The organism is Arthrobacter sp. MYb221 (assembly GCF_002979835.1).
Lineage (GTDB): Bacteria > Actinomycetota > Actinomycetes > Actinomycetales > Micrococcaceae > Glutamicibacter.
Window position 1 is genome coordinate 1 of the sequence record NZ_PCPW01000008.1, and the last position, 57,671, is coordinate 57,671.

Consider the following 57,671-nt stretch of genomic DNA (forward strand, 5'->3'; position numbering starts at 1 on the left):
GCGTCCCATTCCGAGGTGGCGAAGCTGCCCTCCGTAACGTAGCGTCAGCTTTCCGTCCTTGTCCACGGTGTCTGTTCTGATGCGCCGTTCGTCCTTTGGAAGCGGTTTCGGAACGGCTTTCGCTGTTGCCGTGTAGCGCAGATATGGTGGTTTCCTCCCCGCTGCTTTGTGTGGCCTTTCCATGTTGTAGACGTGCTTGAATTCCTCAAGTTGCTCGTTGAGTTGGGCGACGGTTTTGGCCCGTGGTTGGGCATTGAGCCAGAGCTTGAGCGTGCGATGGAATCGTTCAATCTTGCCCTGGGTTTGAGGGTGGTTCGGTGAGCCGTTGATCTGCTTGATGTCCCATTCCTGGAGCAGCTTCTCGAACTGGTTCTTCGCTGGTTCATCTCCGTTGATCTTGCCGGTGAAGCGGGTGGTGAAAACCAGTCCGTTATCGGTCAATGAGGACTGTGGCCGGCCGTGTTCCTCGCAGGCTTGGGTGAACTGTTTTGCTACGTGGTGCCCAGTCACGCGCCGGTATGCGCGGATGCTGATGAGGAATCTGGAGTGGTCATCGATGTAGTCCAGGATTTCGGTGTCGCTGCCGTCGGCCAGTCTCCAGTGGGTGAAATCCGATTGCCACATTTCGTTGGGGAGCGCGGCTTCGAAGCGGATCAGGGAGCTTTTCGGGCGTTTTTGGGGTTGGTCGGTGACGTGGTTGGCTTGGCGCAGAATGCGGTGGACGGTGGATTTTGAGGGTGCGGTCAGGCCTTCTGTTTCCAGGAGGATTTGGATGGTTTCTGCTCCGGCGTCGAGGCCTTTGGCGGTGAGGTTTTGGCGGTGGAAGATGATGCGGTTGCGGGTTTTCTCTGGTGTTCTGTTGGGTGATTTTTTGGGTTGTTTAGACCTGGAGTCGAATGCTGCCTCTCCTTCGAAGGCGTAGCGTCGCACGAGCTCTTTGACCCAACATCATGACAGCTCATTCGGAGACGTTGAAATGGTGGGCTGCCGCTTTGGCGTTCATGGATCCGTGAACGACCGCGGTGATTATTTGTTTGTTGTGTGTTCTCACAATTTCTGAGAGTGAACGATGTCCAAGGACAGGGTGCGTTGCCACGCCGGGGAAGGGGGGGCTTTGAACTTTACGTGCAGTGTCAGATCTGGTGTTGGGATCAGGTTTTCCCGGGGTGTGGGGGTGGAACGATGTCCCGCGACATGGGTGAAGGATGTCTTGAGACCCGACACCCTATCCTCCGCCAAAGGAAACCCCCGAGAAATCGGGGGTTTTCGCATTTAAGTCCGGGCTTGGGAGTAGCATCCCGACGCGCAAGGTAATCGAGGGGACAGCGAATCGCTTTTCCTCCATCATGTGGGAGATTGAAAATGGGTTGCAGGTTCGCAGAACTGGCCGTTGACTGCAAGAATCCGGTACTGATTGCCCGTTTTTGGGGCGAGGTCTTCGACTATTCGGTGCTCAGCGAAGAAGCCGGCTTGGTGACGATAGGTCCTGCCGAGGCAACTAAGGACTCGCAAGGCCCGGTCTTGACCTTCGCTCAGGTGCCGGAGGAGAAAACGATCAAGAACCGCGTGCATCTCGATGTGCGCCCGGTCGACTGCACGCAAGACGAAGAGGTCGAGCGGCTCTTGAGTCTCGGTGCGAAATATGCGGAAGTCGAATCCAGTGATTTCCCATGGATCGTCTTGCTTGACCCGGAAGGCAATGAATTCTGCGTTTTGTCGGAGCAGGAGGCCTAGGCAGGCGCGAAGAACGCCCCCATCCGGTAGCATGGATCTTCACGCAGTGCGTGATTTATGTCACCAAATGGGGGTTGTGGCTAGCTTGGCAGGGGACGTCCGTAAAGCCGTAGTTATCGAGCACGAGTTTGAGGTTCGAGCGGTGCTGTCGCGCCTGCTAAGACAGGTTGGATTTGTCGTGCACGAGACCTCCTCTGGAGAAATTGGAGTAGAGCTAGCCGAACGAATCAACCCTCAGGTGATAGTGGTTGGGTCCGGACTTCGGGACATCGACGGCCATGAGACCCTGCGCCGGCTCTCAAATCGCGTTAGTGCCCACTTGCTTGCGGTGCTTGAATCCGATGAAGAATTCGATGTCGTGCACTCCTTTGACGCGGGGGCCGATGGCGTGATGTCCAAGCCGCTGCGAGAGCGGGAATTCAGGGCACGAATCGATTCCTTCGTGCGCCGCCAGGCCAGCACCAGTAGGTTGCTGGCCTTAGGCGAGAGCCAGAGGGGTCGAATACTTAGCCATCGAAATCTAACGCTGAACGTCGTGACGTGGCAGGTAATGATCGATGCAGAATCGGTGGAGCTGACCGCCACCGAATTTTCCTTGCTGCGCGCGTTGCTGCTGCATCCAGGGCATGTGCGGAGCAAGAAGGAACTGGCCCGAATGCTGAATGACGAGGATGGGGCAGGTGCGGTGGACCTATACGTGTCACCCGCCGCCGTGCGAAGCATTGAAGTGCATATCGCAAATCTGCGACGAAAACTGGGCGATTCGGCGCGAACGGAGCTGTGGATCGAGACGGTGCGCGGGGTCGGATACCGGATGGTCGGCGAGCAAAACTCGCGTTCCTAGCCGCAGCGAAACATTGAGCGAATCTTGAGCATCCGATAATCAACCCTTGAGGATTATCGAGCAGAATAATCACCATGGCCCTGAGCCATAGGGGTGCTGTGCTGAATGAGGTTAGATCTTGGGGGATTAACTGGCTGCCGCGCAAGGCGGCAATCATTACTGGTACCCATTTGAGTGCGTGAAGGCTTCGAAATGGTAGCGCAATACCAAGTCGAAGCCTTCACGCATTGTGGTTAGGCCGGCGGCTAGGCGCTGGTTTTTTTGTTGCTCAGTTCCGGGTAGTGAATGGCAGCGGTTTGCGGGTGAGCGCGCAGCCAGCCCTTGAGCACGTTCGCACCGTAAGAGGCGAGCATCGCATTATGCGGATCATCCGATACGCCGCGCGCTACGGCAGCGAGTTCCGCCGGAAGCTGCACCTTGTCGACCACCGCGTCCAGGCGCGGGGAGTAGAAAAACGGCACCGAGTAGCGGTCGACGCCAGCTGGCGGGGCGACCACTCGGTGGATGGTGGCCATCAGATAGCCGTCGGTGGCCACTTCGAGCATCTCGCCGAGGTTTACCACCAGCGCGCCCGGGGTCGGCGGCACCGCGATCCATTCCTCCTGGCCGTAGGGCTGCACTTGCAGTCCGCCCACCTGGTCCTGAAGCAGCAAGGTCACGAAGCCGTAGTCCGCATGCAGACCCACGCCCTGGTTGCCGGCGTCGGGTACGACGTCGCCGGAAACATAGTGCACCAGCTTGCCCATCCATGACGGGGTGTCGGCGAATGGCTCGTCGAAGTGGTCTTCGGGCAGGCCCAGGCCCACGGCGATGGCCGCGAGCAGCTCGTGCCCGGTCTGGTTCATCAGCTCGGCCCACGCCAAGGCGCGTTCCTCAAGCTGCGGGAAATCTGCCGGGAACTGGTTGGGCCCCTGCAGGTTCAAATAAGGCTTGTCGGCAGGCACCTCGGACAGGGTCTCGCGCTCCGGTCCGTAGTCGATCTGCTCGCGGGCATCGGCTCGGCCGCGGGTGATTTCGGTGCCCATGCGGGTGTAGCCGCGGAACTGGGCGCTGTTGCGGTTGTCGAGCTTGATCTTCTCAGCGACGGGCTTCTTGAAGAACTCGGCAATCGTATCCAGCAGTTCCTGGTCTTGGTTCGCCTGCGAGGCGTAGCCAACGATCTGGAAGAACCCTACGCGGTGCGCGGCATCGCGCAGCGCTGCCACGAAGGCTTCGTTGAAGCTTCCGTCGGCGTTGCGTGAGGTAGAGATGTCGAGGACTGGGATCTCGGTGACTACGTTGTTCATACACCTAGACTGCACCCAAAAACTCAATTGTTACTAGCGTCCGTTACGCCGGGTTCCTCCAAGTTTCTCCCGTCGTAACAATCCTTGCTTTTTGCTTCATAGAGGCGCAAGCTACGCGATGGCGAATCTTCCGAGGGGTTTACGCCGGGTGTTCACGGTACTGCCCGTCACCTGTTCACGCGCTGGGCGTCCGCGATGAATAATGCGCCCCAACGCCTGGGAATGTGTTTTTGCCGGCGGGTTTCCATATGCTTGGAAGGTGATCTTCCGAGCCGTTGGCGCTTCGCGCCCTTACCCAGAGCATCAATTAACTACCTCTCGGCAGTGGAGCGAGATTCCGCCGCAGCAGGTGAAGCTCGACGAATTGGTGACCACGAAAACGGTGCTCGATTTGGAGGCGCTGCTTTCGGAAGACTCGACCTTCTACGGAGATCTTTTCCCCCACGTGGTGCGTTGGCAGTCGGTGCTGTATCTGGAGGACGGGCTGCATCGGGCGCTGCGCTCGGCCTTGCACCATCGATCGGTGCTGCACGCAAGGGTGTTGGATTTAGACGCCTAACGGGTAGGCTCGGATCAAGATAGCCTCAGGGCGCAGGCCGAAAGGTGCGCAGGGAAGGTAGGCCAATGACCGAGCCGAAGGATCGTCGCGATCCAAGCAGTTGGCATGGGCAGCATATCGTCAGCGAGTCCGAGCTGGCCTTCCAATCGGATCTGCAGGCCAAGAAGCGCCGCCGCACCCGGCAGAACGTGGTGTTCTCCGTGATGGCATCGCTCGTTGTGCTCGGTTTTGTGGCCGCGGTGCTGATTTTTACCGGCAATTGGCCGCTGGCCGAGGAACCGGCGGAGGATGCGGTGGCCGATACGCCGGTCACCATCGAAAATCCGGTATGCCCCGACGTTGAGTTCAAGGTGCAGGATCCAGCCTCGGTGCAGGTCCGGGTGCTGAATACCACCGGAGAATCGGGGCTGGCGGGGGCGACCGCAGAAACGCTCAAGGAGCGCGGCTTTACCATCACCTCGATCACCGAATCAGCGAGCGACTACGCAAACGAGGTGGGTGCGGTGATCGCCGGACCCAAGGGCTACGCCCAGGCGCTGAGCGTTCAGCGCCAGCTGCCCGGGGCGGTGTTCGTCTTCGACAAGGAGCGCCGTGATGCGCGCATCGACCTGGAGGTCGGGGCGAAGTTCGAGGGGCTGGAGAAGGAACGCAAGCTCAATGACGCCCCCGGAAAGCTGCACTGCGCCGAGTCGAAATAGCGGCGGCGAAGATCTCCGGGGGCTGTCGTTGCGCTCAGCCGGTGCGCGAAGCTAGTTCACCGCTCCGGCATGCACCTGGGCCAGCGCATTGGTGAAGGCCTCGGCCGGTTGCGCCCCGGAGATCCCGTATTTGCCGTCGATGACGAAGAACGGCACTCCGCTGATGCCCAGCTGGCGGGCCTGGGCGATGTCCGCGTTTACTTCCTCGGTGTAGGCCGGCGAATCGAGGGTCTCCTGCACTTCTGCCTCGTCGAGTCCCACCTCGGCCGCAAGCGTGGCCAGCACCTGGCGGTCGCCGGTGTCCAGGCCGCGTTCGAAGTTCGCCGAAAGCAGCGTCTCCTTCAGCTCGCTGCCCTTGCCCGCGGACTTTGCGTGCTCCAGCAGGCGCAGCGCGGTGAAGGAGTTCGCCGGGCGCAGCGCGTCGAAGTTGTAGTTCAGTCCTTCGCCGGCCGCCTGTTCGGTGACATGCGCCAGCATCCCCTTGACCTGCTCGGGATCCATGCCCTTGACTTCGGAGAGGTACTGCACCTCGTCGCCGTCGTAGCGCTCCGGAAGGGTGGGGTCCAGCTGGTAGGCGTGCCAGAAGACGTCGACGTTCTCGGAGAATTCGAACTGTTCTACGCCCTTTTCGAAGCGGCGCTTGCCAATGAAGCACCAGGGGCAGGCGATATCGGACCAGATGTCCACACGGACTCGTTTTTCACTCATGCAAGCTTCAACAATTAGCCGCTGCGCAACATTCCCGCCGCGGCGATGGCAAGATGGAATAGGCAGAACCTATGCACCGTCAGGAGGACGATGGCCAAGTCGTTGAGCTATAAGGGCATTATTTTTGCCGGCGGAATCACCATGATGGCGGGCTTCGTCGACGGGGTGGGCTTCTTGCACTTCTCCGGTTATTTCCTCTCCTTCATGTCCGGGAACTCCACCAGATCCTCCGCGGCCCTGGCCACCGGAGACGCGAGCGGATGGTGGTTGGCCATGGGATTTGTGGCGAGCTTTGTCTTGGGGGTCATGCTCGCAACCCTGTTTTCCGCCCGGGCCACGCGCTACCGGCGGCCCCGGGTGATGTATCTATCCGCCACCCTGCTGCTGGGCGCGGCCGTGCTGGGTGCGGCGGGAAATGTGCTGACCGCCTGCCTGCTGGCGGCAGCCATGGGCGCGGTCAACGTCAGCTACACGCGCTCCGGGGAGGTTTCGCTGGGGCTGACCTATATGACCGGCACCCTGGTGAAACTCGGCCAGCATCTGGCCGGGGCGCTGTCCGGGGCGAACCGTGCGCTGTGGGTGCCCTACGCGATCCTGTGGGCGATGATCACCCTCGGCTCGGTCTGCGGGGCTTTCGCCTATCTGCTACTGGGATTGGACGCCCTGTGGTTGGTGGCCGGGGGCATGCTGGCCTGGGCCAGCCTGGGGCTGTGGCGCGAGCGCCGATTGGATAGCACCGCCCTTTAAACCATGCTGCCCCCGCGGACCGGGGCGGTCCGCGGGGGCAGCATGTGGCGTGCTCCGGAAGTTATTTGCTGGAAACCAGCTCGGCTTGCGGGGAACGGACCAGGAACTTGTAGGCCACCGCGAGCAGCACCAGCCAGCCGGCGCCCGCGTAGAGCGCAATGCGGGTCTCGGCGCTCAAGGCCAGCAGCACAACCACGAAGGCCATGAACACCAGCGCGATCCAGGCGCTGGCGGTGCCCCCGGGAACCGCGAATTCGCGGTCCACCAGGACGCCGGACTTCTCCTGGCGGCGCATGGCCAGGTAGGAGGCGAGGATCATGATCCACACCCAGACGGTGGCGAAGGTCGCGATCGAGGCGATGATCATGAACAGCGATTCGGGCAGCAGGGCGTTGAGCAGCACGCCGACCAGCAGCACGATGGACATGATCAGCACCGTCATCCACGGCACCCCGTGGCGTGAGATCTTCGCGAAGGAAGCCGGCGCGTGGCCCTCGCGGGACATCGCGAACATCATCCGCCCGGCGCCGAAGGTGTCCGCGTTGATCGCCGACACCGCGGCGGTGATGACCACCGCGTTGAGCACGTGGGCGGCCGCCGGGATGCCCAGCGCGTCGAAGATCTGCACAAACGGCGAGGCCGAACCGTCGATCTGGCGCCAGTCGAAGAGCATCATCACGATCGCCAGCGAGGCCACGTAGAACAGCAGGATGCGCCAGGGTACGGTGTTGATCGCCGCGGGCACCGACTTGCCCGGATCCTCCGCTTCGCCGGCGGTGATGCCGATGGTTTCGATGCCGCCGAAGGCGAACATCACCACGGCGAAGGACAGCAGCAGTCCCATGAAGCCGTTGGGGAACAGCGTGCCGGCGCTCATCAGCGTGGCAAAGCCGGTGGCCGTTTCGGCGTCCGGGGCGTTGAAGCCGAAGAGGATCAGCGCGGCGCCGCCGATGATCATCGCGATGATCGCGGTGACCTTGATGACCGCCAACCAGAATTCGGTTTCGCCGAAGACCTTGACCTTCATCAGGTTGATCGCGGCGATCAGCAGCACCACCGCCAGCACCCAGATCCACTGCGGCACCTGCGGGAACCAGAAGCGCATGTAGATGCCGAAGGCGGTGACGTCGGCGATTGCCACGATCGCCATCTCGAAGGTGAACGTCCACCCGGTGACGAACCCGGCGAAGCGGCCCAGGTAGCGCGAGGCGTAGTGGGCGAAGGATCCGGAGACCGGATGCTTGACGGCCATCTCGCCCATGGCGCGCATGACGATGAATACCGCCGCGCCGCCGATCATGTAGGCGAAGAGCACGGCCGGGCCGGCTGCCTGGATGGCGGCGGAGGAGCCGTAGAACAATCCGGTGCCGATGGCCGAGCCGAGGGCCATGAAGCGGATGTGGCGGGCCGTGAGCCCGCGGGCGAGGGACGCCTTGATATCGGTCACGATGAAATACTCGGATCTACTTTGAGGTGCATGCGATCTGCGGCCGGAGACTTGAAGGTTCAAGCCAGCCGCTGCCTCAAGCATCTTACGTGCTGCCGGAGGCGCGGCGGGGCGCTTTGTGGCGAAGCTCTAGCGTGAGATAGCTCATCCGCAGGGGGCAGGCACCGGGTGCCCGGTGGCAGAATGGCCCTATGGAACTCGGATTTATCAGGCATGGACAGACCCGCTGGAACCTCGAAGGCCGATTGCAGGGAAGCAGCGATATCGCCTTGAACGACACCGGGCGCGGGCAGGCCCGCGAGGCGGTGGCGGTGCTCGGCGCCGGGCGCTGGGACGCGATCGTCTCCTCCCCGCTGAGCCGCGCGCGGGAAACGGCGCAGATTATTGCCGACGGGTTGGGGCTGGAGCTCGGCCCGGCCTACGATCTGCTGATCGAGCGGGACTACGGCGAGGGCGAAGGGGTGCTGGAGACCGAGGCGGCGGAGCGCTGGCCGGGCAAGCTGGGCGGGGGCATCGAAGCGCTGGAATCGGTGGTGGACCGCGGGCTGCGCGCGATCGAGCAGATCGCCGCGGACTACCCGGGGCAGAACGTCGCGGTGGTCTGCCACGGCACGATCATCCGCTACACGCTCTCGCATTTCGCCGGCTACAAATTAGATACCATCCGCAACGGCTCGGTGGCGATCCTCGCCCGCCGCGCCGCGGGCTGGGAGCTGGAACTGGTCAACGACCGGGTGCCGCAGCCTCCGGTCACCGCACCGTAGCTAGCCGCCCACGGTGCGCCGCACGCTGCGCGCAAGCGACGAGTCGGCCTGCCGGTTCTTGACCGTGGCCAACCAGGAACCCAGGCGCAGGTAGGCCGCGGAGCGCACCGGCGCGGCGGAGAGGAACACGTCGTGCAGCGCATCGGGCAGCCGCACCAGGTGCAGCTCGCGGCCCAGGTTGATGCTGCGCTGCGCGACCACCTGCACGTTCAGCGCCACATCTGAGCGGGTGGCCGCGTCACTCCAGCGCGGCAGCAGGTAGTCCCGGGCGCTGAGCATCACCAGCACCGGCTGGCGCAGCTCCAACCCCTTTTTCACCTTCGCCTGGGCGGCGAATACCGCGGAGATGAATCCGGTGCTGAGCGTGAATCCGTTGGCCGGACGCCATTGCAGGTCATAGTCCCATTCGCCCTCGAAGCGGTTTGAGACGGTGCGGGTGTAGAAGCCCGGGTCGATGGTTGGCAGGTTCCGGTGCGGATTGCGCCCGCTGGCCACCGCCAGGAGCTTCGCCAGGGCGGTGCGCCCCAACTCGGAGGCCTGGAATTCCAGCCAGGGGCTGTTCAGCGCCAGCGCGTCCACCTTTGCCGGGTGCGCCGCGGCATACAGGGCGGCGCTCAGCCCGCCGGTGGAATGGGCGAGCATCACGAAGCGGGTTCCCGGGTGGGCGCTGGAGATGATCCGGTGCGCCGCATCGAATTCCTCGAAGTAGTCCTCCAGATCGGTGATGAACCCCGGGGTGCTGTCCGCGGTGAGGTTGCGCCCGTAGTTGCGCAGATCCAGCGCGTAGAAGTCGGCTCCCGCGGTGCTCAGGAACTGCGCCAATTCGCGCTGGAAGTAGTAGTCGGACCAGCCGTGCACGTAGAGGATCGCCAGCCCGCGCAAGGGCGGGGCGAATTGCGGCCGCGCGGATTTCGGGCGGTGGCGGATCAGCGTCGCGGTTGACCCGTCGGACAGCGGGAGCGTGCGCCGGGCGAAGCCCTCGCCCAGGAGGTCCGCCTCCCAGCGGCCGGCGGCGGGGGAACGAAATTGGAAGGCCATGGAAACATCCTACGGGGCACGAAAAACGGCATCCCCCGGATGAGCTGGTTACCATCCGATGAATGCCGTTATTCGTGGCCGTACATTGGTAGTGCTCAGTCCGCTTGCGACGTGGGTCGCCTAGGTGCAGGAAACTTCTTGACGATTCACAGCAACAAGATGAACAACAATGCTGAGACTGCTGAAGCAACCACACAAGCCACCCAAGAGTAGAAAAATCCCGAGTAGCAAACAGTCATGACAACAAATCCGGTGGACCATGATGCGGCTTCTCGAAGAGGCTTGTTGCCTAGAAGTTTCGACTTGAGTACAGCTTCAATGATTCCGGCGACAATCGCAGTCGCAATCAACGTGCCCATCGCCCAGTAAACGAACCAACCAGCAATATCTTGACGAACTTGTTCCATTCCAAAAATCAAAATTGAACTTCCGATGCCCGCCGAAAGCGGAAGCGAGATGAACACCAAGACTGCAAAGAGAACCAGTATCACCCAGAAAATCGCGATGGCCTTGTTCAAAGGTTTATCGTCGTCGGTAGTTTCAGCCACAAATTCTCCATACCATTTAAAACGTCTAACTTACCATCTGGCTGGTATCAACTAGATGATGATGTTCATGATGACCCACGCCGCGTCCTTCGCAAGGTCATATGGAATTCCAGCTGCTTGGAACGCGATGATCAACTCATTTTCGGATTTCAATTCCGCTTTGCGAACGAGAAGCGCCAGAGGTCGAGCGGTCAATGCCTAGCATGGCGTGGCAACTACGGGGCACGAAAAACGGCATCCCCCGGATGGGCTGGTTACCATCCGATGAATGCCGCAATTCGTGGCCGTACCGCTTCGCTTGTTGAGTTCAGGCGCGTGCAGCCGAGTTGGTGTCCTGGACTAGCCCGCCATCTCGTAGGCCGGAGCCGGGGTGTCCAGGTAGCGCAGGTAGGCGTTCTTGGTCAGGAAGGTCGGGAAGTCGTCGCGCAGCGCGCTGGCCTCGAAGATCTCCACCGCCTGCTCGAAGCGGTCCCCCTCGAAGCGCTCGATCCGCTCCATGGTTTCTTCGGCCAGATCCTGCACCCAGCGGCGGGTGATGATCTCGCCCTCGTCGGTGATGGCCGACTGGTGGATCCACTGCCACAGCTGGGAGCGGGAGATCTCCGCGGTGGCCGCATCCTCCATCAGGTTGCGAAGCGCCACCGCGCCGTTGCCGCGCAGCCAGGACTCGATGTAGCGGATGGCGATCTCGATGTTCTCGCGGATCCCGCGCTCGGTGATCCGGCCCTCCAGGCCTGCCACGTTCAGCAGCTCGCTTTCGGAAACTTCCACGTCCTCGCGGGTCCGGGAGATCTGGTTCGCGTTGGCGCCCAAAACCTCGTCGTACACCTCGCGGGCCACCGGCACCAGGTCCGGGTGGGCCACCCAGGAGCCGTCGAAGCCGTCGTTGGCCTCGCGGGACTTGTCCTCGGAGACCTTCGCGAAGGCGAGCTGGTTGATGGAGGCGTCCTTGCGGCTGGGCACGAAGGCGCTCATTCCGCCGATGGCGCTGGCGCCGCGGCGGTGGCAGGCACGGACCAGCTGCTCGGTGTAGGCGCGCATGAACGGGCTGGTCATGGTCACCAGGTCCCGGTCCGGGAAGACGAAGCGCGGGCCGCGGGAACGGAAGTTCTTGATGATCGAGAAGATGTAGTCCCAGCGTCCGGCGTTCAGCCCGGCCGAGTGCTCACGCAGCTCGTAGAGGATCTCCTCCATCTCGAAGGCTGCGGTGATGGTCTCGATGAGCACCGTGGCGCGGATGGTGCCGCGATCGATGCCCAGCAGCTGTTGGGCCTGCAGGAACACGTCGTTCCACAGCCGCGCCTCCAGGTGGTTCTCCAGCTTCGGCAGGTAGTAGTAGGCGCCGCGGCCCGAATCGATCAGCCGCTGGGCGTTGTGGAAGAAATGCAGGCCGAAGTCGACAAAGGCGCCGGCGATCGGCGTCCCGTCGATCAGCAGGTGCTTCTCCGGCAGGTGCAGCCCACGCGGGCGGACCACGATGGTTGGCAGCTGCGACAGCTCGTAGCTGTGCAGCTTGTAGTCCCGGCCGTCCGGGGCGGTGAAGTCGAGCTCGCCGTCCAGCACGCGCAGCAGGTTCACCTGGTTCTTGATCACGTTCTGCCAGGTCGGTGAGCAGGCGTCTTCCATGTCGGCCAGCCACACGTTCGCGCCGGAGTTCAACGCGTTGATCGCCATCTTGCGCTCGATCGGTCCGGTGATCTCCACCCGGCGGTCCTCCAGGCCCGGAGCGATCGGGGCCACCTGCCAGCTTGAATCTTCGCGGATGTGGCGGGTTTCCTCCAGGAACTTCGGGTCCTTGCCATTGGCGATGCGCGCCCGATTCAGCTGGCGGCGCTGCATCAGCTCGGCGCGGCGGCCTTCGAACGCCTGGTGCAGGGCGGCGATGAATTCAAGGGCCTGTGCGGTGAGGATCTGCTCCTGGTAGCGCACTGGGGTAGCGGTGATCTGGATCGGGTTCAGGGAGGTGGGGGTTGACATGATCTTTTCCTTAAAAGTTTGAGGGCGGTGGGGCCGGCGTCATTGCCGGCCCCACCGTCCGGACCGCTGGGGTCCGAGTTAGTGGAACTGGCCTTCTTCGGTGGAGCCGACCAGAGCGAGGGTGGAGGCATTGGGGTTCAATGCCGTGGCGATCGCGTCGAAGTAGCCGGTGCCTACTTCGCGCTGGTGCTTGGTTGCGGTGTAGCCGCGGGACTCGGAGGCGAATTCGCGCTCCTGCAGTTCGACGTAGGCGCTCATGCCTTCGCGGGCATAGCCCTCGGCGAGGTCGAACATCGAGTGGTTCAGCGCGTGGAAGCCGGCCAGCGTGATGAACTGGAAGCTGAAGCCCATCGCGCCGAGTTCGCGCTGGAACTTGGCGATCGTCGCGTCGTCCAGGTGCTTCTTCCAGTTGAAGGAAGGCGAGCAGTTGTAGGAGAGCATCTGATCCGGGAAGTCGGCCTTGACCGATTCGGCGAACTTGCGGGCCATTTCCAGGTCCGGGGTTCCGGTTTCCATCCAGATGAGGTCGGAGTACGGAGCGTAGGCCTTGGCGCGGGCGATGCATGGTTCGATGCCGTTGCGGACCTTATAGAAGCCCTCCGCGGTGCGCTCGCCGGTGATGAATTGCTGATCGCGTTCGTCGACATCCGAGGTGATCAGGGTTGCCGCCTCGGCGTCGGTGCGGGCGATGACCACCGAGGGAGTGCCGGCCACGTCGGCCGCCAGGCGGGCCGCATTCAGCGTGCGGACGTGCTGCTGGGTAGGGATCAGCACCTTGCCGCCGAGGTGGCCGCACTTCTTTTCCGAAGCCAGCTGGTCTTCCCAGTGGACTCCCGAGGCACCGGCGGTGATCATCGACTTCATCAGCTCGTAGGCGTTCAGCGGGCCGCCGAATCCTGCCTCGGCATCTGCGACGATCGGGACCATCCAGTCCTCGACGCTTTGGATGCCCTCGGAGAATTCGATCTCATCTGCACGGAGCAACGCGTTGTTGATGCGGCGTACGACCTGCGGAACCGAGTTGGCCGGGTAGAGCGACTGGTCCGGGTAGGTCTGGCCGGAAATGTTTGCATCCGCGGCGACCTGCCAACCGGAGAGGTAGATGGCCCGCAGGCCGGCCTTGACCTGCTGGACCGCCTGGTTGCCGGTCAACGCACCCAGTGCGTTGGTGTAGCCGCCGGTCGGGGTTTCTTCGGTCAGCTGCTTCCACAGCTTCTCGGAGCCACGCTTGGCCAGGGTGTGCTCTTCCTGAACCCGGCCCTGCAGTTTCACGACGTCGGCTGCGCTGTAGTCGCGGGTGGTCCCGCTCCAGCGTGGGTTGTTCGCCCAATCGTTTTCGATAGTTGTGATGCGGTTGTCGATCGAATTCTGCTCGGTCATTGTTCTGGCCCCTTCGCCCACATGTTGGTGTTCGCCCGAATCGGAGAGATGCGGTGAACTTCTTCGTGACACTTACTTTTCCGTAGATGCAAGGGGGCGAATAGGGGTATTCGAGGGAAAGATTCGCGGTTCTTCGAGAAAGCTGAAAAAAGTAGGTTTCTTCGCATGAATAAGTGAAAAATGGCAGAAATGGTTGATTTGGAGACTTCGTAATCTGAAGAAGTGTTTTTCTTGAGGAATGAAGTGGTGGCGGTTTGGGGTTTTTGGGCGCGCCAAAGGCAGCTAAGTCAGGTGTGTGCGATCTATGGCGGTTACGGCAGGTCTAGCGAAACGACGGCCATGAATCCGCGCCCGGAGATCGTCGGTTCGGCCGCATCACCGCCGATGACGGTATCGCGCAGTTCGAGCTTGCGCTCTTCGCCGTGCAGCGTCAGGACGCCGTTGCCCTGCAGCATGATGCCCAGCTGGCCATCGAAGAGGTACTGCTCGCGCTTCTTGGAAAGCTCAACGATGCGCACCGTGCCGCGTACTCGCTCGGGCCGGGTGAGCAGATGCAGAACCAGCAGCTCCTGTGCGGGCTGGCTGGTTGTCACCGGGTTGGCCGTTTCAATTTTTAGGGGGCGCAGCGGTTCCAGGCCTTGCGCCTGCCCGTCGACGTCGAGCTGGAGAAAATCTCCGGCTAGCAGGGTGAGCACCTGCGAGGTCCCCGCGTTGTGGAAGGACCCGGCCTTTTCGATCGAGCGAATCGATAGTTGCCAGCTGCCCGAATCTTGGGATGCCGCGGTGAGCTGCCCGCCGTCCGTCAATTCACCGGCGCAGATCTGGCGGATCTGGCCCAGCTCCCACTGCTTCTTGCTGCTCTGGGCAAGCGGGGTGACGGAACCTGGCAGGAATTGCTGGGGAGCTTCACTCATGGTTCGAGTTTACTTCTCCAAGAGGGTCATCAGCTCATCGACCACCCGCGCGGTGCTCTGCGTGGCATCGATGACGGGCCAGCCGTGGGTTGCCGCAAGCCGCAGATACTCTGCCCGGCTGGCATGCAGGAAGGCGTAGGTTTCCGAATCCTCGCCGCGCGCAAGGATGCGAGAATGAGCGGTGCGCACGTCGACGTCGAGTACTACCACCTGCGCCCGCTGCACGCTGTTCCGGGCCAGCCAAGTCAGGAAGCGTCCGTGCGGCAACTGGCGGATGCTGCGCAGCGCAAGCTGGCAAAAGAGGTGGCGGTCCATCACGGTCACGCCCGGGAACAGCGCGGCTCGCCTAGCGTTCAAGGCGATGTTGCCGGTGCGGATCATCGTCTCCATCGCGTTCTGAAGGGCTATTGGCATAGTGAGCCCGAGCTTTTGTTCCGCACGCGTCAGCCAGCGGCGCCCGGCAGGGTTTGCCAGGCTTTGGGCAGCTTGGCCACGGAGCTCCAAGCTGCGCACCAGTTCGCGGATGGTGGTGGTTTTCCCCGCACCGTCCATGCCCAGAATAATCAGGGCCTGGCAGGAATCCTCGGCGGGGGCTCGAACGGCAGGCGTGATGGGTCTAATGGCAATGGAGGCGATCTTGCGGCTCCCTTCGAATATTGGTGGATGGACAGTGTGCTCGAAACGTATAACGAGTGGCAACGCCGTGGTGATACCAATTTCTGGCTGAAAATTCGATGTGAATCTCATGAAGGCTGCTTGTGCGGGACGCGGTTCAACGGCGGTAACCGGAGTGGGCAGCCGAGGCAAGGGCGAAAACAGAACTCAGCGGTGAAAGCGAAGAAGCCGAAAACTTTGGCGCATAAGCTAACAAAACGACGTTATCGACGCGATTTTTACCGAATTTCTAGAAAAATTACCTGTTCTTCGCTTAGGCTATGAATGTGACTGCACCCACATGGAATCGAAGCTCATCGCAAGAACCGGAAACCGATCAGGGCATTGACGCCGCCCTGGACACGCTCGCGCTCGGCCGGCGGATCCGCCACCTGCGCAAGTCCAAGGGGTTGACCCTGGACGACGTTTCAACCTTGGTCGATACGGCGCCGAGCCAGCTGTCGCTGATCGAAAACGGCAAACGCGAACCGAAGCTTTCCCTGCTGAAGTCTCTGGCCAGGGCGTTGCAGGTAGGTGTTGATGATCTTCTAGGTGCGGAGCCTCCCACTCGTCGCGCGGCGCTGGAAATCGATTTGGAACGGGCCCAACGCGGCCCGCTCTACGAGGCATTGGGTCTGCCCACGGTGCGGGTCGGCACGCGGTTGCCGATGGACGTGCTGGAATCCCTGGTCGGGCTGCAGCATGAATTGGAGCGCCGGCTCAACGAACAGGCGGCAACACCGGAGGAGGCTCGTCGAGCCAACACGGCGTTGCGCCAAGAGATGCGCCAGCGAAACAACTACTACAAGGAAATCGAGCAGGAAGCGGCCAAGGTGCTCGCGGCGGTAGGTCATGACGAAGGCCCGCTCTCGCACCATCGCGCGGCGGATATCGCCGAGCATCTCGGCTTCAGCCTCCGGTTCGTGGGAAATCTCCCGCACTCGACCCGTTCGGTCACGGATCTGAAGAACAAAAGGATCTATCTGACCCAGACCAGCCGCTCCGAGCATGATCCGCGCTCGGTGCTATTGCAGGCGCTGGGCCACTACCTGCTCGGGCATGAGGCACCCACAAGCTATGCGGACTTCCTGGACCAGCGCGTCGCCACAAACTATTTCGCCGCGGCGCTGATGATGCCGGAGAAATCCACCACGGCATTCCTGCGCCGGGCCAAGGCCAACCGGGAACTGGCCATTGAGGATCTGCGTGATGCCTTTGCGGTTTCCTACGAAACCGCGGCGCACCGGTTCACCAATCTCGCCACCGAGCATCTGGGCATGACCTGCCACTTCCAGAAGGTCCACGAATCGGGCATCCTGCACAAGGCCTACGAGAATGACCGGGTGAATTTTCCTGCCGACCATACCGGCGCCATCGAAGGGCAGAGCATCTGCCGCTACTGGACCAGCCGCGTGGTCTTTGACCAGCTGGATAAGTTCCGCTCCTTCGAGCAGTACACGGACACGGTCAACGGGACCTATTGGTGCACCGCGCGGACCGAGCGGCACTCCTCGGGATTGTATTCACTGTCCATAGGCGTTCCCTTTGAGCATGTGAAATGGTTCCGCGGCCGCGACACCAAGGAGCGTTGCCAGTCGACCTGTCCAGATGAAAATTGCTGCAGGCGTCCACCGGCCGAGCTGTCCAGCGAGTGGTTTGGCAACGCATGGCCTTCGACGCGCGCCAACACCCACCTCTTGGCCGCCATGCCAACCGGTGCCTTCCCCGGCGTGGATGAGACCGAGGTCTACCGCTTTTTGCAGCAGCAGAGGTAGCCAATAAGTGGCGATGAATCGAAGCGATTTGTTCTTGCCGGTGCGTCGGATCGAGGCAAGCGAGCCGAATGCCGAGTTGCCCGCGCACTGGCCTATGGTGATGCCGCCGGTACGCCAACTTCTGCTCGAAGGCCTGGACCTGGGAGCGGTGACCGTGATGGTGGGGGAGAACGGGGTCGGCAAGTCAACGCTGCTCGAAGCTCTGGCCATCGCGTACGGGTTGAACGCCGAGGGCGGATCCACCGGCGCCATGCATGCCACCCGGGCCTCTGAATCCACCCTCTCGCAGCTGCTGAAACTTCACCGTGGTGCTGCCGCCCCACGCAAGGGGTTCTTTCTGCGTGCCGAAACCATGCATTCCTTCTACACGTACTTGGAGGAATCGAGCGTGGGATCGGCGTTGCATGAGCGCAGCCATGGCGAATCTTTCTTGGACCTCATCGAGGAACGGATCCGGCTCAAGGGGCTGTGGGTCCTCGACGAGCCCGAGTCGGCGCTGTCCCTAACCGGCTGCGTGCAGTTGATCGAGCGGCTGCGCGGGATCGTGGAGCGCGGCTCGCAGGTGCTCATCTCCACCCATTCCCCGGTACTGGCCGCCTTCCCTGGAGCACGAATACTGGAGGTCGGTTCCTGGGGGTTCCGCGAGAGCGAATACGACCACTTGGAACTGGTCAGAAACTGGCGGGAATTCTTCACCGATCCGGGCGCTTTCCTCGGCTCGCCGGAGACGGAGTAACCGCGCAGAATTGCTGCACCGATGATGGTGAAACAGATGGTGATCACCGCCGGGGGCTTGGTGATCCAGGGACCGAAATGACTGGGGGTTCTGGCCTTGCCCGAAGGTACACGCAGTCATTCGGATACCGTCTGTTTTTGTGTTGCGATGTGCCAGACATCAGTTCAGGTGCCTTCGAATGAATTTCTCGGTGGCTTCGGTCAATTGTGCGCCATCCTCGGCGACGCTGCGACCGGAACGGGCAACCTTGAATGAATGGTCACCGCCCTCGAACCAGATAAGTTCGCAGTCGGCGTTCAACCCTGCGACTACGCGAGAGATGATTGCCGGGTTCGCGAAGGGATCACGGGTTCCTTCGAGGAAAAGCATCGGTGTGCTCAGCGGGTAGAGATGCTCGTCGCGAAGCTTTTCTTCCTTCTTGGGGGCATGCAAGGGATACCCAAGAAAAATGAGCGCTTCGGTGGGCATGTCCTCGGCAACCGCCAGAGACGCCATTCGCCCGCCGAAGGATTTCCCGGCGGTAAAAACGGGTAGGTCGCCTGTCAGGTGGGTGCCGGCCCATTCTCGGACGTGTTTCCACACCGCTAGGGCAACGGGAGCCTTATTAGGAAACTTCTTCCCGGCGTCCATATAGGGGAAGTTAAAACGCAATACCGATACTCCACGCTTAGCCATTGCTTGGGAAAACCCCGACATGAAGTCGTGGTCTTTGCCCGCTCCAGATCCATGAGCCAGAATCAGAAAAGCGCTGGGATGCTCCGCGTGGTCAACGATGGCGGTGAGGGTTCCGCTTTCCCATGGGATTCTCATTTCCTGGTCCATGCCTTCAAGGCTAAGTCTTGTTGTTCGGTTCCACGAACCGGGTGTTCACCACTTTGGCTCGTATGCGCGGGCCGGGGCCCGTCACTGACCAAACGCCTACTGGGTCCACTCTGATTTGTGTTCGGTACTCGTTTCCTCAGTTCCCTGCACCTTGACGGTGAGAGTTTCCACCTGCTCCGGTCCGTGGGCTTTGCTGTTGATTTTGAGCATCATGTTGCCCGAAACGAAGTCGACGCCGGGTATCGAATCGGTATCGTAGGTGTTCCCCTGCCAGATCCCCGGGGCGAGGGTGACGACTAGCTCGCCAATTGCCGGGGAAGAGACCGAATCGATGTAGGCGTGGGGATCGGTGGGAATGCAGTCGCGATAGGTTTCGATCTTCTTGATGTTCGCCGAGCAGAATGACTCGTAGGTATCATTCATTGCTTCGAGCCACTGCACGAACTTTTCCTCGGCCCAAGCCTCCCGGTCAGCCGGGTCCGCTCCGGTGCGGGCACGCGAGAAGGTGCCCGAATGCTGCTTGTTCTCCGTGGCAAAGGTGACCGATTCGAGCTCCGGGGATTTTTTGCCGATGCTTTCGAACATGATCCGCCCCATAAATCGCAGTTCGTCCGTGGAGACTTCATGGCTTTCGGCCGATCCGTCCTGATTAAAACGGTATGAGTTGTCCAGATGAATGGACAGATGCCCGGGCTTGGGTGAATCCCACGAATTCATGAGCTTGTAGGCACCGAGAAAACCCTTGACCGACTTGATGCCGGAGTTATCCAACCAGGCCTGGATCTTGGAATCGGCCCAGTCCTGTCCGCTAGCGTCTAGGCCGCGCGCAGGATCATAACGTTGCGTCGCTGAGGATTCGGCCGCAGCGGGGCTCGGGCTTGGCGAAGGTGATGACGTCGTGGCCGAAGCCGGAACACCTGCAGTTTCGCCGGGCGGTGGGGTTGCTTGAACCGAGCAACCGGTCAGCGCCAAGGCGGCTAGCGCCGCGGTGAAAACTACGCGCAAGCGCATGAAAACCTCCGGAGACTCGAGTAAATATCAGTCTATCGAAGCAAATTCGCTCAGCAAGTTTCGGTAGTGCGTGTGACTTAGTGTGGGTCGGAAAGGCAGAAGGTAATGCCGAAGGGATCGCGCAGTACGCTCCACCCAAAGCTAGGATCCTCGGTGTGTTCTTCAACCAAGACCGCGCCAGCGGCCACAAAGCCGGCCACGGATTGTTCGCGGTCGCCGTCGGCCTCTAGATCGAGATGCACTCGATTCTTATCAGCGGAGACCGACCCAACCTTCTGGAATCCAAGCCTGGCGCTGAAGCCCGGGGCGGTAAGCATGGTGAACCCCGGGTACTGCCCGGCGTATTCGGCTCCGAGACGTTCCCGCCACCACTCGGCGGCAGCCACTTCGTCTAGGGCATCGAGGGTGATCATGGCGATGTTTGGCATGAGCTCAACCTACCGCGAGCCGGTAGTGGTTTCTAGACTTAATCGAAAAGCAGACCCAACAGATCGCGATGATCTGTTGGGTCTGGCTTTCATGGGGTCTTAGCTGCCGAAGTAGTCCATAACCGGTGCAGCCGGTTCCGCGGCTACGGCCGGAACCTGCTTGGCAACCGAGAGCTGGCCTCCGGCGAAGTCCACCTCGATGGTGTCTCCGGCGGCGACTTCGTCGCCGATCAATAGATCGGCAATGGCGTCTTGCACCTTGCGCTGCACCAGGCGGCGCAACGGGCGGGCACCAAACTCCGGGTCATAGCCCTCGGCTGCCAACCAGGTGATCGCGGCGTCGGTGACGTGGAGCTTGAGTTCCTGCCCCGCCAGGTGCTTGCGAGTCTCATCGAGTACCAGCTTGACGATCTGGGCGATCTCGGATTCGCTGAGCTTGCCGAAGAGCAGTACCTCGTCGAGCCGGTTCAGGAACTCGGGACGCATGAACTCGCGTACCTTGCCCATTACCTTGGCTCGAATCTCGGCCTTCTCGCTGCCGGCATTGATCGAGGTGAAGCCGAAGTTTCCGGCCTTGCTGGCGAGGTGCTCGCCGCCGAGGTTACTGGTCATCAGGATCAGTGTGTTGGAGAAGTCCACGGTGCGTCCGGCGGTATCCGTCAGCCGACCGTCATCCAGTACCTGCAACAGCACGTTGAACACGTCCGGGTGGGCCTTCTCGATCTCGTCGAGCAGGATCACCGAATACGGGTTGCGGCGGACCTTTTCGGTGAGCTGCCCGGGTTCGTCGTGGCCGACGTAGCCCGGAGGGGCGCCGATGAGCCGCGAAACCGTGTGCTTCTCTCCATACTCGCTCATGTCGATGCGCACCAGCGACTCGGAGGAGCCAAAGAGGTTGTTGGCCAGGGCCTTGGCCAGCTCGGTCTTGCCCACACCGGTCGGACCGAGGAACAGGAAGGAACCGATCGGACGCTGTGCCGGGGCCAACCCGGTACGGCTACGGCGTACCGCGCGGGATACCGCGGCCACCGCGTCATGCTGGCCGATGACCGAAGCGTGCAGCTGCTCCTCAAGGGAGGCCAAGCGGGTCTTGTCGTCCCCGTTGATCCGCGAGGTCGGGATGCCGGTAGACCGGGAGATCACCTCGGAAATCTGGGCCTCATCGACGATGCGGGTAACCCCGGAGTCTCCCGCCTGCTCGGCGGCGGCGATGCGTTCGGTAAGTGTTGCGATGTGGTCGCGCCACGCACCTGCATCTTCGAAGCGTTCCTCGCCGACGGCTCGGGCCTTATCGCGATCTGCTTCCACCAGTTCGTTGCGCAGCGCCTGCACGTCTTCGGTACCGCCTGCGGCGATTGACCTGCGGGCACCGGCGATATCGAGCAGGTCGATGGCCTTGTCCGGCAGGCGCCGGTCGGTCAAATAGCGTGCGGACAGCGAGACCGCGGCCTTCAATGCTTCCGGGGTGTACTGCACCTGGTGGTGGTCTTCGTAGGATTCGCGCAACCCGTCGAGGATTGCCAGCGCAACTTCCTGAGAGGGTTCTCCCACGGTGACCTTGCCGAATCGGCGGGCCAGGGCGGAGTCCTTCTCTACCTTGCGGAATTCATCCAGGGTGGTGGCGCCGATCAGGTGCAGCTCGCCGCGGGCCAGGCGTGGCTTGAGGATATTCGCGGCGTCCATATTTCCGGACTCGCCGGAACCTGCACCGACCAAGAGGTGCATTTCATCGATGAATATCAGTGTTTGGCCCTCGGCGTCGGCTACCTCTTCGAGCAGGCCGGTCAGCCGCTGTTCGAAGTCACCGCGGTACCGGGTGCCGGAGAGCATGCCGGGCAGGTCGATGGAGATCAGCTGGACGCCACGGATCTGCTCCGGGACTTCATCGGCAACGATGGCACGGGCGAGCCCCTCGGCGATGGCGGTTTTGCCGACGCCTGCCTCACCGATGAGCACCGGGTTGTTCTTGGTTCGACGGGCCAGGATCTCAATGGTCTGGGCCAATTCGTCCTCGCGGCCGATGACCGGGTCGATCTGGCCGTCGGAGGCCAGCGCCGTCAGGTCGGTACCGTAGCGTTCCAGCATAGAGACATCTTGCTCTTCGCCGGACTCTGCCTCTCCCGTCTGGGCGCGCTGGGCCTGCTCCATGGCTGCCTGCTGCAGGGACTGGCCGGTGATACCGTGCTGCGCGAGTAGCACGCCCACAGGAGATTCGGGGGAGAAGACAAAGGCGAGGAACAGGTGTTCCGGGTCGATGTAAGTCGAACCGTAATTTCGAGCGACCTGATAGGCATCGAAAAGGCTGCGCTGGGCGGCGGAGGAGAGGCGTGATGGCTTCTCGGTGGCTTCTTCCCGACGTGGCAAGCGTTCGATGGCGTCTTTGGCCAGGGCTTCCAGATCAACGCCCATGGCGCTCAAGTGCTGGCCAGCGGGTTCGGTGCGAAGCAGCGCGACCAGCAGGTGCAGTGCGTCGATTTCTGCATGACCGTTTTCATGTGCGAAGGCAGCCGCGGTGGACACTGCTTCGTGGGTGCGCTGCGAGAGCAGGCGGGTAATGTCGATGGGTCGCGCGGCTTGGGTGCGCGAGGAAAGGAACCGGGAGAGGAATTCCTCGAACGAGCCATCTGACGAGGAACCGAAAAATGCTGGCAAGTGAGCCTCCTAATAGAAACTTGAGTGGTCTATGCTCATGTTCAACGTAATACGAGCGAATCTATTCCCGCAATCTCGGTCAAGGCAACAATAAGAGGCCGAGTTCACAACTCTAGGCTTGGCGGGAGATCTCAACGAGTCCTAGCCTGGCTGCGGCCACAAGTGCCTGCACACGGTCGCGTACTTCGAGCTTCATGAAGATTTTCGCCATATGGGTTTTCACCGTCGCCTCGGAGATCACGAGCTGTCGGCTAATTTCCGTATTATTGAATCCCTTTGCCAAAAGATCCAATATCTGCATTTCGCGATTAGTTAGTCCGAGATCTTCGATAAGTCCTGCAATGTCGTGCGATTTACTATAGACGTTTTTTACAGCGGAGATTAGATCAGAAGAAACCGACGGGGAGATAGCCGCCGAACCTTGGTGAACGGCATGGACTGCCGCGATGATTTCGGCCGGTTCCGTGTCCTTCACGAGGTAGCCGCTGGCTCCGGCCATGAGGACCGGAACTAGATAGTCATCAGACGAAAAGGCCGTAATTGCAAGGACTGCTGGGCTGTTTTGGGCGGCCTTGATAATTTTGGTCGCTTCAATCCCGTCCATAATTGGCATTTGCAAATCCATAAGAACAACGTCTACATCATTTGTTTCACAATAATTAACCGCACCTTCACCATTTTCTTGAGTATTAACGGTCACAATTCGACGATCAGTTGCTAGGATCGTGCTAAGCGCATGCCGAATCAGCGGCTCGTCATCGACGATGAGCACCTTAATCTGTTCCATTGGAGTCCTTTGAACGGTGGTTGGCACAAGAACCAACCTGGCATGAATCGAAGTATATAAGTTCAAGAGTTTGGGGTTTGAAATGAAAGCTTTAAAGATCTTGGCGGTGGCCGCGCTGGCGGCAACTCCGTTGGCGTTTGCCGCGCCTGCTATGGCGGCACCAGTGGCAGAACCTACCTATTCTTCATCGGGCGTTGCGAATCCTGCCGGTTGGGGCACTGACTTCTCTAAATGGGTGTGCGAGAATTACGGCTACGCTTGCGGTTAGCGGCATATTTGACTTTACCCGCAACCAGGTAAAGTATTCCGCATATGAGACTGCGAATAAAAACCGCCCTGACTAAGCTTTTTGCTGGTCGGGGCGTTGTCGTCTGGACGGGTATTCTCGCCTTTGTCGCCATTACAGCGACTGAGGGATACACCTTGCTTCAGGACGGGATTGATAATTCGTCCTCGAGCGTTATTCGCGGGGTGGCCGTTGGGTTGCTGCTGTCCGCCTCGTTGGCGATCGGAATGCGATGGGTTGCCACTTCGCTCGGCATGTATCTAGCCACGCTCTTTTTCTTCTTCTGGGATGGCGGCCTCTTGCTATGGCTGGTCTTCTCGCTCGTTATCTTCAGTGTTCTCGCGGCGACGGTTGCATCTTCACTGGTGCGTAATTGGTATCTGGTGATGCTATTCGTGTGGATGGGGCAATACGGAGTTAGGGCAGGCAAGGACGCCATCTTGCTGGTGATTTTCGTTCCGCTTGCCCTGTTGGCCTATATCCTGGCCCGCAGCATTTTCAACTTGCGCGAACGAAATCTAAATGCGATTCGGCAGATGCAGGAGAACAGCGAGCAGAGCAGGATTGCCGTTGAGCGCGAACGCAAGAATATTGCGCGCGACCTGCACGATATCGTCGCGCACGATATTACCGTTGTGGCCATGCAGTCCAAAGCTGCAAAGTTCGCCAATAATGGGGAAGCGGCCATCGAGGCAATCGACATCATCGCCAAGCTCAGTACCGAAACATTGCATGATTTGCGCCTGATGCTAAACGTCTTGCGGACCGACGGAACGATGAGTGGCTCGCCTGGGTCCGGTGTCGACAAACCGGCGGCGACAACTGTTTATGCGGTCCAGGGCGTGGAGATCTTCTCTCAACGATTGCATGAGTCTGGATTTGAAGTGACATCTCACACGGGCGAGAACATTTCGGCGCTCCCGAGATCTGCGCAGACCGCGCTATATCGGGTTATGCAGGAAGCGACGACCAATATCATCAAACATGGTCGTCGGGGAGGAGCCTGCACCATGTGTTTGGAGATCGTAGGGCCGAATGCTGTTCTTGAAATGACTAATCAGATGCCGAATTCGCATTCCACGAGAGAGGAGCTCTCCGGCGGTGGAATCGGGCTGATCGGTATGAAGGATCGCATGAATGCCTTCGGTGGGCGGTTCAGCACTAGCGTTGTGAACGATCAGTGGATACTTAGTGCCAGCATCCCCTTCTGAGCCCTACCCTCCTACTTAAGTATGATTTCGGAATTCTTGTAATCGCGATAAGTTATATACGTATCGGTGAAGACCGATCACCGCAGGGAAATTGGTGATGTTTTGCGAGTGGCATCATCAAGGGTTCCGCAGTGATTAAAAGGTACGTTGCGTCATGGATGAACTGATCTTTCTTCGGCGTTGTGCCCCCATCGCACGCCTGAGTTCGTTAGTGGCGCGACGTACCTTTTATAATCACCTTCAGCCTCAGAGCGCTGTAAACCACTCCCCGATTTCGGGATGACCCCATCGAGCTTTCTTGCTAAGCCTCTTGAATCCTATTGTCATTCGAGAGTGGGCATCACATGTTGGTTCAGGCTGAAAACCAGCCCCGCGAATCGCTGAGCATTGGGTCGGAAGCGGCGGATCAACTGTTTTTCGAAGCCTGCAACGCAAACACCTTCAGCGATGAACCGGTTTCGGATGAAGTGCTTGAAGCTACCTACGAGACCATGAAAATGGGGCCAACGCTCATGGATAACCAGCCGATGCGCATCCCCTAGGTGAAGAGTGCGGACGCTCGCCAAGAGATCTCTGAGACTATGGCGGGAACCAATAAGCAAAAGGCACTGAATGCGCCGGTCTTTGCGATCCTTCCTGTCGAAACCGAGTGGCACGAAGGGTTCGCGTCTTTCTTCCCTCACGCCCCGGAATGCAAGGCGATGCTTGGTGATCAGGGCATGCGCGTAGCAGTGGGCAACCATAGTGCATGATTGCAGGCCGGGTATTTCATCACGGCAGTTCAGGCCGTCGGCTTTGCAGCAGGCCCAATGGCCGGGTTCGACAACTCTGCCGTTGACGCAATCGTAAACACCGATGGTCGAAACGAGTCATTCTTTGTAGTGAACGTGGGAAAGCCTGGCGCGGATGCGTGGTTCGGACGCATTCCACGCCACGCGGCCGAATTCGCTACGGGCAGCATCTAGGCTTCGCAGTGCTTAGACACCGGAGGGGTGAGAAACGCATCGCGTTTCTCACCCCTCCGGTGTTTTGGCCCAGTTACTCAGTCATGCCGACAGGGTCGTTCTCCAGCAGGTGATCCGACACCTTGGATAGCGCACGTTCCAATGCCGCGCGCAGGATCACCGGGACGGTGATTTCTTCCTCAAGTTTCAGCATTCCTTCGCGTTCAAAGGTCCGCAAGATCGCTTCAACCCGTGGGACGGACTCTTCGAGGCTCGTGATGAGGTGATGCTGCTCAACAGGCAGATCGTCTTCGGAAGGGATCTGCAGAGCGAATTCTGTGCGTGGTGGCTTCGAGGAGGCCGCATGGGTCAATAGCCCAGCAACCATCTCGGCAACCTGTGCCTGTCCGGGAATTTGCAAGGTGGTGATCAGCACATGCGAATAGATGATCTCTGCGATGAGTTCCTTGACCAGACGAGCACCCGGTCCGCTGGAGGCTAGCAGGGCCTCTCGCAGTGATTCGGTAGGGACCGCATTCGGCGCGCTGTAGCGAAGCATCGCGGTGCCGATCAAGGCATCCCAGTAGGCCGCGAGTCGGGGGATGGAGGCAAGATCCGAAACAACTGTGCCGTCTTCGGGTTCCCAGGCATTGGTGCCTTGGGCGGCGGGTTCATCGACGGAGACCAAGAGTCCCAGCGCGCCGGCGGCTTCCTGGAGCGTCTGTCCGCTGATCATTCCGGAGGGGTCGCTTGGCTTGCCGTCTCCAACCCACTCGATCAGCTCACGTGCCGCGAAAACGAATGGCATCGCCTCCAGGACTGCGTTAGCTTCTTCGTCATCCATAAAGGGGACCACGATCGGCGAATCACCGGCCATGCGGGAGAGGAATTCAAAGGTCTCCTTGAATTCCTCGACGCTACCGCCGAAGTTCGCAGTGGTGCCCAAGAAGGTCAGGTAATGCTTGAAGATCGCCGCGCTCGCTTCGGAGACCTCTTTGCCCAGTGAGGAAAGGTGGCCTAGCTGTTCACCGAGAACGGTGGGGTCCAGTGTGGTCACGTCGACTTTATTGCGCAACTGCGCGTGCGCGATCAGCAGGGTAGTCAAACCCTCCAGGCCGGCGCGAGTTTCGCTGGCCGGCTGGTCTTCTTCTTGGAAGTGGCGGAACAGCTGCGACTTGAAGGGCTGCAGAGCCTGGCGAACCTCGGATTCGAAGGGGGCACTGCTCCCTCCCGGACGTCGAGCTGGGTGACCTGTGGAGGCCTTCTTCTTGGGGGGCTTACGTGATGCCATGATCTACTGCTGTTCCTTCGCTATGCGGGAAAAGGTCGTTACTTCCAGTCTACGCAGGGCGCTCCGCCCGGCGAGGCCGGACGATCCTTGGGAGAACCACCTCTGGGGGATACCGCAGGGATAGCCTAAAAGCTACGTATTTTATACGGGAAGCAGGTGGACTTGCCGCAGAAAATGCAGATCACTTAGTTGTGTGGTTGCGGTCACCGTTGAATCCTCAGTGCCCGTTGATTTTCCTTTCTGTTCGCGCGAGAGTGAAGGTATATGGCTCCGCATGCGGGCCTCAAAAGTCGTTCTAGGAGAGTAGCCCATGGCGGTAACACCAGCACCGGATCATGTTGTTATTGTTGGCGCCGGATTCGTTGGACTGTCGACGGCTTGGTACCTGCAAGAGGCTGGCGTCAAAGTAACCGTGGTTGATCGTGGCGGTGTAGCGTCCGGGTCTTCGTGGGGTAACGCTGGATGGCTGACCCCAGCACTGACCTTGCCGATCGCCGAACCGTCGATCTTCTCCAGTGGCCTGAAAATGATGTTCGACCCGGCTTCTCCGCTGTACATCCCGCTGAAGGCCGACGCAAAGCTCTTGCGCTTCCTGCTCGGTTTCACTTGGCATTCCACTCCCAAGAAGTGGGAGCAGGCCATGCGCGTCTTCTCCGAGGTCGGCACCAACGGCCTGGACTCCTTTGACGAGATCGCAGAGGCCACCACGGCCGGAGCGGGCGTAGCCGAAAAGACCAAGCCCGCAGATCCATTCCTCGCCGGATTCACGTCCGTTAAAGACCGGGAAGGGTTGCTGCACGAATTTGAGATGATCCACAAGACCGGCGGCAAGGTCGAATTCGACCTGTTGAGCGGTGACGAACTGCGCACCATCGAACCGACACTGTCCAACAGCGTCGCGGCTGGTATTGCCATCAAGAACCAGCGTTATATTAACCCGCCTAAGTTCATGGATTCGCTGGCGGAATCCGTGATCGCCCGTGGTGGCGACATCATCGGTTACTTCAACGTCACCGACGTGCGCGATAACGGTGCATCGGTCACCGTGGTTGGTTCGGAGGGGCGTGCGATCACCGCGGATCACGTAGTAATGGCCACTGGCGCGTGGATGACAGATCTGGCCAAGAAGTTTGGCGTCAACGTGGTGGTTCAGGCGGGACGCGGTTATTCCTTCACCGTGGAGCCTGAAAACATGCCAACTCACCCAATTTATTTCCCGGCCCAGCGCGTGGCCTGCACCCCCCTGGGAGATCGCTTCCGCATTGCCGGGACCATGGAATTCCGGGACGTGAACCACAAACTCGAGCCGAAGCGCATCGAGGCCATCGTCGCCGCTGCCGCACCGGTGTACCAGGGAATCAATTGGGAGAATCGCAAGGAAGAGTGGGTGGGCGGACGCCCATGCACCGCGGACGGGCTACCTCTGGTCGGCCAAACCGAATCTTCGCGTATCTCGGTCGGAGGCGGTCATGGCATGTGGGGCGTCGCCCTTGGCCCGTTGACCGGCAAAATTCTTGCCGCGCAGATTACCGGCCAGACGGTGCCTAGCTTGGCACGTCACTTCAACCCGTTGCGCAAGGGGTTCTAAACCAGGGCGCATAGGTGCAAAAGCACCGGCCCGGTAGTCAATTCATGTGAGCCCTGCAATTGTGAGCGCATGTCTCAATTGCGGACCTGCAGCTTCGAGCCGTATCAGTAGCAGCCGGTGCGTCGGCCGACACGGCCAAGGGCGTTGTGCCAGGCAGGCGGCAGTAAATGTGGGCATTGAGCTTGGGGTCGAGGCCTCCGGAGCTATATCGGATCCCCAGGGTGTATGGCACACCGTGCGCTGAGAGGGAACTATAACTCCGCTGGATGACCTGCAACGTGGCTCGGCTCTGGTGAGCTTGTCCGGCCGGCGTTTACGCGAGCTGAAAGTTTGTGGATCTCGCCGATTCGCAACCGAGCTGATTGACACGATCGAAGTCTCGGCGATGCGTCCAGTGCTTGAGGCGGTGATCTGCCACTCGCTCGCAACTGAGCGGGCGCTGAATACTTTTGACGCCGGTAGTCGCACAGCATGGACATCGAAAGTGCTCAACTAGCTGACTGCTGACTGCTGACTGCTGACTGCTGACTAGCTGGTGGCGGACAGCCGGTCGCGAAGCCAAGAAATGGCGGCATCGCCCTGGTCTTGTTGAAATGCGCGCAGGGTAGGAAGGCGTGCCGGCGCGGGGAGTCGCGCACTATCGATGAAATATGCGGCCATGCCAGCCAAATATCCATCAACGCATTCGGGGGTCATGGTTGCGAATATCTGGTGGTTCTGGATTATCGTGTCCACGTCGAATTCGCTATTGTGCACGCGCGCATTGAGCAGCACTGATAAAGCGTCGAACCAAGGGGCGCCAAGACAAGCCCAAGGCCAATCCACGAGGATTGCGATGTGTTCGTCGGTTAGCAAGATATTGTCTGAACGAATATCCGAGTGAACCAACGTTTGCCCTTCGAGGTGCGTAAGCCCGATGCGAGCGAGATCCCGAAGTCGCTGAAGGTTTTCCCTGGCCCATGGATCCAAAGTGCGGGGTGGGTCATCATGAATCCGTTCCCAGCCGGAGAAATCAGATGCAAGCTCCGTGTGGAGTTTTGGTAGCTGAGACAAGGAGTCGGGAACTTCAAGGTCGCTGAGTTTCTGCAGCGAATTCAGCACGACGGTGAGCTCGGTAGCAACCCATGGAGTTTGCGGATGGCTGCCAGCGATGTCTTCAAACACCAGCGCTACCCAGCTGTTGGCATCGTAGGAACCAATGAGCTTTGGCACCGGTAAGGTATCGGGCAACGATGCGGCGATCTTTGCCTCAGCCCGGTGGATGCGTGGAGATTCTTTATTCAGAGGCTCTCCGACTGCCTTGACGAATGCTCTGCGCCCGTTGGCGGTGAGTGTTCGATCAGCTGTTCCTGGGGAGAAGCCACCTTGTTGGCCGGTTGCTTCGACTACTGGGGAGTCGAGTATTTCGTTGACTGCGCCGCGTACATGACCAGGCAGCTGTTCCCAACCGATTCGAGTAGTCCATCTGGATGTCATTCCTTCATTCTTTCAGCCGAAATCCACAAAAGGATAGGTGGCTTGAGAATTAAACATCTAGCGTTACCTACTCGTGGCGAGTGGAGTCGCCGGCAAGAATTGATTTGTAGCCTTCGCGGTAGCTAGGGAATCGGGGGATGAATCCAGAAGCGAGCAAACGGGCGTTGTTCAGCCTGCGGTCCGCGGACCGACGAGAAGCGTGGCTTTCTGCTTCGATCTCGGGAGATTTTTCTTCGAGCTCTTCGGCGAGGAAGCGGTATACGTCAGCAAGCTGAGCCGGTTCGCTGTCGGTGGCTATATAGAGGCTCTCGGCTCTATTTCCGAGTGCGGCAACGTGGACGATCGCCGCGGCAAGATCATCGCGGTGGATTCTGTTGGTCCAATGAGAGGTTCGCGGAAGTCGTGCGGTCCCGTTGCGCACCAGATCGATCAGTCGCGTGCGTCCCGGTCCATAGATTCCTGAAGCTCGGAGAATCGTTAGCGGCAGACCACTATCGGCCAGCAATAGCTCGGTTTCGGCCAAGATCTGCGATGTGGGGCGAGTCGGGGCTAGCGGTGATGATTCGTTGGCCCATTGGCCTTCCGTACCGCCGGTGACCGCGGAAGAAGAGACGTAGATAAGTCGTTGCAGGCCGGGGCATGAGGTGACCAGTGTCTCGACGAGGCGACGCGCTACTCGCAGATAGCCCCGGTCGTATCCGTCGACATCTCGGGTGGCGGGAACCGGAGTCAAAAGTACGATGTCGGTTTCCGGATCTATCTTCGGCCAGGCTTCTGGTTCGAGAAGGTCTACGCTGTGTCCGGTGAAAGAGGGCGGAAGTTTGCCGCCGTTTCGGCGCCATGCGGTGACCTGATGGCCCGCGGCCAGGAAGCGTAAGCCTGCTTCGGTGGCGACATCTCCGCAGCTGATCAACAGTATCTTCATTCGGCGCCTCTTCTGTTGGTCGGATGGCACCATTAGTGGAGCCCTGCTACTAACCCTAGGGCTTGCAAGGCGAGTTATGTGCTTGATGAAGAGGCGCGTGGTCCGCGGTTGCGGATAAATCGATAAAATAGACTGGTTGTGTGCCTTGGGTCGCGGTCTTGTTGACGGCGGAGTGCGGGTCGCAGGGGCATTCGCGTTGGATTGACCCATATTGATCACCATAGAAGGGTGCAAGAAGATTCGGTCTTCAATTTTTCGTAAGGTACATCCAGGCACTGCAATCCTTGAGATTCTGCTGGTCGCGGCTTTGATTAGTGTTCTCGTGGCTATCGAACCAACCGGTTGGGATCTGTCGGTGTATCGTGAAGGCGCACTGACGCTGTTGCGTGAGCCCGAAGCTCTCTACGGTCCATTCGTCGGTCCAGCGAATGCGCCGGGTTTGCCATTTACCTACCCCACATTTGCGGCTATTTTGTTTCTGCCCATGGCGTTTTTCCCTTACTGGGTTTCGGTCTCGCTCACCATGGCCGCCTCGATCATTCTGACCTACCTTGTCGCAAAAGATCTCTCTGCCCGGGTTGTGCAGAAATGGCCGACCTTGGCTCCTGTTATCACGCCATTAACATTGACGTGCCTGATGCTGATGTCCGCTCCCTTCCGGGACACGGTGTGGTTTGGCCAGATCAACATCTTGATACTTGGCGCCTGTTATCTGACCTTCGTGCGCTACAAGTCATTGATGCCGTTCGTGATTGCGGTGGGTATCTGCGCCGGCATTAAGCTCACCCCTATTGCACTACTGATTCTGCCTTTCGCAATGCGCAAGTGGCGTGCGGTGCTGGTCGGGGTAGCAACATTTATTGGTACCCAGGTTGTTGGCTTGCTTTTTCAAACGCAGAACACCTTGGACTACTGGCTAGACGTGGTGCAGGATCCATCGCGTGTGGGCAATGTGGGCTACATCGACAATGTCTCGCTTCAGGGAATGCTTGAGCGACTCAATGCTCCGTCCTTGGTATGGCTCGTGCTGGCCCTGGGTGTGGGCCTTTCCTTCGTCATTTTGCTCTGGAAGTTGCATGAGAAGGTGGATCGGGTGGTCCTGCTCGGTGTGGCGTCGGCCTGTCCGTTGCTCGTCTCTCCGGTGAGCTGGTCCCACCACTGGGTGTGGTTGCCGGTGATGACGTTCGCCTGGACCGTCTTGGCCCTACGCTTCGCCCCGGTGCTGCGTCGCACGATGCTGATTTCCATGGTGCTGTGCTACGTCGTGTTGTCGATTGGGGCCAAGAAGATCGTGGCGTTCGCTGGATATTTCCCGGATGGGGAATTGCCAGTTTGGTGCTACATACTTCCCGCGGTGCCCGTGCTGGTGCAACTCTTGTGTCTTGCTATTTCCTTGGTAAGCACGCGGCAAGCCAGCAAAGCGGAGCCCGCCAGTCTGCTTTCCTGAGCCGGGTAACTAGGGGTCGGCAAGCGCTGTACAATTCTTAGTATTCGAAAGTTTGTTCTAGCTAAGGGTGGTGTCTAGGTGAGCGATGCTGACTCGGTGATGCCCCCGGGGGCAACCCAAGGTCCGGTGCAGGCGGTCTCCGCCATGGGCTTCCCCTCGCCTGCGCGAGATTATTTTGACGGCGGGCTCGACCTGAACAGGTTGCTCGTCCATGACCGGGTTGCCACCTTCATCATGCGGGTAGCTGGCCACTCGATGCATTCGGCCGGAATCTACGACGGCGACGAAATTATCGTGGACCGCTCGCTGAGCGTGAAACACGGATCGGTGGTTGTGGTGAGCCTGAATGGGCAGATGCTGGTGCGGCGCTGGCAAGTTGACGGAGCGCATGTTAGCTTGCTCAGCGACGAGTCGCCGCTACCGGTAGTGCTCACGGAGGGCGATGAAGTTGAAGTCTTTGGCGTGATCACTAGGTGCCTGCACCATGTCCGCTGAGCCGGGAGCTTCTGAGCAGAGTGACCACGTGGCGCTGGTGGACGTGAACAACTTCTATGTCTCGTGCGAGCGCGCCTTCGACCACTCGCTGCGGAACCGACCGGTGGTCGTCCTATCAAACAATGACGGGTGCGTGGTAGCTCGGTCGCAAGAGGCCAAAGGCCTGGGGATAGCCACCGGTGAACCGTTCTTCAAAGTGCGTCGCTATATGCAAAGCCATAACCTCGCGGTTCGCTCTAGCAACTATGAACTTTACGGCGACATGTCTGCTCGCGTCATGGAACTGCTTGGCCGCTTCGGCACCTGGCATGAGGTGTATTCCATCGACGAGTCATTTGTCGGATTGAATGGAACCCTTGAACAGGTGCGGAGCACCGCCGCGCAGATCCGTGCGGCAATCGACCAGTCGATCGGCGTGCCGGTGTGCGTCGGCGTCGCTGCAACGAAGACACTTGCAAAATTCGCAAACCATATTGCCAAGCACAATCCACATATGCGCGGGTTGTGCATCGAAGGGCTGATGGAACCGGACCAAGTGGACAAGATCATGTCGCAGGTTCCCGCGACCGACGTCTGGGGTGTGGGGAAGAAATCCGGCGAGAAGTTGACCGGCATGGGAATCCAAAGCATCGCCCAGCTGCGCGCCGCTGATCCGCAAGTGATTCGCAAGAAGTTTTCGGTGGTGCTCCAACGCACCGTGCTGGAACTGAACGGGAAGCGCTGTATCGGGCCGATCGAAGAGCGATCGGACAAGGGCCAGGTGATGTTCACTCGTTCCTTCTCCACACCGGTTCGCACGCGCGAAGCGATGGCGGATGTCATGTCGATCTACGCGCAGAAGGCGGCAAGCCGCTTGGCACGCGAAGGACGCTATGCCAGCCTGCTGACAGTCACCGCCGGAACCAGTAGATTTGCGAACTCGGCGGCCTCGTTTCCCACCGCTCAGGTACGGCTGGCCCGGCCCACCAGAGACCCGATCACGCTGACCCGAATCGCGGTCGATGCGATGAGTGAGCTGATGGCACCCGGGATCGACTATGTACGTGGGGGAGTCATCCTCTCGGGGCTCAGCGACCACCCGGGGGCGGAAGAACTCGATTTGGGACTGCTCGATTCGCACAGTGCGCAGGAGTCCGAGAAGATCAACGTGAGCGACGTGGTGCAGCAGGTATCCCAACGCTTCGGGGCCAAGGCCATCGGTTTAGGACGGGCCGGTATTGCCAAGGATCCCGAATGGTCGATGAAGCGCGAACATATGTCACAGCGCTACACCACCGACTGGGACGAGCTGCTCATCGTGCAAGCGTGAAGTCTTCGGTGGCAGAATGTCGAATATGAATACTGCGCTTCGTCGAACTTTGGGACTGGGCCTGCTCGGCACCCTGCTGCTCAGCGGGTGCACAGCCCCCACTGGCACCGCCGACCGGCCCGAGCCCGGCAAATCAAGCAATCCGAATACCCAAACGCCGGGCTCTGCAGCACCCACGCCGAGTCCGACAGCAGCAGATCCACAGGAAGAACTGCGCGAGAAGGCCGAAGCGCTCGCCGACGAGATGAGCCTTGCCGAGCAGGCCGGCAGCCTCGTGATGGCTGGCGTATCGGCCGACGGGGCTTCTGCCGCGCAGATCCAGGCGCTCAAGCAGCAAGGGATCTCCAATGTGTTCCTGCGTGGCCGTTCGCAACTCTCGCATGCGCAGATTTCCAGCCACGTCGCGGAACTGCATGACTCATTGGCCGCAAATGTTCCAGCGGACCTGCCCGTCTGGGTTGCCACCGACCAGGAAGGCGGGTTCGTCCGGGTCCTTCAGGGGCAGGGCTTCTCCGAGCTGCCCACCGCATTGGAGCAGGGTGCTTGGGATGCGAAGAGGCTTGGTGCGGAAATCTCCGAGCTGGGCGGAGAGCTAGCCGACGCTGGAATCAACGTAAACCTCGCACCGGTTGCAGATGTGGTACCGGCAAGCCTGGGTACAGGCAACGCGCCCATTGGCAAGTTCGGGCGGCAATACGCCAACAATGCGGGGGATGCCGCGGCCGCCATGCTGATTGTTAATGAGGAGCTGGCCGAGGCCGGAGTGCAACCGGTGGTTAAGCACTTCCCGGGACTGGGCAGGGTCTCTCTGAATACGGATACCCATGCGCAGGTGACCGACGCAAAAGTCGGTGACGACAGCACCGACCTTGAACCTTTTGCGGCGGCGGTAGACCAGGACTTGGCCTGGGTGATGATTTCGAACGCCAGATACACCCGGCTCGATAAGGCAAACGACGCACCATTCTCGAAGAAGATCGTCACCGGTCTGCTGCGGGAGGACTTGGGCTACGAGCGGCTCATCATTTCCGATGACCTCTGCGACGCCAAACAGGTTTCCGCGGTTCCGGTGGGCCAGCGTGCGGTGAAGTTTGTTCGGGCCGGTGGCACCATGCCACTGTGCGTGAATGAAAGCAAGGCGCTGACCATGGCTGAAACGCTGGCCACGCAGTCCGGCGAAGACGAAGAGCTGGCGGGGCAGGTCCGCGAGGCAGCAATCTTGATTCTTGCCGAAAAGCTTCGCCTGCAGAGGTAATGCTTGGCCTATGTTCCGGGCCGCTACGCCTTTTGCGACAAGGGAAGACCCGGGCGAAACCCTACTCGCTAGGGAACGCCCGGGTCTAGATTGAAGGTCTGCGCGATCAAGCTCAGACGCTTAGCTCAGGTGAGGTTTAACCCTTGCCGTTTCCTTTCTTGCCACCCTTGGTGATTTCCAGGACCTGTGCACGGTCTCCGGTCTGGTTCTTCTTCTCGCCGAGCGTGCCGGTGCTGTTGTGCAGGTGCAGCAACAACGCCTTGGAAGCAACGGAAGGCTCTGCCACGGTGACCGGGAGCTTGGTGCCGTTCAGATCGGTGAATAGCGAACCCTGAGCCCCAAAATCAACCTGAGGTTCGGCAATATCGAACGTGACCCAGTCGGTCTGATCCACCGGGATCATCGCCCCCTGGTCATTGGTGTGGTACCAGGAGAAACTGGAGACGCTGTAGGAGATTTCGGTGGAATCCTCATCCAGGCCGAGCGCCGCAAGCGATACCGGCAAGACTGCCACATTGGTGTCGAAGCTGTTGGTGTCAACATCTCCGAGCACCCCGTTGACCGGCTGCAGATCCACCTGTTCGCCGGTCTTCAAATCGAAGGTGGCAGCGAGGTCAAGGTCGATTCCGTCGAGCGCGGTCGTGAAGGTCACGAAGTCGGCTTCGCCGTCGCCATTGGTGTCGATGTTGACATCCAATTCGGTGCCGCCGGCTAGATGCGCCCAGTTCCCCCAGGTCGAGATGCCCACGTTGAGCAGGCCATCGGCCACGCCGGTTCCCGGTGCGGTGCTTGAAGCGCCAACGTGCTGCAGATCCATCGAGCGGGCCCCTGGAACGCTGTCCATGGTCTTCGGCCCGCGTTCGCTGGAAGCGCCCAGTTCAAATGCGCCGAGCAGCGAGACTACCTCGGTGGCACCTTCGCCCGCGCGGACATCCTTGCCCTTGAGCTTCAGCTCGGTGGTGTTCTCACCCTTCTTCAGCTTCTTGACCGAAGCGGACATATCGGCAGAGAGCTTTGGAGCTGCCTGAACCGGGACGCGCAAGGTTGGAGCCTCCGAGCTGGTGAGCTCGACGCGACCGCTGGCATCGGAAACCCATGCGCGGGCCAGACCCGACTGGGCGCTGTCCATGGTCGGATCCAGGGTCTTGGTCCATGTGGCTGGATCCACGCTCAGGGTGACCTCGACGTTCTGCGAGGTTCCCGGAGCCAGGGTGAGACTCTGGCGGTCCAGCGTGAAGCTGGTGCCCGGGATCTCGGTAGCTGGCACGTAGTCGATCTCGTAGTTCTGCGTCGTGTCGCTGGTGTTCTCCACGGTGATTGAACGTGAATCGGTAAACGTTTTCTTACCGTCGATTTCAAGCACTCCGAAGACGACGCTTGTCAGATCCGCGGCCTCGGAATCGTAGGCGATGGCCGGGGTGGACAGGGCAGCTTCGGCCATGACGCGGCCCGAGCCTACACGGTTTGGACCATAGGCCTTGCCATTTGCCGCGAGGACATCGGCTGCCGCGGTGTTCATGATGGTGCTCTTGGCCTGCGCGGCGGTGAGCTCCTTATCCTGCATCACCAGGGCCGCCACACCGGCAACCATTGGGGTTGCCATGGAGGTGCCGGACATGACTGCCGGTCCGTTGCCGGTACCAACGCCTACCGAACCGATCTGCGTGCCGGGGGCCGCAACATCGGGCTTCACCACGCCGTTCGAACCATGTACGCCACGTGACGAGGAGGAGTTCAGGGTGTCCTTGACTCCGGAGTCGCCCGAAGCGGCACCCACAAACGAAGCATCCAAGGTGACCTGCAGCTCGCCAGCGTCGGCCGCTGGACGCAGCTTATTGGAGTAGTCCAGCGTGAACTGGGCGCCGGGGATGGTGGCGTTGCCGGCGATTCCGGCATCGAAGAGGTTGGTTTCAGCATCCAACAGGACGCCGGTGGCACCGGCGGCTTCGGCGTTGTTGAAGCGTGCGCCGGATCCACAAGGGAATTCGCCGTTCTCGCTCCACTGCAGCCAAACCCACTTGCCTTCCAGTGATCCTGGTTCAAAGGCCGAGCAGCCGAAAGCGTTATCGGCCGGAGCCATGGCCACTTCGCCGCTCAGGTCGGCCGGATCGGCCGCGGTGTAATTAAAGTTTGCCGAGTACTGGCCGGCGGCGGTTCCGGCAACGCCCTCGGGCGCATCGATCTGGATCTTATCCAGGGTGACCTGCGAGCCAACGGAGTTGGCGACGGTCAGCGAGGAACGCGAGTTGCCCGGCGAGCCGCCGACATCGGTCACGTCCCCGGCATTGCCCGAGGCGATGACGGAGAGAATTCCAGCCTCGGAGAGCGCATCGACAATGTCATTTTCCGGATCCTGGACGGGGGAGTGATCCGAGCCGAGGGACATGTTGACCACATCGGCGCGGTCTGCGAAGTCGCCGTCTCCGTTTGGATCAAGCACGTAGTCAAGAGCCTGGCCGACTACGGCGGAGGAACCGCCGCAACCGAAGACGCGAATGCCGATCAGTTGCGCCTCCGGGGCGGTGCCCGGGCCGACCTTCATCGTGGCTACCTCATCGGCGGTCAGCGAAGCGTAATCGCCGGTGAAGGTGGAACCTTCCGCGTTGACGCCATAACCGGCAGCCGAACCGGCCACGTGGGATCCGTGTCCTGCGGCTTCGCAGTCCAGCGGGTTAGGGTCGGGATTTGGAATCGGCTGGTAGTCCGGGGCGTCTGGGTTGGCGTTGTAGTCATCGCCGACCAGGTCCCAACCGCCAATGAACTTCTTTGAATCGATGAGGCCGGAATCCGCCGTCGGGAGTTCAGCTGAAGCCTGCGCCTGCTTATAAGCCTCGATGGTTCCGGGGCCGCCAAAGCCGGCGTGCGTGTAATCTACACCGGTATCCAGCACGGCGATTTTTACGCCTTCGCCGGTGGTGTCCAACGCGGTCCACGCGTCGATAGCCTCGGTGTCGATGACGGCGCCGCGGTTAGTTGGAGATTTTGGCACGATGGCGCTGATTTTTGCGACATCTCCGCGTTCGGCCAGCGCGCGTAGCTCTTTGGCGTCACCGGTAAGCGCGACACCCCGCAAGGCGTTGGACGTTGTGTAGATGACCTCGGACTTGGCTTCCTTGGCTAGCTCCTTACCCTTGGCTTTAACTTGGGATCGGACCGATTTGACCTTTGCCTTGTCTTTTTTCTTTCCGGACTTTTTGACCTCCTGGTAAGCGCCGTCTCCTTCGAGCTGGACGAATACCGACACCTCGCCGGAGGACTTCGCCAGCTGGCCGCTGACCTTCAGGTCTGCAAGAGTTTGGCTTTTAACTATTGGCAGGGAAGCTGCATTCTCTCCGTCAGATGGTTGCGGGATGTTGGCAGCTGACGCCGGACCTGTCATCGTGACAGCCAATGCTAAAGCGGTGGCTGATCCCAGAATGAGGCGCGGCAATCGTGGATTGCGCCGAGTGACCATGATTCTCCTAGCTGAACAGGAAGCGGGATGCTTCCGTGTGAAGATGCGACGGTTTCACTCGCGGCAGGTCGGTGCGCGTTGAGTGATGACCGGGGCCGACGTCCGCTGAAACGTCGAGTCTCCTACTGAGGAATCCTAAGTGACCCACGTCATATATCAAGGGGTTATTGAATAGTGATATTTTTCAGCTAAAAACATTTTGCATATGCTTCACACCCAAAACCCCGGATCACCAACCGAAACTCGACGTACTAAGCGCCTAGTGGTTCTCTATTTTTTAGAAATTATTAACCAAGTGTTACTCCCGGGTAGGGGATTTCATCACTCGGGTGAGATTAGTAGCCGTCGGAGTCCTTGGCGAAGCCCCAGCCCAAAACGAGCGGACGCAATGTGCTCATGCAGAGCCCGTTGCATCCGCCCGTGAAGCTGCGAAGCAGTTATGGGAAATGGACCTTAAACGCGGTCGACGAAGTTGTTGACCCGTTCCTCGAGCAACTTGATCCGTTCGGCCACTACCACCATCGGGTCCGGATAAATCGGGTTCTTTGGCGGGGGAATCCGCACGTTAGTCGAGCATTCGAAGTTTGCGCAGATCATGGTGCCCAAGGTATCGCCGTCGCGGCCCGGTTGCCCTGCCCGGCGGGTACTGAACATGTTCACGTAGCAAGGGATATTTACGTCCCGGCAGATATCGCACATGGCGACACTACTGCGTTTTCGCAGTCCATCGGCCGAGCGCAGCAACAGCGCCCGAATCTGGCCGGCTGGATTGCTGTGGATGAGATAACCGCGCTGCGGCATCTTGGGATCGCGCCACCCAAGGTACTCGAGGTTTTCCCAGTCCAGCGCCGAGAAGTTTTCCGGCAAGGTCAGTTTCTTCGTCTCGCTGCGACTGGCGTTGAGGAAGGAGGAGCGAATGGTTTTTTCTGTCAATGGCTGCATTGCAGGTCCTTAAAGAGATCTGCGGGCGTACGGCGCGCGCAGAGAGTTGCGGGGAAAGGGCATGTCCCATCGGCAACGGAAAACAGGCAGAGCAGCACAATTAAACGCCTGCAACGCCTATGGCGTTGGAGCGGTGTTTGGAAGCTACCCGTCCGTCGAGGGGACGAACGGGGAAGGCATCAAAGTGGCTTGCATAGCCGACCTCCCTACCGCGTGCCCTGAGCACGCAACGACTTGACAGTGTGGTCTCCAGGCTCAAGCTGGAGCCGCGATTTTCCAATCATAGCAAAGGCCACACCCGCAGATGTGGCCTTTGCCTGCTCCGACGCAAGTGCTGTTAGCGTCGGCCGCCCTGCCAGAGCGCATCGAAGGGGGTGTTTCCGGCGACGCGGTTGCGGATGCCTTCGGTAACAAAAGCCTTGGCGGTGCGGGCTGCTTCCAGCGGTGTCGCACCCTTGGCCAGCTCGGCGGTCACCGCTGCAGCGAGCGAGCATCCTGCGCCGGAGACGGCAACCTCGCCGATCTTCTTTTCGCGCAGCACTTCGAGGGTGGTTCCGTCGTAGAAGACGTCGATTGCGTCTTCGCCGGCAATGCGCACGCCGCCCTTGGCCAGGACTGCGGCACCGGAAATGGCATGGATCTGTTTGGCGGCCGCAACAAGGTCATCCTCGCTGTTGATGCTCAGTCCGGAGAGCTGCTCGGCTTCGAAGTGATTTGGGGTGACAAAGCTTGCCAGCGGCAGCAGGTTCGATTTCAGCGCTTCGTCGGTGTCCAGCGCGTGCCCTGGTTCCTGGCCCTTGCAGATCAGCACCGGATCCAACAGCACGTTGTTCCACTGCTGGGATTTCAGTGCGGTGGCAACGGTGTTGATCGTAGCTGGTGATCCCATCATGCCAAGCTTGACGGTGCCTAGTTGGCCCTCGTAGCAGGTTTGGATGGCTTCGAGCTGGTCGGCGATGACCTGCTGCTCTACCGGCACGAAACGGTGATTCCACGAGGCCTTCGGGTCGAATGACACAATGCAGGTCAGGGCAACAATTCCGTAGGTGCCTAGCTCTTGGAAGGTCTTCAAATCTGCCTGCGCTCCGGCGCCTCCGGTGGCTTCCGAACCGGCAATGGTCAAGGTCAGGGCTGGGCCTGGGGTGTTGATTGTAGTAGTCATAGTCCCAATTGAAGGTAGTGCGGATTGAATAGGTGTTTAGCTTTGCTGCCAAATGCTGATTTTAGTGGCTTTGGACCAGCCTTCTGTCATCGCTTCGGAATGTTCCGCGGCGGCAACCAGAAGAATCCATGGCAAATCATGGCTGTAAGCGGCTCCGGCAAAATTTGCCAGTACTGCGCGCCGCGCCAAATCCGGGTTCGTTGGTGCGTACAGATCCGGGTCGGACAAGAGTCCAAAAGTTGAACCATAATGCATTCGTCCGCGCGCTACCGGGCGATCGAATTCGGCCACCTCAACTACGTCGTAGTTGTCCATGGGAGCTTCGAAGGCGGTCGATGTCTCGGCCAGTTTGACGACCTGCTCTACGTCCTCCGGTTTGGCTGCCAGGAGGTTCAGCGTTGCGGTTTCATGCCAACCGGCCGAACTGAGCGAGGAGGCAACTGCCGGGTTCGGGGTCCCGAGCAGGATGACGCGACGATACTCGTTGGCTGGAACCCAGTCGTTTCTGGGCCAATAACGTAAAAGTTCAGGATCGTCGCCGTTCAGATCAACCGAGCGCAACTGATCTGGGCCGGGGAATGAGGCGATGCGGTCGCGTAGGAGTGCGTAGCCTTCAGTCCACTCCGGCAGGGGAGTCGCAGTTCCGCTCATCGTGAGATTCGCTCCTAAGCATCTCGGAAGTAATTAGGTCGGTACTTCGACTTTACGCCTTAATGGCGACGAGCACGGAACCATGAAGCGGAACCTGCGCCCCGCGATGCCACGGACCCAGCGGATCGAGCGCTTCCATGGAGGAAGGGGCGGCAACCGCCCAAATTACACCAAGGCCAGCTGCTACGAGGCCTTTGCCTTGGTGATGTTCGCCTGGCGGCTTGTTCCGGTGGCGGTACTGCCACGTTCCGCATTTTGGTCACCGCTGGAATCCATCAGGGCGAGCACATCTTCGAAAAGGGAACGCACCACCGGCAGGCGGCAGAGGATTGCAAACTTGCCGACGACGGGAGCGACGTTGCGCATCAGCGCTCGCGAACGTCGCTGATCGGGTGAACTGTCGTAGGCCCAAGCGGAGAATACCTGTCTGGACAGCAGCCAGAGGAACCTTGGCAACTCACGCCGAATACCTAGCGGGGGAAGTGGCCGCGCGCCAGCGACCGCGCGTTCCCACAGCGACATCTCAAGTTGAGCCAGTTCGCTGTTTTCGGGATCGCGCGAGAGCAAGACCTTCAAGAATGCCGGCCCGAAATCGTGGTACTTCTCCATCACCTGCAGATTTGAGTTGAAGACCGTATGGATATTCGCTTCCAAGGTGTTGCCGTCGTCGAGTTGGCCATTGCATAGCGCGTATTGCTCCGCCCGCAAGGATAGGAGCAATTCGAGGACGATGTCTTCTTTGGAATGGAAGTAATAGTAGGCGTGCGACAGGGAAACTCCGGCCCGGTTGGCGATGGCGCGCATGCTCGCCGCTTGGTAGCCGTCTTCGGCGAAAGCCGCCAGAGCTGTGCGAAGCAGTTTGGCCTTGGTCTGCTGGCCCTTGCCGGTACGCGGTTCTTTGAGCTGCGTTGGCTCGCGAATAATTTCCATACGGGTCAAGTGTATCCAAGTATTGAACGCGTTCAAAAATCAAGTCTGATTACGCTGAAGCGTGCGGAGCGAGTCACTGCCATTTTTGGTTCCTCAAATTCATATTTTGAAGAACACAAGGTGAGATAGCTGATTGAAAATTTCATGGATATCAAACTCCGGTTGCCGTGAAGCAGGTCACGGTGAGTTTGTGATGGCTCCGTGGGATACTGGCAAGGCAAGTGCTAATACAGCGGGACAGCGCTCCGGCACATAACCACAGATCAGCGAAGAGTTGCTGGTATCTGGATGTCGGTCCACGCGGAGTCTTGGCGAACCACTTTTAACGAGGAACATTTTCATGGGCGAAACTAACGCCAAATCAGTAGCCGCGCGGCCTTCAAAAGCAATTTTTGCCGCCGCCGGATCTCCATACTTCTCCGCAGTGCTCGCGCTGATGGGAGCGGTCGTCATACTCTCCAATATTGGAGCGTCGAAGGGCGTGGCCATCGGCCCATTCATCACCGATGGCGGGTTTTTCCTTTTCCCATTGGCCTACATCATGGGCGATGTGATTTCAGAGGTCTATGGCCTGAAGGCCGCTCGCCGATCGATTCTCATTACCTTCGCCCTGGCCTTCTTCGCGGTGTTCGCCTTCTGGATTATGATCCAGCTGCCGTCGGCAGAATTCTACGACGGCCAAGAAGCCCTCGAACGCACCTTGGGGCCGATCTGGCAGATTGTGGTTGCCTCGGGCTTGGGCTTCCTGGTGGGGCAACTGGCCAACTCGTGGGTGCTGGTGCGGATGAAGCAACGATTCGGGGAACGCGGGCTCATCGGACGGTTGATCGGCTCCAGCGGTGTTGGTGAATTCCTGGACACGCTGATCTTCTGCGCCATTGCGGCTCCGGTTATCGGAATCACCGATATGCCGAATTTCATCAACTATGTCGTGGTCGGGTTCGTTTACAAGACGGCGGTGGAGATCATCTTCGTGCCAATCACCTCGCTGGTGATCCGCTGGTTCAAGAAGCGCGAACCTAGCTATGCGGCGTTGCTTGCCGCACGGTAAGACACGAACCCCATCAGCAGTTTGGACGATGCCCCGGAGGCAGGCCACTAGATACTGTTGAGAGATGAGCATAGGGAACGTGCAACTGGCAGTCGAGCACTTGGAAATCGGCTACGCCGGTCAGGCCCTTTGCGAACCGATCAACCTGTCGTTGACGCCCGGTGCCGGTCTGGGAATCATTGGCGCGAATGGCAGCGGGAAATCCAGCTTGATCCGCACGGTGCTGGGCTTGCAGCCGGCGATCTCCGGTACGGTCAGCTTTCATGGTGCAGCCCTCGACGAAGGCTCGGCACGCTTCCGCAAGGACGTCGCGGTCCAGGTGAGCGACGGCGTATTCTTTGAAGAACTCACGGTGGCAGAACACCTTGAAATGGTGGCGCGAGGCCATGGGGTGCAAGACTGGAATGACGCGGTCACCCGAGAACTTGAGTTTTTCGAGCTGCAACAGGTTGCCAAGCAGCAGCCCCGGGAGTTATCTTCCGGGCAGCGGCGCAAATTGCTCCTAGCCGCGGCGCTGGTCCGCCCGGCAAGACTGTTGATCCTCGACGAACCCGAGCAGCGCCTCGACCAACGGATCAGGGTCCGGCTGTATCGCAGGCTGGCCCAGCTGCGCGAGAAATCCGTGAGCATCCTTGCGGTCACCCACGATCCGTTGATGATCCGCGACTGCCTCGAAAGTGCGCTGATGCTGCACGGCGGCCAGGTGCGAACGGTGGATGCGCAGTCCGGGGCGCTGTGGCTTGAGCGCTAGCAAGCAAGCTGACGAACTGGGCGGCTACGACCCACGGGAAATGATCACCCGGATGCGCAAACGACGGGATCATTCCGCGCGATTCGACGCATTCTCCGATGCTTATATCTGGGTGCTGTTGGCGGTCATTGCCCTCGCCTATCTCTTCAGCGTGCTCTCCGGGGTGATCTTTGCCCTGCAGGGCGGTGGCATAGCGGCGCTGGATCTGCCAAGCGCGGTCTGGAACCTGCAGGATCTGGCGATCGTACTGATTCCGGCACTATTGCTCTGTGTATTTCGTGGGCTGCTCTATCTCGGCCCATGCGGGCTTTCTCCGGACAAGGCCAGCTGGTGGCTGCCGCTGCCCATCAAGCTCAGCGCCGTCAGGCAGCGTGCTCTCGGCAGCGCCATCGCGCTTGGTGCACTGGCGAATATCTTCGTCGGAGTCCTGTGGTTTGTGTGCCTCTTTGCGCTGTCCGGAGGATTCACCGCAGAAGTGCTGCTGCTGGGAATTGTTGCCGCCGCAGCATCCGGGGCGCTCTTGGGTGCCTTGGCCGCGCTCGCGCAAATCGGCGCCCGGCAAAGAGCCGCGCTCCGGGTGTGCCGGACGCTCTGGTCCCTGCTCTTGCTGGGACTGAGTATTTCCTGGAGCCTGCTGCTGTTCGGGAACCGCTGGCTTCAGGGAGTCTACGGGCGGCTCGGAGAGCTGGTCTTTGAACCGAGCCTCTGGGCCGTTGCCTGCTCCGGGTTGCTAGTGCTCGCGGCGGCCGCCACATGGTTGGCGTTCAGCCGGATCGAGCGCTTGGACGCGAATTCCATGCGGCAGGCCGGGCAGGTACAGAACCAGCTGGTCGGATCGATGATCCAGATGGACCTGGGAGGAGTCCTGCCGGTGCCGAACGCGGGGCGCAACGCACGGACCAGGTTGGCCCACAGTACGCTGCGCAGGTTGCCGGTGGTGCTTCAGATCTTGGTGCTGCGCTACCTGCGAGGCAGGTATTGGCATGGACCGCTGAGCCTGGTCCTCACGGCCCTGGCCTTGACGCTGGGAGTCCGCGGCATCGCCAACCCGCTTGCGCTGACCGGATTCCTGGTGCTTGCACTATGCCTGCTGACGGAGAACCTCTCCCAAATGAACCGGCCACTGGCCAGCCAACCGGGTCTAGCCCAGCTGCTGGGGTTGCCGCGGAGCCGGCTGGTTCGCCCCGCCCTGGGGTTCACCGTGGGTTTGGCGTTCGGTGGGCTGCTCATCTGTTCGGCGTTGCCGGCCGCGCTGGGAATGATCCCGAGCGCGAATATTTGGCCTTGGTGCGCCGGGCTGTTGGTGGCTGCCTGTGGCATCACGGCAGCGATGTGGGGCCGGGCCACGCGCGGGGAACGCGACTGGGAATCCTTGATCCTCGGATCAGCCAATGAGCTGCACACCGGTGCGTTGGCGCTCAAGGAATTTGGTCATTTCCTGCAGGCGTTGGCCTCGGGGCTGCCGATATTCTTCTTGCTTCTGGCGCCGGGGTCGCCGGTGCCGTGGGGAGTGTGGGCGCTGAGCACGCTATGCGCATACCCCGGCTATCTTGCCCTGCGCCGCGCCGGCGAACAGCAAACCGCAACGATCAGCTAGCCGCCGAGGACAGCGCGATGGCGGGCTACCCGTGCTCGGCCTGAACCGTGGTGGGCAACCCGCCGCCGTTTTTAATGCTCCGCGCCGTTAGCCGCGCAGGCCCTGCGGGTCGGGTTCGCCTTTGTAGTACTCGCCCAGGACCTTTTCCTTCAGCGCAAAGAAGCTGCCATCCTCGATGGCTTCACGGACCGAGTCCACCAGAGATACGGTGAAGTGCTCGTTGTGGATCGAAATGAGCGTGTGGCTGAGCAGCTCCTTCGACTTGTGCAGGTGGTGGATGTAGGCACGGGTGAAGTTCTGGCAGGTATAGCACGAGCAGCCATCGACCAGCGGGGTGAAATCGCGCTTGTAGCGGGCCCCCGAGAGGTTGAAGCGTCCGTGCGGGGTGTAGAACGCGGAATTGCGGGCCACCCGGGTGGGGGAGACGCAGTCGAAGGTATCGGCGCCGTTCTCGATGGCGGTGAAGATATCGTCCGGCTCGGAAATCCCCAGCAGGTGCCGTGGCTTGTTTTCGGGCAGTTCCTCGGAGCACCAGCCGACGATGGTGCCAAGGTTCTCTTTTTCCAAGGCGCCGCCGATGCCGAAACCGTCGAAGGCCATCGCGCCAAGGTCCTGGCAGGCCTTGCGCCGAAGGTCTTCATACTGGGCGCCCTGAATGACGCCGAACAAGGCCTGGTAATCCTTACCCGCACGTGAATCGGTCAGTGCGAAGTGCTCGGCGATGCAGCGCTGGGCCCACAAGCGGGTGCGTTCCAAGGACTCAACCTGGTAGCCGCGCGAGTTCTGCAAGGTGGTCAGCTCGTCGAAGGCGAACATGATGTCTGCACCGATCTGGTGCTGCACATTCATCGAAATTTCCGGCGAGAAGCGGTGCTTGCTGCCGTCGAGATGGGATTTGAACCAGACGCCGTCGTCGTCGACATTTGCCAGGCGTTCCTTGCCTGGGGCTACCGCGTCGTCCGGACCGGACTGATCCACCGACTTCATGTCGATGACCTTCTTGAAGCCCGAGCCGAGGCTCATGACCTGGAAGCCACCGGAGTCGGTGAAGGTCGGGCCTTGCCAGCTCATGAACTTGCCGAGGCCGCCAGCCTCATCGAGGATGTCGGCACCTGGCTGCAGGTAGAGGTGGTAGGCGTTGGCTAGTACCGCTTGGGCGCCAAGCTCCGCTACCTGAACCGGGGTGAGTGCCTTGACGGTGGCTTTGGTGCCCACCGCGATAAAAGCAGGAGTTTTGATTTGCCCGTGCGGGGTGTTGATGACGCCGGTGCGGCCCAACATCTCCGAGCCTTCGGGGGAAGTGAGGCGCGTGCCTACCTCGAAACCGAATTCGGCTTGGCGGGAATGCGGGTTGCTGGGGTTAAAGTTCTTCTCGGACACGTACCAAGTGTGCCGTATGTGTAGCCGGGTGAGGAAAACGACAACCCGAAAGTGAGCCAAAACCTAGCGGTCGACTTGGTTAAAGGCGAATAATGCAAGTAACTGCACTGTGGCGAATGCGACGAAAGGATCCAGTGAATCTCCAGAATCTCAAGGAATCCGCGCGATCGTTGATAACCCTCGGACCTGCTCGGAAAGACCACTGGATCGGACTACGTACTGCCGTTGGCGTCTTCGCGCCGCTGATCTTCTTGCTCCTGATCGACCGGTTGGACCTGATGGTGTTCGTGGTCTTCGGCGCCTTTACCGGCGTCTACGGGCGCGTGGATGGCTACTGGAACCGCTTGCGCATGCAGACCCGCTCCGGGCTGTTGTTCTTCGTGGTGATCGGGTTGGCGCTGCTGGCTTCGACCTTCTGGATCGACCATGACAATCCGGAACTCAAGGCCTGGCAGGTGGTGGGGGCGACAACCCTTGTCGCCGGCGTCTGCTCGGTAGTCACCGGGTATCTGCGGTTGCGTCCGGGCGGTTCGCTGTTCCATATCTTCGCCTTCGCGGCGATTGCCTCCATCGCCAAGCCCGCACCCTTTGGCGAAGCGATGTTCGCCGCGGCGGCGACGATCCTGCTGGCGCTGTTCATCGGGGCCAGCGGCGCCCTCGGCCAGTGGTCAAGCCTGTGGAAACGCACCCCGGTGCCGCCGTTGTCCGATAACGTGCGCAAGGCTATCTGGTGGGAAGGCCTGTTCTATGTGCTGACCGCCGGTGTGGCCGGTGCCCTGGCGAATATCGTTGGCAGCCAGGTCGAAGCGGGGCACAACTATTGGGCCATGGTGGCGGCCGTGGTTCCGCTCGCCGGACACACCACCGCGTTGCGCGTGCGCCGTGGCGTGCACCGTGTACTTGGCACCTTGGCCGGCATGCTGCTCATCGCGGTGTTGATCCTAATCAACCCGGCCATGTGGATACTAGTTGCCTTCATCGGGCTGTTCCAGTTCTTGGCCGAGATGCTGGTGATGCGCAATTATTTCCTCGCGCAGGTCTTCATCACTCCGTTGGCCCTGGTGGGCACCACCCTGATCACCGGGCTGTCCACCGCGGTGATGTACGACCGTGTGGTCGAAACGATCATTGGTTCCGCGGTGGGCATCCTGGGTGTCGTGCTCGGCAGCTGGTTTGGAAACCAAATGCGGCGGCGACTGGGAATCACCGAGTCAAACGGATAGCAACCTGGCTAAATATTGATTCCGACATGCGCTAATGCCTGACGGAGAATATTCCCGCGGCCCCCGGCAAACGCACCCTGAATGTCTTCGCTCAGTGCTTCCGCTGGCGATAGCCAGGTCAGTTCGAGCGCGTCTTGGCGCGGGGTCGATTCACCACGCACCGGAACGATATAGCACATGGCCACGGCATGCTGGCGATCGTCGGTCAGCCCGGTCTCGCTGGGAGATGGGAAGTATTCGGCGACGGTGAAGGGGACCGGAGACGCCGGGAGCTGGGGGAGCACCATGGTGCCCAGATCCTTTTCAATGTGGCGGATCAGGGCGGCACGAATGGTCTCGCGGTACATGACTCGGCCGGAGACAAAGGTGCGCAGCATGTGCCCGGTCTCGTCGCCGGTGAGCAGCAAGCCCACCTCGTTGACGTAGCCAAGCGGATCGAGGCGCACCGGGATGGCCTCGACGTAGAGCATGGGGAGGCGTTGGCGGGCTTCGTAGAGGTCCTCCTCGTTGAGCCAGCCTGGATAAGGGTCGGGCGTACGCACGTTCATAGAACCATCTTCATACATATTTGCTCGACCGTGGTGAACTTCCCGCTGTGTTGCGCAATTCACTGCCGATCCGAACTTTCCGCTCTGGTGCATTAAAAGGCCGAACTGTAGGATTAGTTGAACCGTTTCACCTTATTTTGGCGGTATTTTTCTCCTCGAACTTCTCTCGGAAGCAGTGTCCAGCCTTGACGAACGCCCCAGAGCGCTTGAGCAAAAAGAACTTCACCACGATTACGGTGCTGATCGTATCCAGCTTCGTGGTAATCCTCAATGAGACCATCATGAACGTGGCGTTGCCCGTACTCATGGTCGAATTCAACGTCACCGCCGATGCTATTCAATGGCTGGCTACGATCTTTATGCTCACCATGGCCGTCGTCATTCCAATGACCGGTTTCCTCCTGCAGAAGATGAGCACCCGCAACGTCTTTCTGCTGGCCATGGGCATGTTTGCCCTCGGCACCACGCTGGCGGCGGTGGCCCCCGGCTTTGGAGTGCTGCTGGTGGCGCGCGTTATTCAAGCCTGCGGCACCGCGGTGATGATGCCATTGCTGATGACCACGATTCTCGATCTGGTCCCGCCATCGCGTCGCGGCGTGCTCATGGGCAACGTATCTATCGTGATCTCGGTGGCTCCTGCCATCGGCCCGACGCTCTCGGGATTGATTCTGCAGTACCTCTCGTGGCGCTTCATGTTCATCGTGATCATTCCGATTGCGATCCTGGCCCTAGTCATCGGCACTCCACGCCTAGGCAACGAGGCGGGTCAGGCCAAGACCCCGCTGTCCTTCGTCTCGATCCTGCTGGCGGTGCCCGGCTTCGGTGGTTTGGTCTACGGCCTCAGCCGCCTCTCGGCAGCAGGTGCGTCGCCGCTGAACCTCGGGATCCTCTTCGTCGCGTTGCTCTGCTTGGTGGCGTTCACCGTCTTGCAGAGCCGTCTGCAACGTGAAGACAAGGCGCTGCTGGATCTGCGACCGCTGACCTACCGCGACTTCACCCTGTCGCTGGTGCTGATGATGTTCGCGATGGTGGCGCTGTTCGGCGTGATCATCTTGCTGCCGATGTTCTTCACCAATGTGCTCGGCATGGAGACACTGACTACGGGCCTGATCATGCTGCCCGGCGGCCTGCTTATGGGTATCTTGGCCCCATTCGTCGGGCGACTGTATGACAAGGTCGGCCCGCGGCCATTGGTCGTTCCCGGTGCCTTGGTGCTCACCGCGGTGATGCTCGCCTATGCAATGATTCTGGATTCAACGACGCAGATCTGGCTTTTGGTCCTGTTGCATCTGGCGATGAGCCTGGGCCTGGCATTGATCTTCACCCCTGCGTTCACCACCGCGTTGAACCCCTTGCCGCATCACTTGCACTCGCACGGTTCTGCCCTGCTCTCCACCTTGCAGCAGCTCGGCGGCGCACTGGGCACCGCATTGGTGGTTGGCGTAGTTGCCGCCACGACCGCTTCGAAGCTTGCCGAGGGAACCGACGAATTAGTCGCAGCCGTCGAGGGCTTCGCCCCGGGCTTCCTCGTGGGAGCCGCCTGCTCCGTCGGCATCCTCATCATCGGTTTCCTGATGGGTGGCAAAAAAGAACTCGTGGAGGCAGAATCCGAGAGTACTTCTGCCATGCACTAATCCGGCACCGTGCAAAACCCTCGCAGATAAAAATCTGTGGGGGTTTTGCCGTTCCCAAATGCGAACTCTTCTCAAATCTTCCCGTGGCCGTTAGGCTAAATCCCAAGTCAACAACGCAAAAAAAGGGGATTCGATGGAACTGCAGGATACTGTCGCGCTAGTCACCGGAGGGCTATCCGGTCTGGGCCGAGCAACGGCAAGCAAACTCGCGCAGAGCGCCACCCACGTGGTGGTGCTTGATCTTCCCCGTGAAGACGGAGACGAAATTGCGGCCCAGATTTCTGCAAATGTCCGTTACGTCCCCGCGGATGTCACCCGGGCCGAAGATGTGGCGCTTGCGGTGCAACGCGCTGCCGAGTTGGGGCATCTGCGCGTCGTGGTGAACTGTGCCGGCGTGGCGACTCCAGGCAAGGTGCTCGGCCGCGAGGGAGTGCTCCCGCTGGAGAAGTTCGCCAAGGTCCTCGAAATCAATGTCACCGGCACCTTCAACGTGGTGCGTCTCGCCGCCGAAGCAATGGCGCACAGCGAAGCCGTGCTCGATGCGCGGGGCACCAGCGAGCGGGGAGTGATCATCAATACCGCATCGGTGGCAGCCTTTGACGGTCAGATCGGCCAGCCCGCCTACGCGGCATCCAAGGGAGCCGTGGCCGCCATGACCTTGCCGTTGGCCCGCGAGCTTGCGGCGCACCAGATCCGCGTGATGACCATCGCTCCGGGAATTTTCCACACACCCATGATGGACTCGCTGCCGCAAGCGGCCCAGGATTCCTTGGGCGCGCAGGTACCACACCCTTCACGGCTGGGACGGCCGGAAGAATATGCGGACCTCGTGGCGCACATTGTTTCTAACCCAATGCTCAACGGAGAAACCATCCGACTGGACGGCGCCATCCGCATGGCTCCACGCTAGTCCTCGGCGCGCAACCCCCGCTGGTTGCGATGCTCGGCGTGGCTGATCTGGAACCGCCGGCTTTCGGCGCAGATGAACACGATTATTGCCATGAAAACCAGCAATGCTGCGAACCACAGCGGCGCGCTCTCCTGCCGCCAGGCCTGATAGGCTGCGGCGAACATGCCAAGTCCGTAACCGGTGGCCAAGGCGTGGCGGCCGCGCTCGGTCTGCGCGAATCCGGCGGCCAGGAGCGTAGCTAGAACGGTGACGATGCTGATCGCCAGCAGGTGCTCCGGCCGGTTCCAGCCGGCCGCGGAAAACCACAGCTGCAGGGTGAAGGTCAGCGAAAAGCCGGTGAAAAAACTGACCGGCAAATCGGTTGCGATACGTTCTAGGTGATTGCGGGCGGTGTGCCTGTTCATTTGGAACATGCCGTACAGCCCGAAACCGGTAGCCAGGGTGGCCAGCAGGGCGCCAGGCCAGAGGAGGAACCCGGCGGTGAAGGTCAGCGCGCAGGCCATGAGCGCCACGGCGGATAACCCATAGACGGTGATGGCCCGCTGCCTGCGTGAAGATAGCTGGTGCGGCAGTACCGAGTATCCTGCACTGGCGATCATGGTGATCGCTATGGCCGGCCACACGAAGGCGAGCACCGGCGAGGTATCGAGCAAGCCGCCCTGGGTGCTGGAACTGGTATCCAAAGCGGTGTTCAGCGAGGTGACCAGCAGCAGGACCCCGGCCAGGGCAAAGAGCGCTGCACGGACCTTGTCGAAGTTTTCCACCGCAGGGTTGGGGCGGCGATCCGGGGCGGCGTAGGGCAATTGCAGGCTCTGCTTCTGCGAGGCCTCGGCGATCGCCTCCTGGGCCGAGTCCACTAGCGAACGCAAATTCTCGGTGGGATGCGGCTCTGCCATCGGGGTACCGTCCTTGGGTAGGCACTTCTTCGACTGCGGTATCAATAACCGCCAGGTGTGTGCAACAGCCTAGGATAGTCCAACGGATTTTAGAAGAGCCGCAGGCTAAGGCGCCTCGATTAAGCGTTGCCGCGAGCTGAAACTGCGCGGCTGCCCGCTTAGCGGGTCGGTGAATGAAATCGTGTGCGCCAGCAGCTGCAGGGGGCGCGAATAATCATCTGGTGCCAAATCCCACAACCGCGGGTAGAAGGCGTCGTTGATGATGCCCAGCCCCAGCGAGGCAAGGTGAACCCGAAGCTGGTGGGTTTTACCCGAGAGCGGGTCCAGCTCCATCAGCGCGACCGGCAGGCCGGCATGGTGACCCTTGCTGGTGCCGAGGGAACCGAGCGAGATCCGCGTCTGGGCATTGGGAATCCCGTCTTCGACGGTGGCACGCAACTGCCCTTTGACCTTGGCCATCCGGTTTTCGAAGACCAGCGGCATGCGCTGCAGCAAGCCATGTAATTCTTCGGTGCTCCGTACATTGGGGTGTTCCCCATTGGCTTCGAGCACTCGCCCGGTTTCCAAGCCGTCGCCCGGCTGCAGGGCGACGACCGCCTGGTATTTCTTGGAGATCTTTCGATTCTCGAAAAGCATCTGATAGGCGCCGCGGGTCCGCGGGTTCGCTGCGAAGAGGATGACACCTGCGGTGGCGCGGTCCAAGCGGTGCATGGGAACTAGCTCGGGGTTTCCGGTCTGGTTGCGAAGGCGCACCAGCGCGGATTCTTGAATGAAACGGCCGCCCGGTGTGGAGGGCAAGAAGTGCGGTTTGTCCACGGCGATCAGGTGCTCGTCCTGATGCAGGATTTTTGCTTCGAAGGGGATCGGTGTCTCAACCGGCAAGGAGCGGTAGTACCAAATGAATTCGTGCTCGCCCAGGGTGGTGCTGGCGCTAAGCGGCACCCCGCCCAGGCCCACGATTTCCTGCTCTTCGAAGCGGCGCATGAGCCCTTGCGGATCCACATGGCCGAAGCGTTCGAGCAAGTAGTCGGCCACGGTTTCCCACGGTCCGTTCTTCGGCACACGCAAACGTGTTGCGTTGACGCCATTACGAACCGGGAGTGGGGAGAGCATTGCCATGGGACCTATTCTTTCATTGCCTGGCAATTCGGGCAGTAATAGCAGTCTCGTTCCATCCCGGTTTTCTGCCCGGCAAGCTTGAATACCGCCACGCTCGTCCCGCAGCGCAGACAAGGCCTCGCGGCGCGGCCGTAGACCCATAACGGTTCTCTGGTGCGGGGATCCCCGGTGGTGACACGGCGGCCGCGGTCCTTATTGAGCTGCAGGAGACGGTGGGACATCGAGATGACCGCGGGCAGGTTCTCGACCTCGCCCACGGGGGTCAGCGGATGAACTCTGGTGAGGAACAGCACCTCGCAACGGTAGATATTGCCGATTCCGGCCAGCAGGCGTTGGTCCAGCAGCGCCTCTCCGATGACCCGCTCGGGATCGGCGAGCAGGTTCCGGGCGGCAAGCTCGGGATCCCAGTTGTCCCCAAGCAGGTCCGGTCCGAGGTGGCCGACCAGCCCCTGCTCCTCGGCGGTGGGCACCAGCTGGAGCTGGGCGATATCAAACCCGACGGCCGTCCAGGGAACGGTATGCAGCGCTACACGGGCGGTATGCGCCGGACGCTTCCAGCGCTCCTCCGGCGCGTAGAGATCCCACCGGCCATCCATCAGCAAATGTGAATGCAAGGTCAACGGCGCCTGCCCGCTGCCTTCGGGTGGGCTCAAGCGCATCAGCAGGTGCTTGCCGCGCGGCCGAACCTCGTGAACGGTGTAACCCGCCAGATCGGTGGTGGCCAGCTGCGGCACCCGGAAGTCGCTGCGGATCAGCCGCTGGCCGGCCAATGCCTGGTGCAGCCGTGCGGTGGCACGGTATACCGAATCGCCTTCGGGCATGGGACTCCTTCGTTTTGACGGCTACCGGCGGAACCGGATGCCCTGCGGAGTTGAATAGAATCCCGCCGTGAGCAGCGGTGCCGCCAACGGGTGGGAACTGACGGCCTGGCCATTAACCGTTGCGATGGCGATCTTGTCGATCTTCGCGGCCCGCAAGACCGCCACCAATTCGGTGGCGAGGAGCTGCCAGGCCTCTTCTGTGTGCTCCCCGAAGGTCAGGACCGTGCGGCCACCGCGTTCAAGATAGAGGCTTAGCGATCCGTCGAGCAGGCCGACCACGGCTCCTGCCTTGCGCCCCGGGCGGTGCCCGGTGTCGCCGACCGGCCAAGGCAGCGCCGCGCCGTAGGGATTGGCAGGATCGGTCGAGGCCAGCACGGTTGCGGCCGGTTTGCGGCGTGGGTCCTCGGGCAAGGAGAAGCCGCGCAACCGGTCGATGTTGTTGGATGTGGAGAACTGGGCGGCGCCGAGCTTTTCAACAAAGTAGCCGCGACGGGCGTGGCCGGCTTCCTCCAACTTGGTCAGGACCCGGTAGAGCTGGCCGAAACCTCCGGGGACGGATTCGGCGGCGACCGAGCCACGGGTGAGCACCCCGTAGCGTTCGAGCAATACCTCGGCGGTAGCATGCGCGGTGATAGTCGGGTCGCTGACCGGGACAGGAAGCAGGGACCATCTGGCCCCGCCGCGAATGGAACGGGCAGACTGCCCGGCTTGTTCGCGGGCCAAGCGGTTCAGGCCGGAAAGCCTGTTCAACCGGGCGGCGCGGGCACGCGGAGCCGGTTTGGCGATCTTGTGCGCGGTGCTGCCGCCGGCAAGGTAGCCGCGCACCGGGGCGAGGGTGTCAGGCGAAATAAGCCCCGCCCAGAACAGGTTCCAGCAGGAGCCGGTGACTTCCTGGGTCGTCGGCCGAGCCTCGTCCTCCGACCCGATGCGCGCGGCGAGCTCCTCGGTGAAGTAGGCGCCGGTGCTTTGGAAAGAATTGAGTACCTTGAGATCCAGTGCGGTCAGGGCGCTGGCGTCTCCGCCGGAGAGGGTCAGTCCGGCATGCTCGGTGGTGTGCAAGGAGAGCCAACCATCCTTGCCGCCGGCGGCGCCTGCACCGCAGATCAGCACGTCGCCGGAACTGGTCAGTTCGTCGAGCCAGGCGCTCTGGTAAGCGCGCAGCCGGGCCGGGAGAATGAAGGATTCGAGGGCGGAGGCGGGCAGCTCGGAACCGGCCAGCTGGCCGATCACCTCGTAGAGCCCGTCGCTGCCCGACAGCTGGGAACCGACCTGTTGCCAGGCCGGCAGGAACCGCGCGTAGGTGGCTTGGTCGACTGGTTCCACCTCGGCGCGCAAGGCCGCCAGGGACCGGGTGCGGATGGTGCGCAGGACCGACACGTCGCTGAACTCGTCTCCGGAAATGCCTTCCGGGACCAGTTCCAGCGGTCGGAAGGCGCCGAGCGACAACCGTCCGGCGGCAACCAGCCGGTCCAGCACCGGACGCAGCAGGGCAACTCCCAGGCCCAATGTGGCCGCCAGCTCGGTGGCGGTGAATGGCGTGTGCGTGCGTGCGTAGCGCGAGACGAGGTCTTCGACCGGTTGCGCTGCGGGTTCCAGAAACACTGCCGGGATCCCGGTGGGCAAGGGCGTGCCCAAGGCGTCGCGAAGCTTTGCGGCGTCTTCGATGGCCGCATAGCTCAGCTCGCCACCCAAGCGCAGCGTGAAGGCGCGGCGGGTCGCGACCAGCGCTTCGGCGTGCGCTCGCGCGGCCGGCTCGTCGAGCTGTTCAGCTTCGTGCTCCGGGTGACGCAGGCGCCGGGCAAGTTCCGGTGCGGTGAGCGGGCCGAGCAAACGCAGCAGATCCGCGGCGCCCTCCAAGCCGGCGAACCGGCGATTCGCCGCCAGATGCTGAAGTTGCTCACCGAGCTGCGCGATCACTTGGGCGTCGAGGACCTCGCGCACATCGTTGCGGCCAAGCAATTCGCCAAGCAGCACCGGGTCCAGGCTCAACGCCGCGGCCCGGCGCTCGGCCAACGGAGCATCCGACTCATAGAGGAATTGGGCCACATAGCCAAAGAGCAAGGATTGCGCGAACGGGGAAGGAAGCTCTGTCTGCACTTCAACCAGGCGGATGGCCCGCGAGGAGACCTGGGAGAGGATTTCGCTCAGCGCCGGCAGGTCATAAACATCATTCAGGCACTCGCGCACGGTCTCCAAGATAATCGGGAAGTCCGGGTAGTTGCGTGCGACATCCAGCAGCTGGCTCGCCCGCTGGCGCTGCTGCCACAGCGGGGTGCGCTTGGTCGGGTTGATCCGCGGCAGCAGCAGCGCACGGGCGGCGCACTCGCGGAACCGGGCGGCGAACAGCGCCGAGTTGGCTACCTGCGAGGTGACCACGTCGACGATTTCATCCGCTTCGAAGGCAAAGAGCTCGGCTCCTGGAGGTTCGTCGTCCATCGCGGGGATGCGCAGCACGATCCCGTCGTCCGCGGCCATCGCGGAGGCATCCAACCCCCAGCGTTCGCGCACCCGGGCGCCGATGGCCAAGGCCCACGGGGCATGGACCGAAAGCCCGAAGGGAGAATGCAGGATCACCCGCCAGTCGCCGAGCTCGTCGTGGAATCTTTCGATCACGAAGTTCTGGTGGTTCGGCACCTGGCCGGTGGCACGGCGCTGCTCGCCCAGGTAGTTCAGCAGGTTCTGCGCGGCGTAGGGATCCAGTCCGCCGGACTCTAGCCGGGCCGCGGCGCTGCCGCCCTCCTCGGCAAGCAGCCCGGTAGTGAATTTTCCCAATTCGGCGCCGAGCTCAACGGGGCGTCCCAGCCCGTCTCCGTGCCAGAAAGGCAATTTGCCCGGCTGCCCGAAGGCGGGGGTCACCAGCACCCGG

At 60.7% G+C, this 57,671-nt stretch carries 50 protein-coding genes (1 of these 50 running past the window's edge); 21 read left to right on the forward strand and 29 right to left on the reverse strand.

Annotated features, from left to right (window positions below; all coding sequences use genetic code 11):
- Positions 1-930 (reverse strand): integrase core domain-containing protein (locus CQ015_RS10980; RefSeq protein ID WP_105650116.1); only part of this gene is annotated, 930 nt, incomplete at its 3' end.
- Between the two features lie 432 nt (positions 931-1,362).
- On the opposite strand from CQ015_RS10980, the gene CQ015_RS10985 reads away from it, so the two are divergent.
- Both CQ015_RS10985 and CQ015_RS10990 read left to right on the forward strand, forming a co-directional pair.
- Positions 1,363-1,734: a VOC family protein gene (locus CQ015_RS10985; RefSeq protein WP_105650117.1), complete on the forward strand. Its 372-nt coding sequence runs from the start codon at positions 1,363-1,365 to the stop codon at positions 1,732-1,734.
- A gap of 76 nt (positions 1,735-1,810) precedes the next feature.
- Positions 1,811-2,578: a response regulator transcription factor gene (locus tag CQ015_RS10990; RefSeq protein WP_181150403.1), complete on the forward strand. Its 768-nt coding sequence runs from the start codon at positions 1,811-1,813 to the stop codon at positions 2,576-2,578.
- 245 nt (positions 2,579-2,823) lie between these two features.
- On the opposite strand, the gene CQ015_RS10995 is transcribed toward CQ015_RS10990, so the two are convergent.
- On the reverse strand, positions 2,824-3,864 hold the full coding sequence (locus tag CQ015_RS10995) for an isopenicillin N synthase family oxygenase (RefSeq protein WP_105650119.1): 1,041 nt from the start codon (positions 3,862-3,864) through the stop codon (positions 2,824-2,826).
- 259 nt (positions 3,865-4,123) lie between these two features.
- Between CQ015_RS10995 and CQ015_RS11000 the strand changes: the two genes are divergently transcribed.
- Complete coding sequence (locus tag CQ015_RS11000) at positions 4,124-4,423, forward strand: type II toxin-antitoxin system VapB family antitoxin (RefSeq protein WP_181148438.1); 300 nt, start codon at positions 4,124-4,126, stop codon at positions 4,421-4,423.
- A gap of 65 nt (positions 4,424-4,488) precedes the next feature.
- A complete protein-coding gene (locus tag CQ015_RS11005; RefSeq protein ID WP_105650120.1) occupies positions 4,489-5,121 on the forward strand; it encodes a LytR C-terminal domain-containing protein in 633 nt (210 codons plus the stop codon).
- A 51-nt stretch (positions 5,122-5,172) separates the two neighbouring features.
- Here the strand turns inward: CQ015_RS11005 and CQ015_RS11010 are convergent, their stop codons facing one another.
- Positions 5,173-5,829: a DsbA family protein gene (locus CQ015_RS11010; protein ID WP_105650121.1), complete on the reverse strand. Its 657-nt coding sequence runs from the start codon at positions 5,827-5,829 to the stop codon at positions 5,173-5,175.
- A gap of 90 nt (positions 5,830-5,919) precedes the next feature.
- On the opposite strand from CQ015_RS11010, the gene CQ015_RS11015 reads away from it, so the two are divergent.
- Positions 5,920-6,576: a YoaK family protein gene (locus CQ015_RS11015; protein ID WP_105650122.1), complete on the forward strand. Its 657-nt coding sequence runs from the start codon at positions 5,920-5,922 to the stop codon at positions 6,574-6,576.
- A gap of 61 nt (positions 6,577-6,637) precedes the next feature.
- Here CQ015_RS11015 and CQ015_RS11020 read toward each other — a convergent pair whose 3' ends face one another.
- On the reverse strand, positions 6,638-7,966 hold the full coding sequence (locus tag CQ015_RS11020) for an amino acid permease (protein WP_258138352.1): 1,329 nt from the start codon (positions 7,964-7,966) through the stop codon (positions 6,638-6,640).
- A 248-nt stretch (positions 7,967-8,214) separates the two neighbouring features.
- Between CQ015_RS11020 and CQ015_RS11025 the strand changes: the two genes are divergently transcribed.
- On the forward strand, positions 8,215-8,787 hold the full coding sequence (locus CQ015_RS11025) for a histidine phosphatase family protein (RefSeq protein WP_105569736.1): 573 nt from the start codon (positions 8,215-8,217) through the stop codon (positions 8,785-8,787).
- On the opposite strand, the gene CQ015_RS11030 is transcribed toward CQ015_RS11025, so the two are convergent.
- From CQ015_RS11030 to CQ015_RS11055, 6 genes are all read right to left on the reverse strand, one after another.
- Positions 8,788-9,825 (reverse strand): alpha/beta hydrolase, encoded by a 1,038-nt coding sequence (locus tag CQ015_RS11030; protein WP_105650124.1) that lies wholly within the window; start codon positions 9,823-9,825, stop codon positions 8,788-8,790.
- 146 nt (positions 9,826-9,971) lie between these two features.
- Positions 9,972-10,373, reverse strand: coding sequence for a hypothetical protein (locus CQ015_RS11035; protein WP_105650125.1), 402 nt, complete (start codon positions 10,371-10,373; stop codon positions 9,972-9,974).
- A 339-nt stretch (positions 10,374-10,712) separates the two neighbouring features.
- Positions 10,713-12,350, reverse strand: coding sequence for a malate synthase A (gene aceB, locus CQ015_RS11040; protein ID WP_105650126.1), 1,638 nt, complete (start codon positions 12,348-12,350; stop codon positions 10,713-10,715).
- A 78-nt stretch (positions 12,351-12,428) separates the two neighbouring features.
- The gene (gene aceA / locus CQ015_RS11045; RefSeq protein ID WP_105650127.1) at positions 12,429-13,730 is read right to left on the reverse strand and encodes an isocitrate lyase; all 1,302 of its coding nucleotides are present in this window, start codon (positions 13,728-13,730) and stop codon (positions 12,429-12,431) included.
- 311 nt (positions 13,731-14,041) lie between these two features.
- Positions 14,042-14,644 carry a HutD family protein gene (locus CQ015_RS11050; protein WP_105650128.1) on the reverse strand — a complete coding sequence of 201 codons (603 nt, stop codon included), beginning with the start codon at positions 14,642-14,644 and terminating at the stop codon, positions 14,042-14,044.
- Positions 14,645-14,653: 9 nt separating this feature from the next.
- Complete coding sequence (locus tag CQ015_RS11055) at positions 14,654-15,196, reverse strand: thymidylate kinase (RefSeq protein ID WP_258138299.1); 543 nt, start codon at positions 15,194-15,196, stop codon at positions 14,654-14,656.
- Positions 15,197-15,585: 389 nt separating this feature from the next.
- Between CQ015_RS11055 and CQ015_RS11060 the strand changes: the two genes are divergently transcribed.
- Positions 15,586-17,073, forward strand: a complete 1,488-nt coding sequence (locus CQ015_RS11060) for a helix-turn-helix domain-containing protein (protein WP_374955692.1) — start codon at positions 15,586-15,588, stop codon at positions 17,071-17,073.
- 13 nt (positions 17,074-17,086) lie between these two features.
- Complete coding sequence (locus tag CQ015_RS11065) at positions 17,087-17,809, forward strand: ATP-binding cassette domain-containing protein (protein WP_096285555.1); 723 nt, start codon at positions 17,087-17,089, stop codon at positions 17,807-17,809.
- Between the two features lie 159 nt (positions 17,810-17,968).
- Here CQ015_RS11065 and CQ015_RS11070 read toward each other — a convergent pair whose 3' ends face one another.
- From CQ015_RS11070 to CQ015_RS11090, 5 genes are all read right to left on the reverse strand, one after another.
- Positions 17,969-18,631: an alpha/beta family hydrolase gene (locus CQ015_RS11070; protein ID WP_096285553.1), complete on the reverse strand. Its 663-nt coding sequence runs from the start codon at positions 18,629-18,631 to the stop codon at positions 17,969-17,971.
- 96 nt (positions 18,632-18,727) lie between these two features.
- The gene (locus CQ015_RS11075; protein ID WP_105650129.1) at positions 18,728-19,642 is read right to left on the reverse strand and encodes a hypothetical protein; all 915 of its coding nucleotides are present in this window, start codon (positions 19,640-19,642) and stop codon (positions 18,728-18,730) included.
- Positions 19,643-19,719: 77 nt separating this feature from the next.
- On the reverse strand, positions 19,720-20,070 hold the full coding sequence (locus tag CQ015_RS11080) for a VOC family protein (protein WP_105553483.1): 351 nt from the start codon (positions 20,068-20,070) through the stop codon (positions 19,720-19,722).
- A 99-nt stretch (positions 20,071-20,169) separates the two neighbouring features.
- Positions 20,170-22,722: an ATP-dependent Clp protease ATP-binding subunit gene (locus CQ015_RS11085; RefSeq protein ID WP_105650130.1), complete on the reverse strand. Its 2,553-nt coding sequence runs from the start codon at positions 22,720-22,722 to the stop codon at positions 20,170-20,172.
- Between the two features lie 112 nt (positions 22,723-22,834).
- A complete protein-coding gene (locus CQ015_RS11090) occupies positions 22,835-23,509 on the reverse strand; it encodes a response regulator transcription factor (RefSeq protein WP_105553481.1) in 675 nt (224 codons plus the stop codon).
- 312 nt (positions 23,510-23,821) lie between these two features.
- On the opposite strand from CQ015_RS11090, the gene CQ015_RS11095 reads away from it, so the two are divergent.
- Positions 23,822-25,006 carry a histidine kinase gene (locus tag CQ015_RS11095; RefSeq protein ID WP_105553480.1) on the forward strand — a complete coding sequence of 395 codons (1,185 nt, stop codon included), beginning with the start codon at positions 23,822-23,824 and terminating at the stop codon, positions 25,004-25,006.
- A gap of 344 nt (positions 25,007-25,350) precedes the next feature.
- A complete protein-coding gene (locus tag CQ015_RS19375; protein WP_258133566.1) occupies positions 25,351-25,548 on the forward strand; it encodes a hypothetical protein in 198 nt (65 codons plus the stop codon).
- Positions 25,549-26,044: 496 nt separating this feature from the next.
- On the opposite strand, the gene CQ015_RS11105 is transcribed toward CQ015_RS19375, so the two are convergent.
- Positions 26,045-27,241 carry a hypothetical protein gene (locus tag CQ015_RS11105; protein ID WP_105553479.1) on the reverse strand — a complete coding sequence of 399 codons (1,197 nt, stop codon included), beginning with the start codon at positions 27,239-27,241 and terminating at the stop codon, positions 26,045-26,047.
- A gap of 310 nt (positions 27,242-27,551) precedes the next feature.
- Between CQ015_RS11105 and CQ015_RS11110 the strand changes: the two genes are divergently transcribed.
- Positions 27,552-28,829 (forward strand): FAD-binding oxidoreductase, encoded by a 1,278-nt coding sequence (locus CQ015_RS11110; protein ID WP_105650131.1) that lies wholly within the window; start codon positions 27,552-27,554, stop codon positions 28,827-28,829.
- A 528-nt stretch (positions 28,830-29,357) separates the two neighbouring features.
- Here CQ015_RS11110 and CQ015_RS11115 read toward each other — a convergent pair.
- Positions 29,358-30,305, reverse strand: a complete 948-nt coding sequence (locus tag CQ015_RS11115) for a phosphotransferase (RefSeq protein ID WP_105650132.1) — start codon at positions 30,303-30,305, stop codon at positions 29,358-29,360.
- Between the two features lie 67 nt (positions 30,306-30,372).
- A complete protein-coding gene (locus CQ015_RS11120; protein ID WP_105569729.1) occupies positions 30,373-31,230 on the reverse strand; it encodes an NAD(P)H-binding protein in 858 nt (285 codons plus the stop codon).
- A 322-nt stretch (positions 31,231-31,552) separates the two neighbouring features.
- Between CQ015_RS11120 and CQ015_RS11125 the strand changes: the two genes are divergently transcribed.
- From CQ015_RS11125 to CQ015_RS11140, 4 genes are all read left to right on the forward strand, one after another.
- On the forward strand, positions 31,553-32,677 hold the full coding sequence (locus tag CQ015_RS11125; protein ID WP_146114049.1) for a glycosyltransferase 87 family protein: 1,125 nt from the start codon (positions 31,553-31,555) through the stop codon (positions 32,675-32,677).
- Between the two features lie 78 nt (positions 32,678-32,755).
- Positions 32,756-33,172, forward strand: coding sequence for a LexA family transcriptional regulator (locus tag CQ015_RS11130; RefSeq protein WP_096285532.1), 417 nt, complete (start codon positions 32,756-32,758; stop codon positions 33,170-33,172).
- Complete coding sequence (locus CQ015_RS11135) at positions 33,162-34,481, forward strand: Y-family DNA polymerase (RefSeq protein ID WP_105650133.1); 1,320 nt, start codon at positions 33,162-33,164, stop codon at positions 34,479-34,481. Before CQ015_RS11130 ends, CQ015_RS11135 begins: the two co-directional genes overlap by 11 nt.
- A gap of 25 nt (positions 34,482-34,506) precedes the next feature.
- Positions 34,507-35,736 carry a glycoside hydrolase family 3 protein gene (locus CQ015_RS11140; RefSeq protein ID WP_181150404.1) on the forward strand — a complete coding sequence of 410 codons (1,230 nt, stop codon included), beginning with the start codon at positions 34,507-34,509 and terminating at the stop codon, positions 35,734-35,736.
- A gap of 136 nt (positions 35,737-35,872) precedes the next feature.
- On the opposite strand, the gene CQ015_RS11145 is transcribed toward CQ015_RS11140, so the two are convergent.
- The 5 genes from CQ015_RS11145 to CQ015_RS11165 all read right to left on the reverse strand — a co-directional run bounded on the left by CQ015_RS11145 (position 35,873) and on the right by CQ015_RS11165 (position 42,875).
- Positions 35,873-39,115, reverse strand: a complete 3,243-nt coding sequence (locus CQ015_RS11145) for a S8 family serine peptidase (protein WP_258138308.1) — start codon at positions 39,113-39,115, stop codon at positions 35,873-35,875.
- 528 nt (positions 39,116-39,643) lie between these two features.
- The gene (locus CQ015_RS11150; protein WP_105650136.1) at positions 39,644-40,132 is read right to left on the reverse strand and encodes an FBP domain-containing protein; all 489 of its coding nucleotides are present in this window, start codon (positions 40,130-40,132) and stop codon (positions 39,644-39,646) included.
- Positions 40,133-40,469: 337 nt separating this feature from the next.
- Complete coding sequence (locus CQ015_RS11155; RefSeq protein WP_105553472.1) at positions 40,470-41,294, reverse strand: hydroxymethylpyrimidine/phosphomethylpyrimidine kinase; 825 nt, start codon at positions 41,292-41,294, stop codon at positions 40,470-40,472.
- Positions 41,295-41,330: 36 nt separating this feature from the next.
- Positions 41,331-41,945 carry a hypothetical protein gene (locus CQ015_RS11160; protein ID WP_105553471.1) on the reverse strand — a complete coding sequence of 205 codons (615 nt, stop codon included), beginning with the start codon at positions 41,943-41,945 and terminating at the stop codon, positions 41,331-41,333.
- 183 nt (positions 41,946-42,128) lie between these two features.
- Complete coding sequence (locus tag CQ015_RS11165; protein WP_105650137.1) at positions 42,129-42,875, reverse strand: TetR/AcrR family transcriptional regulator; 747 nt, start codon at positions 42,873-42,875, stop codon at positions 42,129-42,131.
- Between the two features lie 340 nt (positions 42,876-43,215).
- Between CQ015_RS11165 and CQ015_RS11170 the strand changes: the two genes are divergently transcribed.
- The 3 genes from CQ015_RS11170 to CQ015_RS11180 all read left to right on the forward strand — a co-directional run bounded on the left by CQ015_RS11170 (position 43,216) and on the right by CQ015_RS11180 (position 46,274).
- Positions 43,216-43,926, forward strand: a complete 711-nt coding sequence (locus tag CQ015_RS11170) for a queuosine precursor transporter (protein WP_105553469.1) — start codon at positions 43,216-43,218, stop codon at positions 43,924-43,926.
- A gap of 64 nt (positions 43,927-43,990) precedes the next feature.
- Positions 43,991-44,677 carry an ABC transporter ATP-binding protein gene (locus CQ015_RS11175; protein WP_105650138.1) on the forward strand — a complete coding sequence of 229 codons (687 nt, stop codon included), beginning with the start codon at positions 43,991-43,993 and terminating at the stop codon, positions 44,675-44,677.
- Positions 44,667-46,274, forward strand: coding sequence for a DUF6297 family protein (locus CQ015_RS11180; protein ID WP_105650139.1), 1,608 nt, complete (start codon positions 44,667-44,669; stop codon positions 46,272-46,274). Before CQ015_RS11175 ends, CQ015_RS11180 begins: the two co-directional genes overlap by 11 nt.
- Before the next feature lie 87 nt (positions 46,275-46,361).
- Here CQ015_RS11180 and tgt read toward each other — a convergent pair whose 3' ends face one another.
- Complete coding sequence (gene tgt, locus CQ015_RS11185; protein WP_181148434.1) at positions 46,362-47,654, reverse strand: tRNA guanosine(34) transglycosylase Tgt; 1,293 nt, start codon at positions 47,652-47,654, stop codon at positions 46,362-46,364.
- 134 nt (positions 47,655-47,788) lie between these two features.
- Between tgt and CQ015_RS11190 the strand changes: the two genes are divergently transcribed.
- Positions 47,789-48,877: an FUSC family protein gene (locus tag CQ015_RS11190; protein ID WP_258138312.1), complete on the forward strand. Its 1,089-nt coding sequence runs from the start codon at positions 47,789-47,791 to the stop codon at positions 48,875-48,877.
- An 8-nt stretch (positions 48,878-48,885) separates the two neighbouring features.
- Here CQ015_RS11190 and CQ015_RS11195 read toward each other — a convergent pair whose 3' ends face one another.
- Positions 48,886-49,425 (reverse strand): NUDIX hydrolase family protein, encoded by a 540-nt coding sequence (locus CQ015_RS11195; protein ID WP_096285505.1) that lies wholly within the window; start codon positions 49,423-49,425, stop codon positions 48,886-48,888.
- Positions 49,426-49,610: 185 nt separating this feature from the next.
- Between CQ015_RS11195 and CQ015_RS11200 the strand changes: the two genes are divergently transcribed.
- Both CQ015_RS11200 and CQ015_RS11205 read left to right on the forward strand, forming a co-directional pair.
- Positions 49,611-51,059 carry an MDR family MFS transporter gene (locus CQ015_RS11200; protein ID WP_105650141.1) on the forward strand — a complete coding sequence of 483 codons (1,449 nt, stop codon included), beginning with the start codon at positions 49,611-49,613 and terminating at the stop codon, positions 51,057-51,059.
- Between the two features lie 133 nt (positions 51,060-51,192).
- Entirely contained in the window at positions 51,193-51,969 is a 777-nt protein-coding gene (locus CQ015_RS11205; protein ID WP_105650142.1) for an SDR family NAD(P)-dependent oxidoreductase, read from the forward strand.
- Here the strand turns inward: CQ015_RS11205 and CQ015_RS11210 are convergent.
- The 4 genes from CQ015_RS11210 to CQ015_RS11225 form a co-directional block, all read right to left on the reverse strand.
- A complete protein-coding gene (locus tag CQ015_RS11210; protein WP_105650143.1) occupies positions 51,966-52,865 on the reverse strand; it encodes a hypothetical protein in 900 nt (299 codons plus the stop codon). The two genes, CQ015_RS11205 and CQ015_RS11210, sit on opposite strands and share 4 nt — an antisense overlap.
- Positions 52,866-52,970: 105 nt before the next feature.
- Entirely contained in the window at positions 52,971-53,978 is a 1,008-nt protein-coding gene (locus CQ015_RS11215; protein WP_105553667.1) for a pseudouridine synthase, read from the reverse strand.
- Between the two features lie 11 nt (positions 53,979-53,989).
- The gene (locus CQ015_RS11220; RefSeq protein WP_105650144.1) at positions 53,990-54,805 is read right to left on the reverse strand and encodes a DNA-formamidopyrimidine glycosylase family protein; all 816 of its coding nucleotides are present in this window, start codon (positions 54,803-54,805) and stop codon (positions 53,990-53,992) included.
- A 21-nt stretch (positions 54,806-54,826) separates the two neighbouring features.
- Positions 54,827-57,671, reverse strand: partial view of an ATP-dependent helicase gene (locus CQ015_RS11225; RefSeq protein WP_105650145.1) — the 3' portion only. The gene runs 1,820 nt beyond the window's last position; 2,845 of the gene's 4,665 nt are visible here — the last part of the coding sequence; its start codon lies off the right edge, out of view — the gene reads right to left on this strand; it ends in the stop codon at positions 54,827-54,829.

Excerpts from the sequence above, each read along its gene's own strand:
- CQ015_RS10985 (WP_105650117.1), top strand. The coding sequence starts at position 1,363 with ATGGGTTGCAGGTTCGCAGAACTGGCCGTTGACTGCAAGAATCCGGTA.
- CQ015_RS10995 (WP_105650119.1), bottom strand. The coding sequence starts at position 3,864 with ATGAACAACGTAGTCACCGAGATCCCAGTCCTCGACATCTCTACCTCA.
- CQ015_RS11005 (WP_105650120.1), top strand. The coding sequence starts at position 4,489 with ATGACCGAGCCGAAGGATCGTCGCGATCCAAGCAGTTGGCATGGGCAG.
- CQ015_RS11010 (WP_105650121.1), bottom strand. The coding sequence starts at position 5,829 with ATGAGTGAAAAACGAGTCCGTGTGGACATCTGGTCCGATATCGCCTGC.
- CQ015_RS11015 (WP_105650122.1), top strand. The coding sequence starts at position 5,920 with ATGGCCAAGTCGTTGAGCTATAAGGGCATTATTTTTGCCGGCGGAATC.
- CQ015_RS11020 (WP_258138352.1), bottom strand. The coding sequence starts at position 7,966 with ATGGCCCTCGGCTCGGCCATCGGCACCGGATTGTTCTACGGCTCCTCC.
- CQ015_RS11025 (WP_105569736.1), top strand. The coding sequence starts at position 8,215 with ATGGAACTCGGATTTATCAGGCATGGACAGACCCGCTGGAACCTCGAA.
- CQ015_RS11030 (WP_105650124.1), bottom strand. The coding sequence starts at position 9,825 with ATGGCCTTCCAATTTCGTTCCCCCGCCGCCGGCCGCTGGGAGGCGGAC.
- aceB (WP_105650126.1), bottom strand. The coding sequence starts at position 12,350 with ATGTCAACCCCCACCTCCCTGAACCCGATCCAGATCACCGCTACCCCA.
- aceA (WP_105650127.1), bottom strand. The coding sequence starts at position 13,730 with ATGACCGAGCAGAATTCGATCGACAACCGCATCACAACTATCGAAAAC.
- CQ015_RS11050 (WP_105650128.1), bottom strand. The coding sequence starts at position 14,644 with ATGAGTGAAGCTCCCCAGCAATTCCTGCCAGGTTCCGTCACCCCGCTT.
- CQ015_RS11055 (WP_258138299.1), bottom strand. The coding sequence starts at position 15,196 with ATGGACGGTGCGGGGAAAACCACCACCATCCGCGAACTGGTGCGCAGC.
- CQ015_RS11065 (WP_096285555.1), top strand. The coding sequence starts at position 17,087 with ATGAATCGAAGCGATTTGTTCTTGCCGGTGCGTCGGATCGAGGCAAGC.
- CQ015_RS11070 (WP_096285553.1), bottom strand. The coding sequence starts at position 18,631 with ATGGACCAGGAAATGAGAATCCCATGGGAAAGCGGAACCCTCACCGCC.
- CQ015_RS11075 (WP_105650129.1), bottom strand. The coding sequence starts at position 19,642 with ATGCGCTTGCGCGTAGTTTTCACCGCGGCGCTAGCCGCCTTGGCGCTG.
- CQ015_RS11080 (WP_105553483.1), bottom strand. The coding sequence starts at position 20,070 with ATGCCAAACATCGCCATGATCACCCTCGATGCCCTAGACGAAGTGGCT.
- CQ015_RS11090 (WP_105553481.1), bottom strand. The coding sequence starts at position 23,509 with ATGGAACAGATTAAGGTGCTCATCGTCGATGACGAGCCGCTGATTCGG.
- CQ015_RS11095 (WP_105553480.1), top strand. The coding sequence starts at position 23,822 with ATGAGACTGCGAATAAAAACCGCCCTGACTAAGCTTTTTGCTGGTCGG.
- CQ015_RS19375 (WP_258133566.1), top strand. The coding sequence starts at position 25,351 with ATGTTGGTTCAGGCTGAAAACCAGCCCCGCGAATCGCTGAGCATTGGG.
- CQ015_RS11105 (WP_105553479.1), bottom strand. The coding sequence starts at position 27,241 with ATGGCATCACGTAAGCCCCCCAAGAAGAAGGCCTCCACAGGTCACCCA.
- CQ015_RS11110 (WP_105650131.1), top strand. The coding sequence starts at position 27,552 with ATGGCGGTAACACCAGCACCGGATCATGTTGTTATTGTTGGCGCCGGA.
- CQ015_RS11115 (WP_105650132.1), bottom strand. The coding sequence starts at position 30,305 with ATGACATCCAGATGGACTACTCGAATCGGTTGGGAACAGCTGCCTGGT.
- CQ015_RS11120 (WP_105569729.1), bottom strand. The coding sequence starts at position 31,230 with ATGAAGATACTGTTGATCAGCTGCGGAGATGTCGCCACCGAAGCAGGC.
- CQ015_RS11135 (WP_105650133.1), top strand. The coding sequence starts at position 33,162 with ATGTCCGCTGAGCCGGGAGCTTCTGAGCAGAGTGACCACGTGGCGCTG.
- CQ015_RS11140 (WP_181150404.1), top strand. The coding sequence starts at position 34,507 with ATGAATACTGCGCTTCGTCGAACTTTGGGACTGGGCCTGCTCGGCACC.
- CQ015_RS11145 (WP_258138308.1), bottom strand. The coding sequence starts at position 39,115 with ATGACAGGTCCGGCGTCAGCTGCCAACATCCCGCAACCATCTGACGGA.
- CQ015_RS11150 (WP_105650136.1), bottom strand. The coding sequence starts at position 40,132 with ATGCAGCCATTGACAGAAAAAACCATTCGCTCCTCCTTCCTCAACGCC.
- CQ015_RS11155 (WP_105553472.1), bottom strand. The coding sequence starts at position 41,294 with ATGACTACTACAATCAACACCCCAGGCCCAGCCCTGACCTTGACCATT.
- CQ015_RS11160 (WP_105553471.1), bottom strand. The coding sequence starts at position 41,945 with ATGAGCGGAACTGCGACTCCCCTGCCGGAGTGGACTGAAGGCTACGCA.
- CQ015_RS11165 (WP_105650137.1), bottom strand. The coding sequence starts at position 42,875 with ATGGAAATTATTCGCGAGCCAACGCAGCTCAAAGAACCGCGTACCGGC.
- CQ015_RS11170 (WP_105553469.1), top strand. The coding sequence starts at position 43,216 with ATGGGCGAAACTAACGCCAAATCAGTAGCCGCGCGGCCTTCAAAAGCA.
- CQ015_RS11175 (WP_105650138.1), top strand. The coding sequence starts at position 43,991 with ATGAGCATAGGGAACGTGCAACTGGCAGTCGAGCACTTGGAAATCGGC.
- CQ015_RS11195 (WP_096285505.1), bottom strand. The coding sequence starts at position 49,425 with ATGAACGTGCGTACGCCCGACCCTTATCCAGGCTGGCTCAACGAGGAG.
- CQ015_RS11205 (WP_105650142.1), top strand. The coding sequence starts at position 51,193 with ATGGAACTGCAGGATACTGTCGCGCTAGTCACCGGAGGGCTATCCGGT.
- CQ015_RS11210 (WP_105650143.1), bottom strand. The coding sequence starts at position 52,865 with ATGGCAGAGCCGCATCCCACCGAGAATTTGCGTTCGCTAGTGGACTCG.
- CQ015_RS11215 (WP_105553667.1), bottom strand. The coding sequence starts at position 53,978 with ATGCTCTCCCCACTCCCGGTTCGTAATGGCGTCAACGCAACACGTTTG.
- CQ015_RS11220 (WP_105650144.1), bottom strand. The coding sequence starts at position 54,805 with ATGCCCGAAGGCGATTCGGTATACCGTGCCACCGCACGGCTGCACCAG.